The sequence below is a fragment of the Nocardiopsis potens DSM 45234 genome (assembly GCF_000341105.1).
In the GTDB taxonomy this organism is placed as follows: domain Bacteria; phylum Actinomycetota; class Actinomycetes; order Streptosporangiales; family Streptosporangiaceae; genus Nocardiopsis_A; species Nocardiopsis_A potens.
In genome coordinates this window covers 1-51,148 of the sequence record NZ_ANBB01000069.1, presented here as the reverse complement: position 1 = coordinate 51,148, position 51,148 = coordinate 1, and the positions used below count along the sequence as shown (strand labels likewise).

Genomic DNA, 51,148 nt, shown 5'->3' with positions numbered 1-51,148 from the left:
CGTTCGCCGGCATCGCCTGCACGTTGATCTGCTTCCGCAGACTCACCAAATGAGATGAGCTCTTAGGAGACAGGGCCACGGCGAGGGCCGTTCGCGCTGCGGTGCGGCTATGCCGGCTGCGGGCGTGCGTTCTTCCGGTAGTGCCGCTGCCGGCATGCGCGTGAGCAGTACCGGCGGCGCCGGCCCGTGGGTGGCTGCGAGAAGGCGTCCGCGCAGACGATGCAGCGGCTCGGGGCCGCAGAGGTTCCGTCACATGGATCACCGGTTCCGTCACGGCCTCCGGGGAGCGGGCCGTGGCGGGGGGCCGACTGCGCCGCGTCGACCAGGCCCTGTTCGGGGAGGCGCCCGCGGGGCGTGCGGTCCCTGAGCTCGCCGTCGAGCCACGGGCATTCCTCGACGATGTCGTCGCCCGGGCACTCCAGCAGGTGCATCAGGTACTCGCGGGCGCTCCGCAGCTCCCTGATCTTCTCCTCGAGCACCTCGGCGTGGCGCTTCACGGTGCGCTGCCAGTGGGCGTTCCGACTGCCCGAGGTGACGACGGACGCCTGCTCCAGGGGCATCGCCCCGGTGACGCGGCACAGGTAGGCGAGGCCGACGCGGCGCAGCTCCGCCTCGGTGTAGACCCGCCGCCCGCCGGCCCGCGGCGGCTCGGGAAGGACCCGCTGGGACTCCCACCACCTCAAGGTCGACGGGGCCACGCCGTAGAGGGCGGCCGCCTGCCCGATCGAGACGCCGTGTTGATCGCTCATGCGCCCATTTGACATCAAGTCGCCTTGAAGACTCAAGATGGCAAGTGAGGTAAGGCAAGCCTTAATTTCACCGGGTGTCGGGTCGTGCGGACGCGGAGCCGGGGCTTCGAACCGGCAGCGGCGGTGCGGCGGCGCGCCGGCGTCTTCGGCGCGGCCGCTTTCACCGCGGCCGGCATCACCGGAGCGCCGGCCGGCCCTCACCCGACCCCCTTCACACGACCGGCCGAATTCGAACCCACCGATGGATACGGAGAGCCCCGATGGTCGAAGGACCCTGGCAAGACGCCGAGCTGATCCGGATGCTCAACGGCCACACGTCCACGTTCCTGCTCGGCGCCGCGCTGAAACTGCGCCTGCCGGAGGCGATCGGCGACTCGACGGTGACCGCCGACGAGCTGGCCCGCACCACCTCGACCCACGGGCCGACGCTGACCCGGGTGCTGCGGGCGCTGGCCGCACTCGAGGTCCTCACCGAGGAGCGGCCGGGCGCCTTCCGGCTCGCCCCGCGCGGGCGGCTGCTGCTGCCGGGCGCGCCCGGCTCGGTGCACGAGCTGGCCGGCTACCTGCTCGACGAGTGGACCTGGGGCTCCTGGCCCGCGCTGGACCAGGCCGTCCGCACCGGCAGGAAGGCGAGCGAGTTCGCCTCCGGCACGGGGAACACCGGCGAGGCCTACTGGTACGAGAACCCGGAATTCCGGGAAACCGTCGACCGGTTGATGATCGAGCACACCCGCTCGATCGCTCCGCTCATCGTGGACGGCTACGACTTCGGCCCGTTCTCAACGGTGGTGGACATCGGCGGCGGCAGCGGGCCGTTCATCGCGGCAGTCCTGGCCGCCCACCCCCACCTGCGCGGCATCCTGCTCGACCGCGAGGACGGGGTGGGGCACGCGCCCCGGGTGCTGGCCGAGGCCGGCGTCGCCGACCGCTGCGAGATCCGGACCGGCGACTTCTTCGAATCCCTCCCGCGCGGGGACCTCTACCTGTGCAAGAGCGTCGTCTTCAACTGGCCGGAGGACGAGCGGGTGGCCGCGATCCTGGCCAACTGCCGCAAGAGCATGACCACCGACCAGGGGCGCCTGCTGCTGGTGGAGCAGATGCTGCCCGCCGCCGTGGACGGGACGATGCCGCCGAACGTCTACCTCGACGACGTCGCCTCCGTCGTCAACCTCGGCGGGCGCTTCCGGACCGAGCCGGAGTACCGCGCGCTGCTGACCTCGGCGGGCTTCACGATGACCGTGCACCCGCTGCCCGCGGCGCCGGACGGCTTCTCGCTGCTGGAGGCCGCACCGGCCTGAACCGGCCGGGGTCCGCCCCGGGCCGCCGGCGCCACCGGAGCGGGCCCCATCGCTCAGGAGCCGGTCGGGACAGGGGCGCGACCGCCCGCTACGGGGCGGCCGCCCCCGCCGCCGTCATCGAGCGGGTGCGGCCTGCGCCTTCGAGGCGGTGCCGGGCAGATCGAGGAAGGCCAGCACTCTGCGCCAGGTCAGCTCGGCCGCCGCCGGGTCGTGGTCGGGGAGCTCATCGTCGATGTAGAAGTGGCCGACGCCCGGGTAGCGGAAGACCTCCGCATCGGCGCCGGCCTCCTGCGCCGCCCGGCGCAGAGCGGCGACCCGCCCGGGCGGTGCGAATTCATCCGGGTCGGCGGCGTGCAGCTGAACCCGCAGACCGGGGCGGAGGCCGGCGGAGAGGTCCGCGGCGGCGTGCAGGAGGAGAACGCCCGCGGTGGCGGGGCGCTCGGGCAAGAGATCGGCCACGACGCCGGTACCCATGGAGACACCGGCGAGTACGGTCTGCTCCGGCACGCCTTCAAGGGACCGCCGCGCGCGCTTCACCACCGTCTCCCAACCGATCCGTTCGAGCAGCCGGAACCCCTCCTCCAGGGTGGAGGCGGTGGCGCCGCCGAACAGATCCGGCACGGTGACCTCGTGCCCGGCGCGACGCAGCCGCTCGGCGGCGCGGGTCTCAGCGGTGCGCAGACCGAGAACGGAGTGGAAAAGCGCGACATGGGCCATGAGGCCATCCTGCTATACGGGCCGGGAGCGGCCGGGCGGCCCGCTCCCGTGCGCAGACCCGGCCGGTTCCGCCCCGGCGCCACCGACGACGTCGCCCGGATGCCGCACCGCCGCAGGCGGCCCTGGTCGCGCCGGGAGGAGTAGGCATTGCCGGCGGCCAGAAGGGTTTCGCCGGCCGGCCCGCCCCGGGAACGCCCCGGCCCTGCGGCCTTCGAACGGGCCTGCCCCGCCGCCGCCCGGGCCTTCATCGCATGAGGATGATCGCGGCCTCCTCGACGCACGAGGCCAGGACAAGGGCGCCGAAAAGAGTGAACGCTCCCCCGGTGATATAGCGGAGCCGCATGTACTCCCATTCCCCGTAGGCCTCCTCCCTGCTCTTCGGGCCTCCTGGGCGGCCGATTCCTGCGACCCTGTCGAAGTTCAGCAGTACGCTGCACCCCAGAAGCAGGAGGAGAAGGCCGACGACGGAGGCGTAGACAATGAAGCCGGGGGATATGTCTCCCCCAAATGGTGTATCCGGGCCTCGACGCCGAAGCCCTTGATTATCGGCGCGCTTCCCGTGCGGAAATCCCGGGAAACCGCGCCGGCCGAAGGGGCCGCCGTTCATTGGACGCCGTTCATGCCGTCCATGCCCCGGCCGCCGTTCCCGGCCCGCCGAGGTAGGGCAGAATCCTCCCATGATCGTCGTGCAGCCCGTTCTGGAGGTCTACCCGGTCGAGGGCTTCGACCTGTGGCCGGTGGCCGGGGTCGAGGCGTGGAGCCTCTTGCCGTTGAGCGGGGGGCTCGCCCCGGATGAGGTCGGCACGGCGGTGATGGCCATCGCGGCCTGCAACGACATCGACCCCGCCCCCGAGGTCGACGGCCGGCCGCCGCGCCCGGGCGACCCGCTCCAGGGGTTCCTGCACGGCCTGCTCACCATGGGCGACCTCTTCGCCTCCGGCGGGCTCAGAGTGCAGGACACCGCCACCGGCGCGGTCCTGGTCCCCGGCTGCTGCAGCGGGCTGGACGAGCGGCGCGACTGGTACGAGGTCACCGACGGCGAGGGCCGGGCCGGCTTCGGCCACGACCCCTCGCCCCTGGCCGAACGCGTCGGCGAGACCGCCCGGCTGACCGCCGACGCCGACCAGGAGGGCGGCCCGGTGATCGAACTGCCCGTCACCGAGCTGCGCCGCCTGCTCGCCGGCGCGGAGCGGGACCTGGCCGGCTTCCTCGACTCGGCCGCCGCCTGGGCCGCCGGGCGCCTTCCCGACCAGGCCGGCCCCGTCACCGCCGCCCTCGCCCGAGCCCTGGACCTGCCCCGGCCGGCGCCGGGGCCGTAGGGGCCGCGCCTCCGCGCGCCCGGCCGGGCCGTGCGGGGCCGCGGCGGGGCCCGTGTCGCCGCGGCCGCCCCCCACCGGCGGTTCAGGCCGTGAAGTAGGCCGTGTAGAGCAGCCCGTTGTAGGCGGCCATGCTCAAGCCGTACCCCGAGTACGGGTGGATCCGGGTGTTCCGCTGCGGGGTGCTCCACTCCGGGACGTCCGGACCCAGCCTGGCGGTCCAGGCGTGCAGCTCGCTGCCGACCCACTGGTTGCCGCAGGCGTACAGCAGCCCGTTGTAGGGCGTGAGCGAGGGCCGGGCCGTTCCGGCGGTGCCGGCCAGGACCCGGTGCCCGTCCCAGGTGCCGGTCTCGGAGTCGTAGGAGGTCCACTTCAGGTCCTGCTCCTCGCCGCCCTCCCGGCCGGGGGAGTACATCACGTACAGCCTTCCGGCGAACGGGGCCGCGGCGACCGGGTCGAAGGAGGCGACGTGCCAGAGCGGCCGCCACTCGCTCCACCGGTCCTGCTCGGCGTCGTAGGAGGCCCAGTGGATGCGGCCCTCGGTCCTGCGGTCGCGCAGGAACACGTGGAGCAGCCCGTGGTAGGCGGCCAGCGCCGGCGGGAACCCGGTCTCCGGCGCGGCGGTGATCCGCTGCGGGGAGCCCCATTCGCCCGCCTCGCCGTCGTAGGCCGTCATCCGGAGGCGCGCGTCGTGGACGAAGCCGCAGTACAGCTTGGCGCCGTAGGCCGCCACGCCCGGGGTGGGGCCGGCCTTGAACCCCAGGTCCGCGGGTGCGCTCCACTCCGTCCCGTCGAAGGTCGTCCAGTGGAGCACGTCCGAGCCGGAGTTGTAGACGCAGTGCAGGGCGCCCGCATAGGCGTCGATCGCCGGGGCGCGCCAGCCGATGGCCGGCGTCGGCCGGTCGGGCAGCCAGGTGTCGCTCTCCCAGTCGTAGCGGCTCCAGGCGAGGGTGCGGGTCCGCTTGGGCCGGGGGGCCGGCCCGGTGTCGCGCCGGTAGGCCCGCCGCCCCGCCACGTAGGTCTCCGCGACGGCCTGGTCGCCGCCCAGGATCGCCAGGGCGAACAGCACGTCGACGATGCCGGTGCCGTTCTCGGTGCGCCGGGCCAGCAGGGGAGTGGCCTTCGGGTCGAGGACGGTGAAGTCGGCCTCGTGGCCGGCCTCCAGCGAACCGATCAGGCCGTCCATGCCCAGGGCGGTGGCGCCGCCCTTGGTGGCCAGGTAGAACATCCGCGCCGCGTCGAGGGGGTGGTTCCCCAGCGCCGCCACCTTGTAGGCCTCGTTCATCGTGCTCAGCGGGGAGAAGGCGGTGCCGCCGCCCACGTCGGTGCCCAGCGCCACCTTGACCGGCCGCCCCGGGTTCTTGGCGTCGCGGAGCCGGAAGAGGCCGCTGCCCAGGAACAGGTTGGAGGTGGGGCAGTGCGCGATGGCCGCGCCGGTGCCGCTGCAGGTGTCCAGCTCCTCGGCGGTCAGGTGGACCCCGTGCGCCAGCACCGCGCGGGGGCCCAGCAGGCCGTAGTGGCGGTAGACGTCCAGGTAGCCCGAGCGCTCCGGGAACAGCCCGCGCACCTGGTAGACCTCGTCGGGGTTCTCCGACACGTGGGTGTGCATGAGCAGGCCTTCGGCGCTGGTCCACAGGTCGCCAGCGGCCTGCAGCATCTCCCGGGTGCAGGCCAGGGCGAACCGGGGGGTGACCGCGTAGACGCCGCGGGTGCCCGGGGCGCGGTGCCGGCGCTCGATCAGCTCCCGCGACTGCTCATAGGCCCGCTCGACGGAGGTGTCGAGCAGTGCTTCGGGGGCGTTGCGGTCCATGAGGACTTTCCCGGCGGCGATCCGCATTCCGCGCCGGTCGGCCTCGTCGAAGAGCACGTCGACCGATTGCGGGTGGGTGGTGCAGAAGACCAGTGCGGTGGTGGTTCCGCTGCGCAGCAGTTCATCGCAGAAGAGGTGGGCGATCTCGGCGGCGTAGGACCGGTCGGAGAACTTCATCTCCTCGGGGTAGACGTGCTTCTTCAGCCATTCGATCAGCTTCTCGCCGTAGGCGCCGATCATCGCGGTCTGGGTGTAGTGCACGTGGGCGTCGACGAATCCGGGGGTGATGATCTTGTCCCGGTGGTCGACGAGGACGGCGTCCGCGGTCAGGTGCCCTTCGGCGTCCCCGTAGGGGCCGCAGTACCGGATCTTTCCGCCCGCGCAGACGAGGAGGCCGTCCTTCTCATAGCGCATGGCGTGCTCGACGGGCACGAGGAAGGGGTCGTCGCGGAACCACAGCAGCTGCCCGCGCACGGCGACGGTCGAGCCGCCGTCGGGGACGTCGAAGGGTGCGGGGGAGTCGGCGGGAAGGGTGTCCGCGCTGTCGTAGGCGGTGTCCATGAGGTCCATCTGTCACCTCCACCAGAGCCCACCGCGAAAAGAGGGCACCGGTCGCTTCCTCCGGTGTGGACGCGAATGGGCGAGGACTCATGTCTGAATTGCCCCGGCAAGGTCGGGGAAAACCCGACACTGGAATACGGGTCTGGTTTTGGGTTGCTGAAACCGCCTTCGCCTCCTTTCGGTTCGCCAACTCGAATCACTCGGGGTCTCATTGCGGAAAAATGGCTTTTTGTGGCCTTTTCATGGATCTCGGGGTGAATGGATCGTGCAGGCCGTGCGCGGCCTCCCGGGGCGGTGCGCACCGCCCCGGGAGGGTGCCGGGGGAGCGCCCGGGATCGCGGCGCTCAGTGCGCGGCGGCGAGGACGAGGGAGGCGGCGGCAAGGGCCAGGTAGGCGCCGGGGAAGGCGATGTTGTGGAACACGCGGGCGCGGAAGTGGGCGGCGAGGGCGCCGAGGAAGAAGAGGACGAGTCCGGTCGCGGCGGCGATGCCGACGAACCGGAAGCCCAGGAGTCCGAGCGCGAGCCCGGCGGCCCCCGCGGCCTTCAGCGTTCCCAGCAGCGGAAGCCAGGACCGGGGCACGCCCACCTCGGCCGAGTTCGCGAGGACGAACCTCGCCTTCGCGAAGTCGGCGATGGCGATCCCGGCATTGGCCGCGATCGTGACGGCGGTGACGATCGCATGGAGGGCGGACATGGAATCTCCCTTGCTCGCGGTGATCTGCTCCCGGTTCACTGCCTTCATCCTTCTCGGCCGCTCGGTGCCGCGTCCAATACCTGTATCCATAACCGGTTGGAATGGGGGTCGAGGGCCGTCGCCCCGAAAGGCGTGCGGCCGCGCCGGGCGCCCTGCCGCCGCGGCGCGCGGTCCCTCGCGAATCGTCCGCGCCGGCAGGGTTGTGCGATGAGTAGACCGGTCGTATAGTCGCTTGTGAACGCAGCGGAAACCGAACTCCCGGAAAGGGCGGACATCATGGGACGGATCAAGGTCGGCACGGAGAACGGCACCGACATCGAACTGCACTACGAGGACAAGGGGGCGGGGCGGCCGGTCGTCCTCATCCACGGCTACCCCCTGGACGGGAACTCCTGGGAGGGGCAGATCCCGGCCCTGCTGGACGCCGGCCACCGGGTCATCACCTACGACCGGCGCGGCTTCGGCAAGTCCGGCCGGCCCTCCACGGGCTACGACTACGACACGTTCGCCGCCGACCTGAACACCGTCATGGAGACCCTCGACCTGCGCGACGCGATCCTGGTCGGCTTCTCGATGGGCACCGGCGAGGTCGCCCGCTACCTGTCCTCCTACGGCTCCGGCCGGGTCGCCAAGGCCGCGTTCCTCGCGTCGCTGGAGCCGTACCTGGCGATCACCGAGGACAACCCCGAGGGGGCCGCCCCGCCCTCCTTCTTCGAGGAGATCTCCGAGTCGGTGCGGAAGGACCGCTACGCCTTCTTCACCGGCTTCTACGCCGACTTCTTCAACCTCGACGAGAACCTGGGCACCCGGGTGAGCGAGGAGGCCGTGCGCAACGCCTGGAACACGGCGGCCGGCGCGGGCCCGATCGCCTCGGCCGCCGCCCCGCTGACCTGGCCCACCGACTTCCGGGCGGACATCCCCCGGATCGACGTCCCCTCCCTGATCGTGCACGGCACGGCCGACCGCACCCTGCCCGTCGATGCCACCGGGCGCCGCTTCGCCAAGGCCCTGCCCGCCGCCGAGTACGTCGAGATCGACGGCGCGCCGCACGGGCTGCTCACCACCCACACCGCCGAGGTCAACGAGGTCCTCCTGGGCTTCCTCGGCCGATGAGCGCGTACCGCGCGATGCCGGGCGGCTCCGTCGCCACTTATAGACGACTGGTCTAATGGATGCTAGGGTGCCGCACATGACGGCAACACAGGGCGACACCCGCGGCAGCATCCTCAGGGCCGCCCAGCAGATCCTCCCCCGCAAGGGGTTCGCGGCGGTGGGCATCAACGAGATCCTCACCGCCGCCGGGGTCCCGAAGGGCTCCTTCTACCACTTCTTCGGGTCGAAGGACGCCTTCGGCGAGGCGCTGATGCGGGCCTACTACACCGACTACCTGGCGGACATGGACCGCATCCTCGCCGAGCCCGGGCTGAGCGCGGCGCAGCGCCTGATGAACTACTGGGAGTACTGGCGCGAGATGCAGGGCGCCGACGACTGCCAGGGCAGATGCCTGACGGTCAAGCTCGGCGCGGAGGTCTCCGACCTGTCGGAGTCGATGCGGCTGGCCCTGAAGGAGGGCACCGCCGCCATGGTCGACCGGCTGGAGCGGACGATCACCGCGGGCCTGGAGGACGGGTCGCTCGCGGTCGACGGCACCGCCCGCGAGACCGCGCAGGCCCTGTACGACATGTGGCTCGGGGCGAGCCTCCTCGTCAAGATCAACCGCGACACGGGCCCCTTCGACACCACGACGGCGCTCACCCGCCGGCTGCTGCACCTGTAGAACCCGACCCGACCGCAAGGACGCGCCCGGACGCCGGGCGTTCCTCGCGCACCGAACAAGACGACCGGTCTATTCTCAAGGAGTCCGCGCCGTGAAGGTCCTCACCGTTCTCACCTCGCACGACGAACTCGGCACCACCGGCCGCAAGACCGGATTCTGGCTGGAGGAGCTCGCCGCCCCCTACTACACCGGTTCAAGGACGCCGGCGCCGATGTCGTGCTCGCCTCCCCCGAGGGGGGCAGGCCGCCGCTGGACCCCGAGAGCAGCGAACCCGGCTTCCAGACCGATGAGACCCGCCGCTTCGAGGCCGACCCGGAAGCGCTGGCCGCTCTCGCCCGCACCGAGCGCCTCGACTCCGTCGCCGCCGGCGACTTCGACGCCGTCTTCTACCCGGGCGGTCACGGCCCGCTGTGGGACCTGGCCGAAGACCCCGCCTCCGTCCGGCTCATCGAGGCCGTCCTGCGCGCGGGCAGGCCGATCGCCCTGGTCTGCCACGCCCCCGGCGCCCTGCGCCACGCCACCGCTCCCGACGGCGCGCCCCTGGTCCGGGGCCGGAAGGTCACCGGCTTCACCAACGGCGAGGAGGCCGCCGTCGGCCTGACCGGAGTCGTCCCCTTCCTCGTCGAGGACGAGCTGAAGCGGCTCGGCGGCGACTACTCCAAGACCGGCGACTGGCGGCCCTACGTCCTCACCGACGGCCTGCTCGTCACCGGCCAGAACCCGGCCTCCTCCGGCCCTGCGGCCGACGCCCTCCTCGCGCTCGTCGCCGGGGCCGGGAACGGCCGCCCGTGAGCGCCGGGGCCCGATGACCGCGAGCGGCCCGACGACGGGCGGGCTCCCCGGGGGCGGTGCCGGCGGCCCTCCTCGGGCGGAAGGGACGCGGTCGCCGAAGTCCTGGACCGCCGTGTCGAGGGCGTCGCGGTCGACCTCGGCGTGCTCCATCGGCACCCGTGCGGCGCCGCCCTCGGCGGGCGGTGGCGGTTCAGGCCAGCCGGACCAGGTTGAGCCGGTAGTCCTCGACCTGCGGCAGCCGCTGCTCCTTCAGGGCGGCGATCATCTCCCGGTGCTCCGCCGGCAGCCCGTCGTGCACCTCGGCGGGCAGGGTGGTGAAGGTGTGCGAGGCGAGCAGGCGGCTGCCCGGGCGCCAGTCCTCCAGCACCCCGGGGTCCGGGCAGTTCCAGCGCATCCGCGCCGCCACCTTGCCGAGCGCGTCATGGCCGTCCTGGGTGTCGACCATGCCGGGGCCGGCGGTGTCGAGGGCGAGCAGGGCGCCGGGGAAGCGGTCGGCGAGCAGGTCGAAGGCGCGGCGCGCGTCCTCTTCGGGCAGGAAGGGCAGCACCGCCTCGGCGGCCAGGAAGTAGGGGCCGCCCGCGGCCAGCGGCGCGGCGGTCCAGCCGTCGTCCAGCACCGACGCGGCGAGCATGGAGCGGCGCGGGGTGTCGGCGAAGAAGGTCCGCCGCAGCTCGATGGCGTCGGGCAGGTCGAGTTCGAACCAGCGGGCGCGGCCGTTGTCGGTGCGCTCGTAGCGGGTGTTGAGCCCGGTGCCGATCTCCACCACCGTCGAGTCCGGGGAGTCGGCCAGGAAGGCGCGCACCCAGTGGTCGATGAGGCCGGTGCGCAGCACCGAGCCGGTCAGGCTCGCCCCGCCGTCGAAGCGGGCGAAGTCGTAGTCGATCGCGGCCACCATCGCCTCGGCCGCGGGATCGCGCAGTACCGGTTCGGGCTTGCGGCTCTCCACGGCGCGTCCGTAGAGCGGGATCAGCAGTGTCTCCTGGACGGTGCCCAGGCGCAGGGGGCGCTCCGGTCTCCGCTGCCGTGCGGCCATGGGGTCCTCCTTGCAGGGGGTGGGGCGGGGATGCCGACAGGATAGTGCAATGGTTATCGTTTTCACACCTTTTCGGGTGGTCACCGAGGGGTGCGTCCGCGGTCGGCCTCCCGGAGGAGGGGGCGTCCATGAGCCCGCCCTCTGAAGCGCGCACCGCGGGGTGCGCGAGGCCGGCGCCGCCCTGGGCATCGGACCCGTGCCGGACTTCCGTTTTCGAGTACGATCCGGCTGAACGCCTTGGCCCGAAGACACATGGAGGACCATGCGGTTCCTCATCCTGGGGACAGTGGGGGCGGAGCACCGGGGACGGCACGTGCGCCCCGCAGGAGGCAAGCAGGCCAAGGCGCTCGCCCTGCTGGTGTTCGAAGCCGGGCGCTGGGTGCCGGCGCGGCGTTTCGTGGACGTCCTCTGGGAGGACGACCCGCCGGCCACGGTCCTCCGCCAAGCGCAGAACACCGTCGCCCGCCTGCGCCGGTTCCTGTCCGACCTCGGCGGCGACCCGATCGAGCGCTCCGGCCTCGGATACCGCCTCCGCACCGAGGAGACCGACCTCCACCACTTCCTGCGCGGCGTCGAAAGGGCGCGGGCGGCGCGGCCGGGCGACCCGCTCGGCGCCGCCGAACACCTCCACGAAGCACTGGGCCACTGGCGCGGCCCGGCATTCGCCGATCTCGGCGGGAACTGGTTCGAGGCCGCCGCGGCACGGCTGAACGAGCAGCGCCGCGCGGCCGTCGAGGCGCTCAACGACGCCGAGCTCGCCGCCGGGGTCACGGGGCCGGTCGCCATCCGGGCCCGGCGGCTGCTCGACGCCGACCCCTACCGGCAGTCCGCCGCGGCTCAGCTCATGGCCGCGCTGCACGGGGAAGGGCGCGGCCCCGAGGCTCTGGAGGTCTACGACCGGGTCCGCACCCGGCTGGCCGACGAACTCGGACTCGACCCCGACCCCGTCCTGCGCGAGGCGCAGCAGCGCATCCTGGCCGGGGAGGCGCGGACCGCCAGGGCGGCCGCGAACACCGCTCCGGCGCAGCTCCCCGCCGAAGCGGGGCGGCGCTGCGGCCGCGACACGGCCATGGCCGAACTCGACCGGCTGCTCGACCGGGCGCCGGAGGCGCCCAGGATCGCGGCGCTGTCAGGGGCCGCGGGCGTCGGCAAGTCCTTCCTCGCGCTCGCATGGGCCCACCGCGCCAGGCACCGCTTCCCCGACGGGCAGCTCTACGTCGACCTGCTCGGGTTCGGGCCCTGCGGTGCACCGCTCGACCCCGCCGAGGCGCTGCACCGCTTCCTGATCGCCTTCGGCGTCCACGCGCAGGCCGTGCCGGTGGACCCGGGCGCCCGCGAAGCGATGTACCGCACCCTGATCGCCGAACGGCGGGTGCTGGTGGTCCTGGACAACGCGGTCGACACCGCTCAGGTGCTGCCCCTGCTGCCGGGGACGCCGGCGAGCGCGGTCGTGGTCACCAGCCGCCGCTCGATGCCCGATCTCGCCGCACGCCGCGGTGCGATGCAGGTCCGGCTGGAGGTGTTCGACCGCGATGAGTCGAGGGAACTGCTGAACTCCAGGCTCGGCGACCGCCGCGTCGCGGACGGGCGGGAGGCCGCCGAGCGGATCGCCGCCGCCTGCGGAGGCCTGCCGCTGGCCTTGGCGATGGTCGCGGCCCGGGCCGCGACCGAGCCGCGCTTCCCGCTGGGCGTCTTCGCCGACCGCCTGCAGGAGGACCCGCTGGAGGAGTTCGGCTCCGACGACCCCGGCGGCGACGTCCGGACCGTCCTGTCCTGGTCCTACCGGGAGCTGACCCCCGAGGCGGCGCGGCTGTTCCGGCTGATGGGCCTGCACCCCGGCCCGAGCCTCTCGGCGGAGGCCGCGGCGAGCATGAGCGCGCTGCCGCTGCGCCGCGCCCGGGCGCTCCTGCGCGAACTGGCCGCCGTGCACCTGGTGGCCGAGCCCTCGCCCGGCCGATACGCCGCCCATGACCTGCTGGCCGCCTACGCGCTGGAGAAGACCGAGGCCGTGGACGGCGAATCCGACCGCGCCGCCGCGGTCCGGCGCCTCCTCGACCACTGCCTGGGAACGGCGCTGAAGGCCTCGGCGCTGCTCGATCCGCCCCGGCGCCCGCCCCCGGCGCCGGCGCCCGACCGGGACGCGCCGCCCGCACCGCTCGACGGGCCCGACGAGGCGCTGGACTGGGTGCGCACGGAGCTGCCGGCCCTCACGGCCCTGGCGGAGCGCGCCGAGGAGGACGGCATGGACGCCTACGCGGCGGCCCTGGGGTGGGCTCTGACCGCTCCGCTCCAGCGGCTCGCCCGGTGGGACATCGGCCTGGCCCTCCAGCGCCGGGTGGCGAGGGCCGCGCGGCGCTCGGCCCTCCGCGAGTACGGGATCGACGCCGAGACCGACACCGCCGCGTTCCTGTTCTCCTCGGGCGACTTCGACGCCGCGCAGCGGCACCTGGAACGGGCCGCGGAGCTGTGCGATCCCGGACGCGACCAGTGGCGGATGGCCCGTATCGGCTACCGGGGCGCGGTGGTCCTCAACGAGGTCGGCAGGCATGAGGAGGCGCTGAAGCACGCAGAGGACGCGCACAGGCTGTTCGAGGAGATCGGGGACGACCACGGCCGGGCCGACGCCCTCAACGCGATGGGCTGGCTCCACGCCGAACTGGGCCGCCTCGACGAGGCCATGGAGCGGTGCCGGGAGTCCCTGTCGCTGAGCGAGGAGATCGGCGCGCACTCCACCGAGGCGTCCGTGATCGACACCATCGGGCACGTGCTGCGGCTCCAGGGCCGCGGCCGCGAGGCCGCGGACGCCTTCCGGCGGGCCGCCGAGGTGAGCCGGCGCATCGGCTTCCGCTCCAACCGGGTCTCGTCGCTGGAGCACCTGGGCGAGACGCTGCATGCGCTCGGCGATGACGCCCTCGCCCGCGAGGCGTGGCAGGAGGCGCTGGCGATGGCGGAGGACACCCGCGAATACCTGGCCGACCGCATCCGCGCCAAACTCGCCGGACTCGGATGAGGGCTCATTCCGCGGGCCCGCCCGAGCAGGCCCCGCGCGCACCGGGGGCCGCCGCCCTCCCCTCCAGCGAAAAGACCCGGTCGCACGAGTCCGCCTCGCTCTCCCGGTGGGTGATGAGCAGGAGCGTCCTGCCGGCGGCGGCCCTGTGCAGCGCCTCCAGCACTTGCGCGGCGGTCGCCGCGTCGAGCGAGCTCGTCGGCTCGTCGACGACCAGCACCCGGCAGTCGTCCAGGAGCGCGCGGGCGAGCGCCAGGCGCTGGCGCTCCCCGCCGGACAGAGCGCGCCCGCCGTCTCCCACGGGCGTGTCGAGGCCCAGTTCGAGCGAGTCGACGAGGTGTCCGAGGCCGACGGAGCGCACCGCCCGCTCGATGTCGGCGTCCGATGCCCCGGGGGCGCCGAAGGCGAGGTTCTCCCGCAGCGAGCGGTCGAACAGGACGGGTTCCTGCGGTACCAGGGTGGCGATCCGGCGCAGGGCCTCCGGCGGGCAGGGCACGCCGTCGATGCCGACCTCGCCGCTGCCGGGAGGGATGAGGCCCGCGGCGATCAGGCCGAGAGTGGACTTGCCCGATCCGCTCGGACCGGTCAGCGCCGCCGACCCGCCGGGCTCGATCCGCAGATCGACGTCCGCGACCACCGGAAGCCCCCTCCCCGGGTAGGCGTGCGACTCCACCCGGACCTCCACGGACGGCGCAGGGCCGGGAGGCGCCGCGGCCCGTCCGCCGCCGGGTTCGTGCCGGGGGAGGTCGAGGTGGTCGAAGACCCGCTCGAAAACGGCCGCGGACACCTGGAGGCTTCCGCTGATCTTCAGCAGCGACCGGATCGGATCCGACAGCCGCATCTGCATGATCACCAGCACCAGGATCGTGCCGATCGTCAGCTCCGGGAAGTACGTTCCCCCGATCCAGTAGATCAGGGGCGGGACGCAGGCGAACGCCGCCGCGATCGTGCCCGTGGCCACCGCGCCCACGGCGGCCTGCCGGACCGAGACCTGCCGCAGGGTGTCGCAGCAGGCCGTGAACCTCGACCGCTGGGCGCCCTCCTGGAGCATCGTCCTGGCCAGGATGCGCCCCGGGGCCGACATGTCCTCGCCCAGGTGCTTCGTCATGGCCGCCAAGGACTCCTGGCGCCGCCGGGACAGGTCTCGGCGCCTGACGGCGAACCGGTTGTTCAACAGGCTCAGCAGGAAGGCGGAGGCGAGCGAGACCAGCGCCAGAGGCCGGCTCAGGAACAGCATGATCGTGAAGAACCCGACCAGGGTCGCGGCCGCCGTGAGGAACGTCTGCGCCGTGGACGTGATGAGGCGTTCGATGCTCCCGATGTCGCTGACCATCCGGGATTGGATCTCGGCGTGCCCGCGGCCGAAGAAGGCCGGCGGCTGCGGCGCGACGGCGTCGTAGACGTCGCGGCGGAGCCGCGCCAGCACCTGCTGCCCGATCCATGCGCTCAGAACCGCCTGAAGGCAGGAGACGACGCCGGCGAGCAGGCCGGCGCCGACCAGTCCCCCGCACAGCCACGCGAGGAGCACCGCGTCCCGCTGCGGAAGCGCCCGGTCGACGATCTGGAGCAGCAGCAGGGGGGCGGCGACGCCGAGTCCCACGTTCAGCAGGACCAGCACCGCCAAGCCGAGCACGTGCCAGCGGTGGCCCCGGAAGCGCGGCGCCATCCTCTTCAGCACGAACAGGGCGCCCCGCGGCCGGCGGGCCGCGGGCCTCCCGCCGCTCACCGGCCACCGGCCCTCGGCTCGGGAGCGAACCCCAAGGTCACCGTGAACAGGTGCCGCGATCCGCGCCCGGCGCACCGGAGCAGCCTGTCGACCTCGGGGCCGGTGCGCCCGAAGGCGCAGCCTTCGAGTCCGGCGGCCCGCCCCGACAGCCAGCACGCGTACCCCAGGGCCCCGGCCCGCACCAGCAGGCCGCCGTAGTGCTCGGCCGCGTTCGGGACCGGCCCGCCGGCGATCAGCACGGTGACCGGCGCCGGCGTGTAATCGCGTGCGAGGATCCGTGCCGCATCGGCGCACGCGCGCGCCGATCCCAGCGCCGTTCCCGTCCCGTACTCGCTGATCGCGGCGGACCGGCCGCCTTCGTTCACGGCGAGGTACAGCTCCAGGCCGTCGCCGCGGCCCGGATCCTCGCCGCAGGAGCGCACGGCCGACGCGACGACCCGGCCGAGCAGGTCCCGGGGAACGGGCCGGTCGTCGTATTCGCGGTGGGAGCGGCGGTCGCGCAGCGCCTCGGCCCACCGCTCCGCCGAAGCGTCCGGCCGCGGCGGGGCGGCGAGGCCGGACCGCCGCCGGTGACCGGAGCGGAGCAGCGACTCGACATCGGCCCGCACCGCCTCACGGGTGAACATCGGCATGCCCGCCTCCTCCCGCCGGCACCAGGGCCGCCACGGCTGCGATGCTTCGGCCCGCCCCTTCCAGGAGGACGGTGTCGTCGAGCTCGGGCTCCCAGCCCGAGGCGTATTCGACGGCCAGTCCGAGGGCGTGGGCGGCGACGCGGAGCTGCACGGCCGCGCAGCCGGCGTCCAGCCGGGCGAGCCTGAGGGCGAAGTCGCCGTACTTCACGGCGATGCGGTGGTGATCGCTGACCAGCATCACCAGGCAGGGGCGGGCGGGCACCTCCCGGTCGAACCCGACCATGCCGCCGAGGTCGACCGGGAAGGGCGCGGCGGCCAGCAGCTCGTGCGACCGGTCCATGTACTTGAAGAGGTTCCCGGGCAGCCCGGGAACGCCGTCCGGGAGCAGTGCGTAAGCCTCGACCGATCCGAGGTCGCCGCCCGAGGGCGCCCAGCGCGACCGGTCTCCGGGGCCGCCGGACCGCCGGAAGCCGACGGTCCGGTTCAGCAGGACGCCCACCGTGTCCGGGCCGGGCCGCGGGCTCCCCCCGGCCGGGTCCCCGGCACGCCGGCCTGCGGGCGCCCCGCTCTGGGCGAGCGCGATACGCGGGTGCGTGGCGTGCGGTTCCCGGGTGTCCCGGAGGCCTTCGACCTGCCTTCTGCGCTGCACCGATTCGGCTTGGACGGGGGACATCGGCGCCGGGGGGAGCGAGCAGGCCAGCTCGTAGGCGTCCACGGCCGCATCGGCCCCGGTCCAGTCCGGGCACGGCTCGGCCCGGCACTCAGGGCAGTCGAGGTAGGGGGTGACCACGTGGGCGCCGCCGCTCCACGACTCCAGGTCGATGTGGCGCATCTCGTAGCGGCCGAGCGCATCGGCCGACCGGGTCAGGAACGCCGTGATCTCGTGGGCGGCGAACCCGCAGACGAGGTCCGCGGTGGCGGGGTCGAGGGCGGAAGGGGCCGGTGCCTCCCATCCGGCCTCCCTCCGGCTGCGGGCCAGGCACCGGGGGCAGTTCGGGGAGTCCGCCGTGACGTAGGGCCCGATCTCGATCCGGGAGGCCGCGAACCCGATGCGGAGCAGCGGCACCGACAGGTCGGCGGCGAGCCCGCGCGCGGTTCCGGGGGAGTGGGACGGGTCGGCGTCGATGTCGACGAGCAGCGCAGCCTCGCGGTCGGACCCGCTCCGTCCGCGGGCTCCGCGGTGCCGTTCCGCCCGCACACCGCTCTGCTCCAGGAGCCTCCTCAGCGGGGCGGTGAGGGCGTCCGGCCCGACCAGGAGCACTTCGCCGCGGCGAAGGGCGCGCATCAGCGATCCGAAGCCGTCGTGGGCTCCCAGCCGGTGCCGGTTGGCCGCGTAGAAGGCCGCCGCCTCGGCCGGGAGCGCGGCGGGCGGCGGCGGGCCGGGGTCGGTCTCCAGCAGCATCCGGTCGTCGAGCAGGCGGAGCACGGTCTCGACGCTCCGTCGCCCCATGCCGGAGCGGGCCGCGAGCTCGTCCACCGTGCGCGTCCCGTCGAGCAGCGGCAGCAGCCTCGAGGCGGCGGCCTGGGCCGCGGCGCCCTTGAGCACCGTGCGCCGGGAGCCGGAGGCGATGATGACCCGGTCGTCGGTCCGGACGATGTCGGCGCCGCCGCTCAAGCGGGGCGCCCGCGGTGCGGCGCGGTCCGTGTGCGGGCTCACGGGTTCCTCCACTGTTCCGGTGCCGCCGAGGGCCGCAGCCCGCACCCGGGGCAGCCGTGGACGCCCATGACCGGGTGGGCGGTGACCGGTGCGGCGCCGTGCAGCCCGAAGGAGAGCACCGGCGCCCGGTGCGGGGTGCGGGGCCGGGCGGCGGTGAGCCTGGTGGCGATCCCGGCCGCCTGCCGGACATGGGCGGGGAGGAACGCGGTCCGCCGGGTCGCCGAGGCATCGACCTCCTCGGTCGTGCGCCGGTGCGGGTCGTGCTGGCGCACGCGGGCCTGCATGCAGCGGTAGCACGCCTCCGACCCCGGGCCGATCACCGGGCCGATGTCGATCCTCGTCTGCCGGAGCACCACCGGAAGCCACGGCACGTCCTCGGCCGCGGCCAGGTCGTTGATCGCGGTCAGCTCGGTGCGCCGAGCGGAGCCGGCCACCACGAGCAGCCCCGGATGCGGGCGTGCGATCGGTGCCCTGAGGGCGTCGGGGTCGACCAGGGCCGCGCGCCGGTGGGTGAGGAGGCGGCGGGCCACCGCGGCCCCGAACTCATCGACCGGAACGAGCCGGTGCTCCGTCATGCGAACGGCTGCGGCCACGGGTTGAGCCCTTTCTCGTCGTGTGCCTCGTATCCCATTCGCCGCGGCGCTTCGAACAGGCGGCGATGGGCCTTGAACTGCGCGAACGGGTCGAGGCTCATGGGCTGCAGGTCGGGGACGACGACGTTGACGCACGTCAGCCCGACCGATTCGAGTTCTTTCGGGGTCCGGTCGACGCGGACCGCCCGCGCCCCGATCCCGTGGAGCCCGTCCACCACGGTCCGGAGGGCGGCGCCGGGGGAGGAGGGCAGAGGCGCGCGGGCCCGGCGGGGGCGCTCCCCGGCTCCGTCGAGGAGGAAGTCGAAGGCCCTGCGCCGGCTCTGCCGGCCCATGTAGACCGCTCCGTCCTCGATTCCGCGGAAGTCCTCGATCCTCTCGACGTCCCCTCCGCGCGCCCGCACTATGGCCATGACCGACACGGCCTCCTGCAGCGCCTTCTCCGCGGCCCGGGCCGTGTCCCGTTCGGCGGAGGCCCCGACGATCCGCGCGCAGAGCGGGTCGTGCGCCGATGAGAGCAGGCAGTAGACCGCGGGGACGCCGAGGTCCGAGGTCGCGTCGAACAGGTGCGCCGAGACGAACCGCCGCTCCAGCCACTCCAGGAGCCCGGTGACCGAGGGCGAGCGGGCGGAGTCGTCCGCCGGCGGCAAGGGCATGCGCTGCAACCAGGTCAGGCCGACGCCGTCGCGCTCGACCACTTCGAGCAGCCCGCGGAGCACCGCTTCGACCGGGTCGGTGTGCACGGCGTATCCGGTGGAGACGGGGTAGGCGAACCGCTCTGAAGGGGTCTTGTGCGCCAACCGGTACGTGGCCATCGCCGCGGGGACCCAGGTGTCGAGCCCCGAGTGGAGGTCGGTCCCGCGTACCCAGCGGATGGGCGCCTCCGGGTCGAACGGCCTGAGGGGGCAGCGCGGATCGGCGTATTCCGCCGCCGAGCATTGAGGGAACCGCCACGGCTCGAGGAAGGCGGGATCGCCCCGGACCTCGCTGCCGGACGCGCTGATCCGCTCCTCGCCGAGGATGTCGGCGGCGGCGTACCGTTCGGCGCCCTCGGCGATCGCCTTGAGCCTGGCGAGCTCGGCCGACCCCGACGACCGTCCACCGCCCAGGACCGGGGCGTCCGTTTCCGACGGCGGCGGATCTCCGGCGTCGCTGACGAAGCCGGCCAGGTCGGCGGGCCCCCAGAAGCCGCGCTCGCGGACCGAGGAGAGCACCCCGAAGGGGGAGACGAGGTCGCTGAGCGGACGTCGCGCACTCACGGTTCGGCCTCCTTCCGAGTCTCCCGGCACGGATACCGTTCAGGGCCCCGCCGCCGTCCTCGGCGGAGCCCAACACTGCGGTCTCTAGTCATGCCTGCAGTGGGTGACGTCGCACCCCAGCGTGCACCCGGAGCAGTGGCGAGGATCCATGTTGCCGTCCGGGGTCATCTCGGCGTCCTGGTCCTCCACCTCCAGGTCGAATCCCGGGTCATCGTTGTCCATGCCGTCCTCCTCTCGTCGCGCGGCCGGCGGCCTCGGTCGGCCGGGTTCCGGCGATGGAGACGAGTGTCATCGGGCATTGCACGGAACCTGCACGATTTCTGCACAGTCCCCTCGGCGAGCACGGCGGCCGGGAACGCCCCCTCCCGCGCGATCGGCCCGGCGCCGCGCCGGCGGCCGTGCGGGCGGGGGGCGGCCACCGCGGCCGCTTCCCGGCGACCGCCCGGCCGGACGAGCAGCTCACCGAAGGGCGGGCGGCCCCCTCGGCCGGCCGATCCTCGCGGCCGGGCGGTGCGCCTACATGCGCACCGTCCGAGCCGTAGGGCGGGGGGCGGCACGGCCGGCCGCCCCCCGCCCGCTTCTCATGCCGGGACGGATCAGGGTCGGACCGCGCCGACGAAGTGCTGGTCCCAGTAGTCGGCGAGGTCGACCACGGAGACGGTCTTCCCGCTGCTGGGGGCGTGGACCATCTTGCCGTCGCCGGCGTACATGCCGTTGTGGCCCAGGTCGTCGAAGAAGAACATGATGTCGCCGGGCCGGAGGTCCTCCTGGGAGACCTTGTTCGCCATCTCGAACTGGGCATAGGTGGTGCGGGGGATGCCGACCCCGGCGGACCCCCAGGCGGCCTGCATCAGGCCGGAGCAGTCGTAGCCGTCGGGGCCGGTGCCGCCCCAGAGGTAGGGGGTGCCGATCTTGCCGTAGGCGAAGTCCAGAGCCGCGCGGGCGCTGCCGGAGGCCGAGCCGGAGTATCCGCCGGCACCGCCCTCCGCGGCCGTCCCGGCGACCGGGTTCTCGCCCTCGAACCCGGCGAGCAGCTCCTCCTGCTCGGCGAGCTTCTCCTCGACCTCCTCCTTCTGCTCCTTGAGGGCGTCCCGGGTCTCCTTCGCCTCGTCGCGCGCGTCCTCGGCCTCCTGCTTGAGGGCGATGAGGCGCGCACTGGAGTCGGTGAAGTCGTCGAGCCGCGCCCTCTGGTTCTCCGACAGGTAGGACATGTCGGCGGACTGCTCCAGGACGTCCTCGGGCCGCTCGACGCTGAGGACGATGCCGGGGGAGGCGGGGTCGCTGGACTTGTAGGCGGCCGACGCGAAGCCGGACACCTCGTCCCGCAGCCCCTCGTAGCGCTCCTCCTCGTCTCCGACCTGCTCGTCCAGTGCGTCGATGCGCTCCTCGGCGGCTTCGAGGTCCTCTTCCGCCTGGTTGTACTCCTGCACCAGGCCGCTCGACTCCTCGGTGAGTTCCTCGATCTCGGCCTCGACCTCCTCCTCGGTCGGCTCGGGCTCGGCGTGGGCGGTGCCGGCGGGAAGCAGCAGGCCCCCCGCGGCGAGGACGCTGAGACCCGCGAGGACGTGCTTTCCGGTGTTCTTGCCATCGGTCATGGAGGGTTCCGCTCCTTGCTGCTCGGATCAGACGGGGGGAGCGCGCCCCCGCGGCCCGGCCGGCCGCCGGGCGTCCGACCCCGCGCAGCGGACCCCGCGGCGAGCACGCGAACGGCGCACCCGCCCCCGGATTCGCATAGGGAGATCGGCCCGGCGAACGGCACGGCCGAGGATTCGGCCGTGCCGGGGCCGCGGAAGGCGCGATGGGGCCGGGCGTTCCCGGGCGCAGGGCGGGCGCCCCGCGCCACCGGTGGACGGCGGCGGGGTCCTGCCCCGCCGCCGCGAACGCGCCGGCCGGGCCCGTCTAGACCCGGATCACGCAGAGGGAGAGCAGCAGCCGCGCCCCGGACAGGGGGACCCGGCTCCGGCGGAGGAAGCGCACCCGCTCGCCGCCCGGCGGCGGGCCCGACCACACCATCGAGAGCGGCAGCAGCCCGAGGACCACCGCCATGGCCGGCTTGACCGCACCGGTCCGCTGGTCGGCCCCCACCAGCCCGCCGTCGTCGCAGTGGGCGTCTCCGAGGTGCCCATGATCCCCGCCGGCCACCACCGCCTCCGCGACGGTGGCCGCCCCCTGCTCGGGCAGGACCGGAGTGCTCTCGACATGGCAGAGGAAGAGGAAGAGGAAGGCGCCGGCCAGCACCACCGGCGGCAGCCCTCTTGCCCAGGGCTGCCGCAGCACTCTCGCGATCCGGCCGAACACGGCAAGAAGAATACACAGCACATGGGAATCAGCCGGGCCGGGGCGGGGTCCGCCCTGCGCGGCCCCGAGGCCGCGGGGCGGAGCGGAACCGGGAGGCCGGGCGCAGGGCGCCCAGTGGCCGTCCTCGTCCGATCGGCCTCGTGCCGGTGGCCGCGTCCGATCCCGGCCGGCGCCGGAGGCGCCCGCCGGGTGACCGGTGGAACCGCGGGGGAGCACCCCCGAAGAATGGTACCGACCGGTTCCGTTTCAGTGTTCGCGCTGTTAGGGTGGGGCCATGCCGACGCACGCTCGCGAACGCCTGATCGCCGCCGCGGAGAAGCTCTTCTACAGCGATGGGATCCACGCGGTCGGCGTGGACCGGCTGCTGTCCGCCTCAGGGATCGGCCGGGCCTCCTTCTACCGCCACTTCACCAGCAAGGACGATCTCGTCGTAGAGATCATCGAACGGTACGACCGCCGCTGGCGGGACGCGCTCGAAGAGGCGGTGCGGGCGCAGTCCGGAGATCCGCTCGCGGTCTTCGACGCGCTCGGCGCGCAGTTCGCGGCGCCGGAGTTCCGCGGCTGCGCCTCCATTAACGCGATGGTGGAGGTGGCGGACCCGGAATCCCGGGCCTACCAGGTCGCGGTCCGGCACAAGCACCTGGTGATCGCCTTCCTGAGCGGCCTGCTGAAGGAGGCCGGCGTCGACGGGCACGAGGCGATGGCGCAGCGGTTCATGATGCTCATGGACGGGGCCACGGTGACCGCGCTGCGCGAGCGGGACCCCTCCCCGGCCCGGGACTCCAAGGAGATCGCGCGGGGGCTGATGGAACGGCCGCCCGGCGACGGGCCGGAGGCCCCGGCGGCGCCGGCCCGCTCGGGTGCCGGAGCGGGCCGCACTGGAGAAAGGAGGGACGGGCCGGAATGAGGCGCTACGCGCAGATCGCGTTCACCGAAGCGGTGCGCGAAGTCCAGGAAGAGGAGGGCAGCCGCAGAGCGGCGGGCCGATTGGCCTTCGGAGCCGAGGAGCCCGACCCCCTCGGGCCGCACGAGGCCGCGTTCATCGCCGAGCGGGACGGCTTCTACTTCGCCACGGCCGGCGAAACGGGCTGGCCCTACGTGCAGTTCCGCGGCGGTCCCCCCGGGTTCGTCCACGTCGTCGACGAGAGCACCCTGGCCTACGCCGACGTGCGCGGCAACCGCCAGTACATCTCCAACGGCAACCTGCGCGCCAACGACCGCGCCTCGCTGTTCTTCATGGACTATCCGGCGCAGACCCGGCTCAAGGTGTTCGGGCGCGCCGCGGTCCGCTCCCTGGACGAGGAGCCCGGGCTGGCGGAGCGGGTGTGCGCCCGGAGGACCGACGGCCGGGTCGAGCGGCTGGTGGTCGTCAGGGTCGAGGCCTACAGCTGGAACTGCGCCCAGCACATCCCGCAGCGGTTCACCCGCGCCGACCTGGAACCCCTCCTGACCGAGATCAGGTCCCTGCGCAGCGACAAGGCGGCGCTGGAATCCGAGGTGGCGGCATTGCGCAGGACCCTCGGCACGCGCGGCGGCCGGGGGACGGCCGACCCCGTCGGCTGAGCCGGGGCGCGCCCCGACCCCGGGCGGGCCCGGCCGCGGATCCGGCTACAGGTCCGCCTGGACCTCTTCCAGGACGGCCTCAGGACGGTCGAACAGGAAGCCGTGCCCCCCGGGAAAGGCCGCGACGCGGAACTCCGATGCGGTGTGCTTCGCCCACCTCTCGGCGCGCTCGCCGTCGACGTAGGGGTCGTCGGAGGAGAGCAGGAAGGTGATGGGCACGGGGACCTGCGCGTCCGGCGGGCACCGGTAGGTCGCGTTGGCGCGGAAGTCGTGCCGGAGCACCGACAGGATCGACTCGCGGAACGCGGGGCGGTCCAGCAGCCGCTGCGGGACGGCGCCGGTTCTGCGCAGCTCGGCGACGATGTCGTCATCGCCGGCGGGCGGGGGGAGCCCCAGGCCGTCGGCGGGGGCGGGCCGACCGGACACCACCAGCCGGGTGAGCCCGCCGGCGCCGCTCAGCCCCAGGGCCGTCTCGAAGGCCACGGCCGCCCCCAGGCTGTGCCCGAACACGATCAGCGGCCGCCGGCCCGCCCGCGGCCGCGCGGCGGCGAGCGCGGCGGCGATCTCCCGGACGTCGCCCGCGGCCGGCTCCCCCTTCCGGTCGCGCCGCCCCGGGTACTGGGCCGCCAGCCCTTCGACACCGGGCGCCAGCCGCCGGGCCAGCGCGGTGAACGCGTCGGCGGACGCGCCGGCGTGCGGGCAGAACAGGACCCGGGCCCGCGGTTCCGCCTCCGGTTTCAGGCACCGGACCCAGAGGTCCGGCCGCTGGGCGGGAACCTCCGCCATGTCGCTCATGTCGCTCTCCTCTCGTCGTCGTGGTCGGTTCCGGGCCCGGGCGGCGCCGCCCGGGCCTGCGCGAGCAGGGCGGCCTCCGCGGCCTCCGCGGCCGGCGCGCGCAGGCCGGACGCGGGCAAGGGCGGCCCCGGAGGGGCGCCGCCGGCGATTCCCAGCGCGACCGCCACCACCAGCCCGCCCTTGTGCGCGATGGACACCTGGACCCCGCTGAGCCCCAGCGCGGCGGCGCGCTCGGCGGCGGGCCCGGTCAACCGGACCTCCGGAGCCCCCGAGCGGCCGCGCAGGACGGACACATGGCAGGGGCGCACCCCTCCGGCGAACCCGCAGCCGAGCACCTTCGCCACCGACTCCTTGCAGGCGAACCGGCCGGCGAGGAACTCGCGGGCGCGTTCGGCGCCGTGCCTGCGGGCCTCGGCCAGCTCCGCCCCGGAGTAGGCGTAGCGGCGGAACCAGTCGCGCCGGAGCAGGCCGTTCAGCTCTCCGACGCCCAGGACGTCGACGCCGATCCGGACCACCGGCGCTCAGTCCCCGGGGGAGGAGCGGAACACGGCGAGATGGCCGCGCCCCGACCCGGGGTCCCTGTCGCACAGCAGCACCGTGCGGTACTCCTCAGCCCAGGTGCGCAGGTTCTCCGCCAGGGCGAGCCAGATCCCGGTGCAGTGGGTGTCCGCCCGGGCGCGCACCCGGTCGGCGGCTCCGCCCCCGTCGTCGACCTCGTCGCCGTCGACCCCGGGGCCGAGCACGAGCAGCGTCCCCTCCGGGGACCCGGCGGCGAGCGCGGCCGCCCGCGGACCGGGCCGCTCCGACGGCGCGAACTCCTCGACGGCGCTGAGCACCGGCCCGCCGCCGGTGCCGAACTCCAGGAGCACCCCCGAGTCGACGAGCCCCTCCGCCGGCGCGTGCGGATGGGGGGAGGGCATCGTCGACTGCTCCAGCACCGCCACGGCGGCGGCCGTGCACCGCCCCGACCGCTGGAATCGGTCGACCAGGCGCAGCGCCGTGAACGGTCCGGACAGCCCCTGCTGCGAGATCCCGAAGGCGGTGGCGCCGCCGCCCAGCAGGGCGTCGAGACGGGGGGCGACGGCCGTGAACGGGTGCAGGTCGGGCAGGGCGTGGGTGAGGACGATCAGCCCCGGTGCGGGGCCGGGGGGCCGCACCGAGGCCAGCCGGTCGGCGAGGTCCCGGTGCGAGACGCGGGTCCCGGCGCGGACCCGCTCCGCGTCGACGGCGGTGCCGAACGGTGCGGCGAGGTCGCGGTAGAAGTCGGTCAGTTCATCGACGCCCGGGGCGGTCTCCCCCTCCGGGGAGACCACCGCGCAGGCGGACGTCAGCGAGGGCACCTCCATCACCTCACGCGTGCTCGGCGGCGGATCGGGCGGGGCCCCGCGACTCCAGGTAGGACGCGAGCGTGCCCACCGTGGCGAAGTCGTCCATGTCGATGTCCTCCGGGTCCACCTCGATCCCGGTGGCGTCCTCGAGGGCCATCAGCAGTTCGAGCACGGACGTGGAGTCCAGATGCAGCTCATCGAAGAGCCGGGTCTCCTCGGTGGCCTCCGGCACCTCGCGCTCCAGGACCGTGCCGAGAGCGTCGGTGATGGCGGCGGTGATCTCCTCGCGGGTCATGTGCGACTCCTCAGGGTGGTGGGTGTCCGGAACCGGGGTTCCGGTGTTCGTCGGTGTGGGATGCGGCGGATGCGCCTCCGCCTCCGGGCGGCGCGGGGGAGCGGCCGCCCGGCTCAGCCGCCGGAGGCCCTCCCCGCCGGGCCCGCGGTCCGCTCCTCCCCGGCGGTGAAGTCGACCAGCCGCTGCCGGGCGAGCAGGTCGTCCCCGCGGTCGGGGAGACGGACCAGGTGGGGGGTGCCGTCGTGCACCAGGACCTCGCCGGGGAAGCCGTGGCTCAGGAAGAGCCCCGGCGAGGCGCTCGGCCCGTAGGCCCCCGAGCGCTCGACCCCGAGCAGGTCCCCGGGGGCGACGGGAGGCAGCACGACGCGCCTGCCCAGGACGTCGTTGGGCGTGCAGAGGGGGCCGGTGACGGTGTACGTGCCGGTCTCGCCGGGGCGCCGGGGGCTCAGCATCCGCATGGGGAAGTTGCGCTTGACGAAGCTGCCGATGCCGACGGCGGCCATGTGGTGGTTGGTGCCTCCGTCGGCCACCACGAACCGCTCCCCCATGGACTCCTTCACGTAGAGCGCCCGCACCATGTAGACGCCGCATGTCGCGGTCAGGTAGCGGCCCAGCTCGTTGATCAGCCGGCAGCCCGGGTGGTCCCGGAGGAAGCCCCGGGCGGCCCGGTTGATCCCCGACGCGAGCGTGTCGGGGTCCGGATCGGTCTCATTGTCGAAGTAGGCGACGCCGAACCCGCCGCCGAAGTCCACCGCCTTCAGCTCGATGCCCAGGACCTCGGCCAGTTCGGCCGCGGTGCCGAGGATCTGCTCGGTGTTGTGCACGATGTCCTCGGCGTCGAGGAACCGGGTGCCCATGTAGACGTGGAACCCCTGCACGCGGGCGCGGCGCAGCCCGGCGATCGGTCCTCCGGCGGTGCGCAGGGCCCCTGCGTCGATGCCGAACTGCCGGGGCTTGCCGCCCATCGCCAGCCCCGAGCCCTTGGTGTGGAACTCCGGGTTGACCCGCAGCAGCACGGGCACCTCCCGGTCGCCGGACCCGGCGGCGATCCGGTCGAGTTCGCGGAGCTCCTCCAGGGACTCGCAGACCACGGCGCCCACTCCGGCCCGTACGCACTCCTCCAGTTCGCGCCGGGTCTTGCCGGGGCCGAGGTAGACGATGCGCTCCGGGGGGACGCCGGCCCACAGGGCGGTGCGCAGCTCCACCGCTGAGGAGACCTCCGCACCCGCCCCCAGTGAGGCGAGGTAGGAGCAGACGCTCACGTTCGGGTTGGCCTTCAGCGAATAGAGGATGTCGATCGCGGGGTCGAGGCGCTCGCGGAGGCCGTTGTAGACCGCCTCCAGCGCGTTCGCGTCGTAGACGAACAGAGGGGTGCCGAACGCCCGGGCGAGCTCGCTCGCCGGGACGCCCTGGACCCGCCATTCCTCTGCGGCGGGGGTGTCTTCCGCGGTGCCCTCGCGGGGCGTGTCCGCACGGGTCATCGGGCGGCCTCCTGGTCGGTGAGTCGGCCGAGCCGCTCGGCGAAGCGCCGGTCCAGCTCTGCGAGCCGCCCGCCGTCCGGGGCGAACAGGACCGTGTACAGGCGCCCCTCGGCGGGGCGGGCGGATCCGCCCTGCTCCGGGCCGTGGGCGTTGAGCGTCCCGAAGCAGGCGATGAGCGCGCCGCGGCCGTCCGCCGGCGGGACGGCCAGGCCGTCCAGGGCCTCCGTCAGCTCGGCGAAGCCGACGGGGCGGCGCGGACGCAGCGTGTAGTGCTTGGCCAGTGCCATGGAGCCGGGGCGGTGGAAGCGCTCCATCACCCGGCTCTGGTAGCTCGACATGTTCAACCGGGCGTTGATCTCCAGCACCGGGTACAGCAGGCCGTCCTCGCCGAGCAGCGCGTCGACCCCCACGGCGCCGAAGAAGCCGTCGGCGTGCAGCCGGCCGCCGAGCAGCTCGGCGGCGCGGCCGATCTCCTCGATGTGCGCGCAGCTCAGCCCGGCCGGGACCAGGTGCCCCTGGTGGACGCCGCCGGAGGTGAGCGCCTGCTTGACGAAGTCCAGCCGGGTGCGCCCGGCGCGGTCGATGGTGAACTGGTAGTTGAGGTCGAACCGCTTGGGGAGGAACCGCTCGACGACGACGTGCACGGCCGGATCGCCGGTGCGGGCGGCCCTGCGCTCCACCATCCGCACCAGGCCCTCGGCCCGCTTCCGGGAGTCGACGACCAGCAGGCCCTTGCCGGACACCCCGTAGGCGTCCTTGACGATGACCGGCGGGTCCTCGGCCGTGTCGGAGAGCAGCGCCGACCGGAGTCCGTCCGCGGTGGTGCAGCTGCGGCCCGGGACGGCCCGCAGCCCGAGCTCGTCGACCACCGCCCTGCTGTAGATCTTGCTGTTCACCCGCCGGGCGGTGGCGGCGTCCGGGGCGGCGGGTTTGAGGCCGGTCGCCGCGGCGATCTCCGCGATGCTCCGGGACATCCCCATCGGCATCAGGTGGGCGCCCCGGTCGGCCAGTTCGCGCAGCCGCCGCAGTACCGAGGGGGAGCCGAGCACCGCCCGGGCGGTGTCCGCGCCGTCGACGAGGATCTCCTGCGCGGGGGTGAGCCCGGCCTCCTCGAGGTGGCGGCGGTGGCCGGGGTCCAGCGGGGCCCCGAGGAGGAGGTGGTCCCCGGGGTCGGACAGCAGGGAGCCGAGCTGCTCCATGCGCTGCACGACGGGCGCGGCGGCGGCGCCCTGCGCGGCGGGCAGCCCGGGGAAGCCCTGTGCCCATTCGTGCTCCGCTTCGAAGTTGCAGAGCCAGACGAACTCCGCCTCGCGGTCGCCGACGAGGGCTTCCTTGAGTGCGGCGGTGGACGTGGCGGCGCCGCTCATGCCGCCTCCGTTCCGGACCGCCTGATCACCATGGCGCCGAAGGTGGCGCCGAGGCCGACGGAGGCCAGCACGTAGGGGCGGCCGGCCTTCAGGCGCCCCGCGTCGCGCAGTGTCGTGTAGTTGACGAAGACGTCCGAGGAGTAGCAGTGGCTCAGCCGGGGGACGTTGTCCAGGAACACCTGCTCGGGCGGGATCTCGAGCTCCTTGATCACGTGCCGCCAGGAGATCGTGTTGACGTTGTGCGGGATGACCAGGTCGACTTCGGCCGGTTCCAGGCCCGCTTCGGCCACCGCCTCGCGGATCACGTCGGCCAGTTCCGGCGCGTACACGGCCCCGAACCGCTTGATCCGGTCGTCGGTCATCAGCAGGCCGTCGGCGAACTCCCCGTGCACCCGGTCGACGTAGGACAGCACCGGGTCGCCGGGCCCGTCCAGGGTGAACAGGCAGGCCGCGGCGGCCTCGGCCATGATGGCGCTGTGCGGGATGAGCTGGATCCGGGGGGAGTAGGCGCGTTCGCCGGTGACCATGAGGCCGTAGCCGCCGGGGGCGCGCCGGCCGCGGTCGGCGCGCATCAGCTCGGCGGTGATGTCGATCGCGCCCATGCTGCTCACACAGGCCTGCTGGTTGACGGCGAAGGCCTCGGCGCCGTGCAGCCCGAGCGCGTCGCGGATGAGCGGTGCGGCGTCGAGGCCGGGCGGGGTGAGCATCTGCATGGTGTGCGCGAAGACGACGTAGTCGACGCGCCGGCCCTCGGGCAGTGCCTCCAGGGCGCGGCGGGCGGGCGGCAGGACGAGGTCGAGCAGGCCGCCGCCCGGTTCGTAGCGCAGCTCGTCCAGTCCGTAGATCTTGCGGAAGACGCCGATCTCGGTGGCCCGCAGGCCCAGCCGCCCGGCCAGGTCGTCGATCTTCACCCGGGAGGAGGGCAGGCCGGACTCGATCCGCTCGAGCGTGGCGGTCCCGGTCACCGCGGAACCTCCTGCCCGCCCGGAGCGGACGCCGCCAGGGCGGCGCCGACCAGCCAGTTCCGCGGTGCCCCCCGGGCGTCCCGGGGCGGAGGCGGGTAGGGCCAGCGCCCTTCCCCCGCGCCGGGCTCCCCGGGCTGCTTGAGGTCGCGCAGCGTCCAGCCGCAGCGGGCCAGGAACCCGGCGGGGTCGTCGGTCCCGAACAGCCACGGCGTGCCGTCGCCCGCGAGGGCGGCGAGGAACGGCTGGGTCATCGGGTGCTTCAGCAGCGACGCGCTCGTCATGTCGGTGGCCAGCAGGGATCCGGGCGCCGATGCCCGGGCCAGGTCCGACAGCAGGTCGGCCGCCTGCTTCTCCTCGAGGAAGAACAGCAGGCCCTCCGCCACCCACAGGGTCGGCAGGGAGGCGTCGAACCCGGCCCCGGCCAGCGGTGTGCGCCAGTCCTCTGCGAGGTCGGCGGGAACGGGAACGGTCCGCACCGCCGGCTCGGGGGCGAAGCCGCGCAGCCGCCGCCGCTTCTCCTCCAGCAGCGCGCCGTGGTCGATTTCGTAGACCACGGTCCCCTCCGGCCAGTCCAGCCGGTAGGAGCGCGTGTCCATGCCGCTGGCGACCATGGCGACCTGGCGGATGCCGCCGCCGGCCAGTGCCCGGGTGATCGAGTCGTCCATGTAGCGGGTCCGGACGGCGATGAACTCCGCCACCCCCGCACCCTTGTACCGCTCCAGCAGCTCGAACCCGCGGGGGGCGGCGAGGCGGCGCGCGTATTCGTCCGTGATCAGGCGGCCCGACGGGCGCTCGGATTCGAGCGCCCGCGCGGCGGCCGTCCACTGCGCGGTGTACGAGATCTCTTCCATGTCCGTCCTTCGCTGTGGTCCTCAGCCGGTCACGGGGGTGCGGCCGTCGAAGAAGGCCTTCCTGATGCTGTTCAGGGTCCGCAGGTCGTCGAGGTCGAGGGTGTCCATCGGGATCTCGGTGTCGGCGGCCTGCTCGATGGTGAAGATGAACTCGACGAAGGAGAGGGAGTCGACGAGGCGGTTCTCGACCAGGTCCTCGTCGGCGCCCACGCTCTCGCGCTCCGGGTTCTTCGCCAGAATCCAGGCGGTGACCTCGTCGAACGCCGTGGTCGGAGTTTCGGGCATGACGTTCCTCCTAGGGGCGGGGGGCAGGGCGGCGCACGTGCGCCGCCCGCGGCTCTCGGCCGCGCCGGCCGGGGCGCGGGCGGGCGAGGGGAAGAAGGGCTAGGCGATCGGCTGCCGCCGCGGGCCTTCTCCGGCCGGAGCGGCGACCGCCGCGGCGACCGCGATCGCGTAGTCGCCGTCGTGCGTGATGCTCACGGAGATGGGGCCGTCGATCCCCGCATCGCGGGCATGGTCGCGGGCGGCCCCCTCCAACTCGACCTCGGGCCAGGAGCGTTGCGGCGCCGAGATCCTGATCAGGGTCCAGGGAAGGACGGTGTCCTCCCGGAGGAAGAGCTTGAAAACGGCTTCCTTGGCGGCGAGGCGCCCGGCCAGCGCGGACACGTCGATCAGCCCTCCGCGCCGGCATTCGTCGAGTTCGTCCGGGCGCACCATGCGCTCCAGGGCGGTCCTTCCGCCGCCGTCCAGCATCCGCCGGACCCGGGCCAGCGGGACGAGGTCCACCCCCACTCTGCTCGGCACCGGGGTCACTCCGGTCCCGGGGAGGCGGACCGGACCGCCTCGGCCGCCTTCTCCGCGTTGCCGTACCGGGTGAGGAGCACGCTCGCCCAGCGTTCGAGCCCGAAGGCGACGCAGCCGGTGAAGGCGTTCGCGCCGTCGCCGGTGGTGATCCCGCACCGCTCTCCGAAGAAGTTCCGGTGGACGTTGACCGAGGCGATGGCCAGGTCGTCGACGATGAACTCCCGCTTGACCTCCTGGAGCCGCTGCATCACGGCGCGCCCGCCCTCCCGGTCGAAGAAGGGGTCGGTCGCGGCCGCGGAGCGGGCCTCCAGGTCCAGGGCGTCGAGGAACGCGGCGATGCGCCCGGTGAACGCCGCAAGGATCCGGGAGACGTGTTCGGAGTCGCCGAGCGGGACCACCTCCCGCATCTGGAAGCCGAGCAGCCTGCGCAGCCCGTCGAAGTACTCCTCGTTGCGGAAGCAGCGGTTGACCAGGGTGACCAGGGTCGAGGAGGGGATCCGCCGGTCCTCGAAGTAGAGGTAGGCGCCGAAGCAGGCGGCGGTGGGCAGGCCCAGGTGCGCCCCGGCCAGCCGGTCGGAGGGGAGCCGGTGCCCTTCGGGCCTGCTCCGCTCCGGGTCCGCGAGCGGGCCGGCGACCAGGGCCAGGTGCGGGAAATTGTCGTAGACGTCGAACTTCTCCAGGTCCTCGACCGGGTAGACCGGGGGGACCGATATCTGCTCCGCCCCCGCTTCGAGCGCCCATCCGGTGAAAGTCGCGTCCAGTTCTCGGATCAGTTCCGTGTGGTCGGGATCGAAGATCGCAAGTCCGCTGGATATTCTGTTCGCCATGATCGCTCCGGGATCTTCAGTTGCTCGCTGAAAATGCGGACAGGTCGCGGTCGCCGAGGAGCCCGGTCTTGGTCAGGAAGGAGAAGGTCTTCCGGAACACCTGCTGCTCGAACTCTTTCCTTCTGGGATCGTTCAGCAGCCGGCGCCGGAATTCGAGCGGGTTCTCGATTCCGGCGTCGCGGTACACCTGGGGACTGTACAGCGACTCGAAGCTGAAACTCATGTACCGTTTCAGGTAGTCGCTGACCTGGGTGATCTCTTCTTCGGTCGCGGTCTTCCTGAAGTCCTCGAAGAGGACGGAGACGAGTTCCCGACCGAAGGCGATGTGGCGTGACTCGTCCTGGTGGTGGATCCGGTTGACCTGCCGGATCGTTTCGTGCAGGTTCCGATCCAGGGCCATTTTGGAGTTGAAATGGTCGACGAGTTCCTCGAAGATCAATATCCTGCAGAATACGAGAAGACTCTCGGCGTTGTTCGGAGGAATGGTCTCCGCGCCGCCGCGGGGCTGCGTGTATATCTTTCCGCCATAGCGGAGGCAGAACTCGGCGAAGAACCACATGTGTTCGTTCTCTTCGCCGATGAAGTGGTGGAAGAATTCCGACGGGGTCCGGAAGTCCGCGGTGTGGATTCGCTTCGTGACCTCGATGAGCAGCTCGCGGATTCCGTGGACGTTGAGGCTGTAGAAGTTGACGCTTTCGTGGCGGGAGAGGGCGTGGAGTCGTTCGGCCGGCAGCTCGTCGGCAATGGGGGTTCCGTATGTCGTGGTCAGCTCGGGAGTCATCCACCACATTTCGGCGGGAAGCTCGTCGGGCCATTCGAATACCCGGTACGGGTTGTAGTAGTCCTCGATGGACTTCTCGTTCAGGCGGTCCAGGATGGTCTTCAGCCGCTCGCTCTCATCGATCAACCTGCTCACCATGGCAGACGCTCCCTGCTTCGCGCGGGTGGTATTCGATCTTCGATCGACCGGGGCGGGACGGCTCTCGCGGGTTTGCGTTCGAGCAAACCTCGGCGTGCGATGTCCCGCGCAGCCGTGTTCTTTTTACGCGACCGTACAGGGGAAGTAAAGGGCCCTTCGACCAGAGATGATCACTGTCGGTAACGAAAAATGATCTTTTGGTGATGTGGAGTATCAGGGGTGTGGGTCGGCTATGCGGAGGTCAGGTCGAAGATGATCAAAAAACGAGGTCAAGGGTGAGGGGAGTCGGATTTTCGCCTGGTCACTTTTCGTGGTTCCGGGGCCGGATCGGGTCATTCTATTGACGATTCAAGGATTCTCTGACTCGGGAATGCGAGTCTTTCTCACGTGTTATCGAGCGTGAGTTTTCGCGGTGAGTTCGAAGGGGTGTGGTCCGCTGTTCATTGAGAGGAAAGCAGTTGAGGAAACGCATTTCGGGTCCGTATGGAAGGAATGCGGAAATGCGTGTGGCCCCCGATCCGCGGATCGGGGGCCACACGCATTTCCGCTCTGCGGGGCCGGCGGGCCCGGCCGGCCCGGCCGGGCCCGCTTATACGGGCCGGGGGCCGGGGGCAGGGGCTTCCGGCTGCTCGAGGGCCTCTCCGCCGCCCTCGTCGCCCGCCCGGGCCGGACCGCGCCGGGAGACGGCGTGGGCGAGTTCGGACATGAGCAGGGCGGCGAGGGCGATGCCGGCCGCGATGAGGGTCAGCTTCCCGGCCCCGACCAGCACGATCCCGGCACCGCCGAGCACGCCCGACATCGTGATGCCGAGGTAGAGGATCGCGGCGTTCAGGGAGATCAGGACGGACGCGGACTCGGGCTTCAGGGTGATGAGGCGGTGCTGCTGCGGCGCGGTGATCGCGAATGCGGCGAAGCCGTAGAGGACCACCATGAGCACGGCCGCGGGGTACAGCGTGGTCGCCAGCGGGATGAGGAGCAGGGTGGCGGCCAGCCAGACCAGGGCGCCCGCCACGACGCGCCGGCTGCCGACGCGGTCGGCCAGCGAGCCCGCGGCGTAGTTGGCGAGCGTGCCGACGATGCCGACCAGCGACATCAGGACGGCGAGGCGGACGCTGTCGCCGCCGGTGGCCGGGGCGAACACGGCCGAGATGTAGGTGTAGGGGATGTAGACGGCGGTGAACGCGAGCAGGGTGGTCACCAGGATCATCACCACCCGGCGGTCGGCCAGCGGGGTGAGCCGGGCGCGCAGCGTCTCGGGGGCGGGGGCGTTCACGTTCTTGGGCACCAGCACGGCCAGCCCCGCCATCGCGAGCAGGGCCAGGGCGGCGACGAAGAGCACCGCGCTGCGCCAGCCGAGCATTCCGCCCAGGACGGTGCCGATGGGGGCTCCGAGGGCCGTCGCGGCGGTCAGGCCGGTGGTGACGAGGGCGATGGCGCGCCCGCGCCATTCCGGGGCGACCAGGGCCGATGCGGTCACCGAGGCGGTCGGGATGAACAGGCCGGCCCCCGCCGCCGCCACCATCTGGGCGAGGAGGAGCACGGTGAAGTCGGGGGCGAGCGCGGTGCCGACGTTGCCGGCGAGGTAGACGGCGGCCGCGGCGAGCAGCACCCGCCGCCGGGGGAGGCCGGCGGTCGCGGTGGCCAGGACCGGGGCCAGCACCGCGCAGGTCAGCGCGAACACGGTGACGACCTGCCCGGCCGTGGGGACCGTGACGTCGAGTGAGGCGGAGAGCTGGGGGAGCAGGCCGGCGAGCACGAATTCGCAGGTGCCGATGGCGAAGGTGCCGAACGCCAGTATCAGGACGCTCCACCGCGGCCGCGCGTGGGCCGCTGAATCCGCAGCGGATCGGTCTCCGAGCATTCGCTATCCGTTCCTTTCCCCGGCCGGCCCTGCCGGCCGGCGGTGTCGGTCGTCAGGCGTTCGATGCGGAGCCCCGAGGGGGCCGCTCTCGTCCGCCGGCCCGCGCGCCCTGAAACGGAACCGATCGGTACCGTTTTCGATCAACAGGAACGGTACCGATCGGTTCCGTTCTGTGTCAAGGGGTGAGCGTGCGGATGCGGCGGGAAGCGGGCGGCCCCCGGCGGAGCCCCGGATCCGGGCGGAGGCCGGGGAGGAAGGGCCCGGCCGCCGGGATCAGAGGTCGATGGAGACCGAGTAGGCCGAGAGCCAGCCGTTCAGCCCGAGCACCGTCTCCAGGTTCATCCGGTCGTACTTGCGGCTGGTGTCGCCCAGGGGAGTGTCCAGCAGCGCCCGTACCGCGGAGGCGTCCAGCAGGGGGAGCACCGGCGAGTCCGGATCCGCCAGCACCGCCGCGGCCTCCGCCCGCAGGGCGCCTTCGTAGCCGGGGTCCTGGGTGGTGGGGTAGGGGCTCTTCACGCGGTTCAGGATCGACTCCGGGAGCAGGTCCGACACCGCCGCGCGGAGCAGGCTCTTCTCCCGCCCGTCGAAGGACTTCATCTCCCAGGGGACGTTGTAGGCGTACTCCACCAGGCGGTGGTCGCAGAAGGGCACCCGCACCTCCAGGCCCACCGCCATGCTCATCCGGTCCTTCCGGTCCAGGAGCGCCTGGTTGAACCGGGTCAGGTTGAGGTGGGTGAGGCGGCGCATCAGGCGCTCCTGCTCGCCGTCCCCGGGCAGCACCGGCGCCTCCGCCATCGCCTGCGCGTGGCTGTCGCGGAGGAAGCCGGCCATGTCGAGCTTCTCCAGCAGGGACGGGGAGAACAGGCCCTTTCCGTCGAACAGTGCCCTGGTGGGCGAGGCGAGCCAGGGGAAGGTGTCGGCCTTCAGGGCCTCCGGGGTGTGGAACCAGGGGTACCCGCCGAAGACCTCGTCGGCCGACTCCCCGGAGAGGGCGACCGTGGACTCCTTCCTGATCTCCTGGAACAGCCGGTACAGCGACGGCCACATGTCGCCCCAGTAGGTCGGGGGCAGGTCCGCGGCCCGGAGCACCGCGGCGCGCAGCTCCGGGTCGGCGAGCTCTCCGCTGTCCAGGATGATCTCGCTGTGCTCGGAGCCGACGTGCCGTACCAGGTCGCGGGCGAAGGGGGTGTCCGGGGAGCCGTGGATCGCGTCCTTGCGGAAGCCCGTGCCGTGGTCGGCGAAGTCGACCGAGAACGAGCGGACGGGCTCGGAGCCGAGGCGCCCGGCGGCCAGGGCCGTGATCGCGGAGGAGTCCAGTCCGCCGGAGAGCAGCGAGCACACCGGTACATCGGCGACGAGCTGCCGGTCGACGATGTCCTCCAGGAGCGAGCGCACCGTCGCGATTGTGGTCCGCAGGTCGTCGGTGTGCTCGCGCGCCTCCAGGGCCCAGTAGGTGCGCCGGGCGAGGCCCTCCCGCCGGACGCGGACGATCTGCCCGGGACGCACTTCGCGCATGCCGGCGAAGACCGCCTGCTCCGGCGTCTTCACCATCTCCAGGACCTCGCGCATGCCGTCCGCGTCGATCCGGCGCGGGACCTCCGGATGGGCGAGCAGGGCCTTGGGCTCGGAACCGAACACGATCCCGCCGCTCAGCGGGAAGTAGTACAGGGGTTTGACGCCCATCCGGTCGCGGACCAGGAGCAGCTCCTGCCGGCGGGCGTCCCAGAGCGCGTAGGCGAACATCCCGTTCAGGCGGTCGACGAGGCCCTCGCCCCATTCCAGGTGGCCGCGGAGGACGACCTCGGTGTCGCTGCGGGTGCGGAACCGGTGCCCGCGCGCGGCCAGTTCGGTGCGGAGCTCTCGGAAGTTGTAGACCTCTCCGCTGTAGGTCAGGCAGGCGAGGGGGCGGCCGTCCTCGTCCGCGGCCATCGGCTGGCGGCCGCCTTCGAGGTCGATGACGGACAGCCGCCGGTGGCCGAGCGCCGCGCGGGCGTCGGCCCACGTACCGGCGTCGTCCGGCCCGCGGCAGGCCATCGTCTCGGTCATCCGGTCGAGCACCGGGGTCTCGGTGCGCACGTCTCGGTGGAAGTCCACCCAGCCGGCGATGCCACACATGCGTACTCCTCGGGGCAGGGGGTGAGCGGCTCCGCGAAGCGAGGAGGCCGGAGCCGGTCGGGCCCGGGTCCAGGGCCCTGATGTTCCGACGGCCGTCAACAATTTCGATGGCCATCGACGTTTGCGATTGGCATCGTAACAATCGGTGCGGTGTAATGGAACTCATGACGCCTCGCCCCGGTACGCACAGTGAGTCCGCCTGGCTGCCCCACCCCGACCTGCGGACCCTGGACATCGGTGTCCTGCTCCAGGCGCTCGCCGACCCGGTGCGCCTGCAGATCGTCCGCATGCTCGTCGAGCGGGGGGAGGGGTCGTGCGGCTCGCTGGACCTTCCGGTCAACCGCTCGACGATCTCCCACCACCTGCGCACCCTGCGGGACAGCGGCCTGGTGGCGACGCGGCTGCAAGGCACCTCCCGGCTGAGCCGGGTCCGCTGGAGCGAAGTCGAGGACCGGTTCCCGGGGCTGCTCCCCGCCATCGTCGACGCTCCCCCACCCGAAGAGGCGGACTCGGCCCCGAGCACCCCCTAGCTGTATTGGCCTGCAGGGTTGTTGGCGCGGGTGATGGGCGGGCCGCCGTCGAGTGCGGTGTGGCAGCGGTGGTGGTCGTAGGTGTGGAGGAAGTCTGCCAGGGCGGCTGTCCGTTCGTCGTTTGAGCCGTAGGGCCGCAGGTAGGCCCATTCGTCGAGCAGGGTGCGGTTGAAGCGCTCGACCTTGCCGTTGGTCTGGGGCCGGTAGGCGCGGGTGAGCTTGCCGGTCGCGCCGAGATCGGCCACCGGCGCATCCATTTGTGGGCCGTGGTCCGTGAGACCCCCGTCTCGGCCGCGACATGGGCGAGGGGGCGGCCTGAACGGGCGCGTTCGACCAGCAGCCTCCTACCGAAGACGGTCAGTCGGGCATTACGGTGGGCCATGAAGGCCTCCGTGCGGTGAGTTCCTAGACAGCTCCCACCGCACAGGAGGTCTTCGCCATGTTCAAGGCCACAGCAGTGTCAACAACGTCCATGACCATTACGCCTAGATCGTTGATGGGAAACCGCTGAACGGCCTGCGGGCACGACGAAGGGCGCCCATGCTCAAGCTGTGAACACGAACCTGGACGCCCTTCTGACCGCACTCTACGTCCACCTGGACGACCACGTCCTGCCCTCGCGCGAACAGCCCCGCCGAACGGGCCGGCCCCGCCTGCTCACCGACGCCGAACTCGTGTGCGTCGCCGCAGCCCAGGTGCTGCTGGGATGCGATTCCGAGCGCCACTGGATGCGCGCCGCCCCCTCCCGGATCGGCCACCTGTTCCCCCGCCTGCCCGGCCAGTCCGAGTACAACCGCCGCCTGCGCGATGCCGCCCCGGCCCTGCAAGCCGCGGCCATGCACCTGGCCCGGGCCCTTCCCACCTGGCACGAGCGGCTGCGCCTGATGGACGGCACACCCGTCCGTTGCGGGGCCTCCCGGACCACCGTCAACCGCTCCGGGCTCGGTGAGCTCGCCGGCTACGGCCGCGACGCCTCCCACCACTCCTTCTACTGGGGCGCCAAGCTCATGCTCATCACCACCGCCGAAGGGGCCGTGACGGCGTTCTCCCTGGCCCACCCCAAGGAGCTGGACGAGCGCAAGCAGGCCCTGCACCTGCTCCACGTACGGCGGTGCGCCCCGGGGCCGTGCCCGATCGTGTGCGACAAGGGCTTCGCCGGGGCCGGCATCGAGGCGGCCGCCGCAGCAGCGGGGTTCGCCCTGGTGCGCCCCGCGCTGAAGGGCGAGGACGATGACGGACGGTTCCCGGGCTGGTTGCGCCAGCGCATCGAGGCGGTGATCTGGACGCTGAAGAACCAGCTCGGGCTGGAGCGCCACCAGGCGCGCACCACCGAGGGGCTGTGGGCGCGCACCTGCCAGCGGGTCATGGCCTTGAACGCCGCGATCTGGCACAACTGGCTGATCGGAGCCCCGGTCAAGCGGTCGCTGACCGCCTACGACCACTGACCAGGACACACGTTTCCCATCAACGATCTAGGCGCTGTTCTCGAACAGGGCAGGTCGCGCAGCCGGATCCGGATCGAGGCGAGCCGACCGTCCCGCCGTGGACCGCGGCGCGCCCGTCGTGGCGAACGGCCACCGCCCGGTTCCGCTTGAGCAGGTCGATGGCCCGCTCGACGGTGTTGCGGTCGCGGCAGGCCGCCCGACCGAAGGCCGGGGCCTGCCGCCCGCCGAGCCGGCCCGACCGGCCGGGGGCGCCCACAGCGAAGCGTTGGAGCGGGGCGACCTCGGCAACGCGTTGCAGGAGGCGAGCCGGTTCGGGAGGCGATCGACGCCTGCACCCGCGCCCGCGACCTGTTCCAGTAGATCGAAGAGCCCCGGAACGAAGCGGAAGCGCGGATCCGGCCCGACCCGGCGCCGGTGCATGAACGACAAGGTGAGGGTGTCCGGCCCGGAGGTGCGCCGCTGTTCATCCGGGCCGGGGGCGGGGGAGGAGAACGCCCTCGGTGTTCCCGCCGGAACCGCTCTGCGAGACCTGCGGACGTCCGCTCAGCCGGCGGTGATCGGTGCGCCCATGGCGTGGTATCCGCCGTCGACGTGCAGGGTGGTGCCGGTGATGGCGCGCGCGGCAGGGCTCATCAGGAACAGGGCGGGCCCGGCGACCACGGTCGCATCGGTGGTGTCCCACCCTGCCGGGGCGGATTCCGCCCACCGGTCGGCGATCCGGTCGAAGCCGGGGATCGATCCGCCGGCCAGGGACTTGATCGGGCCGGCCGAGACCGTGTTGACCCGGATGCCGTCGCCGCCGAGGTCGCGGGCCAGGTACTTGGTGGAGTTCTCCAGGACCGCCTTGGCCGAGCCCATCCAGTCATAGACCGGCCAGGCCCGGGAGGCGTCGAAGGTGAGGCTCACGATGCCGGCGCCGTCGGGCGCTGCGGCCAGCAGGCCGCGGAACCCGACGGCCAGCGCCTTGAGGGAGTAGCCGGAGATGTGGATCGCGGTGGCCGCGTCCTCCCAGGAGGTGTCGAGGAAGCCGCCGCCCAGCGCGGTTGCGGGGGCGTAGGCGATGGAGTGCAGCAGCCCGTCCACGTGGTCCCAGTGGTCGGCGACGGCTTCGGCGGCCGCGGTGATCTGGTCGGGGTCGGTGACGTCCAGGCCCAGGATGTCGACCGGCTCGGCGGGCAGGCGCCTGGCGATGCGCTCCAGGATCGACGGCTGCCGCCCCGGCGGATTGGACAGGACGACCTGGTGGCCCTGTTTCATCGCCTCCTCGGCGACGGCGTAGGCGATGGAGGACCGGGTGGTGATGCCGGTGATGAGCAGGTTCACGAGTTCTCCGGGGTGGTGTTTTCGCCGGCAGTGGCACCGTAGTGGTGGGCGGTCAGGCCGTCGCCCGCGAATCTGCACAAAGATCGCTCCTCGGTTTTGGAGCCGGGTGCTTCAAAGCCGAGGAGCGGTGACGGCGCCGGTGGCCGGGGTACATCGCCGGCACGCCGGTCACATCCGGGCCGGGGGGTGGTGACCACGCCCCGGGCGCCGGGGAGAGGAGGGCGCGCACGGGCCGGCCGGCGTCGTCCGGCCACACCACCGCCCCGGCCGCGGCGAACTCTTCGGAGGCGCCGATGCGCTCGGCCAAGGCGCCCAGGTCGGTGCCGGGAGGCGGGGCGAGCAGCCACCGCTGCCCGGCCACCGCGGTCAGGGCGCGGTGCAGGGCGCGGGTCTCGCCGACGGTGGAGTCGCCCACCACCGGCACCGTTCCCCTGTTCCGGCCTTCGCCGATGCACACGCCACGGTGCTGCCGCTTTCGGTGAGGGGGCGGAGAACCCTTTACGGAGCGAATCGCTCCGCTGTAGCGTGTGGCTTACCGGAGTGTTCCGCTCCGATTGGCTTGAGGGGGATGCATGCGCGCTGTGGTGATGGAGCGGTTCGGCGGGCCGGAGGTGCTCGCCGTCCGTGAACTTCCGGACCCGGTGCCGGAGCCCGGGCAGGTGCTGGTGGCCGTTGAATGCGCCGGGATCACGTTCGTCGAGACCCAGGTGCGCGCTGGACGGGGGCCGGCGGGCAAGCGGTCGGAGCCCGGCCCTCGCGTCTTGGGCAACGGGGTCGGAGGGGAGGTCGTCGCCGTCGGCTCGTCCGCCGATCGGGAACTGCTGGGGACGACCGTGGTGACCACGACCGGGGGAACCGGTGGTTATGCCGAGCTCGCTGTCGCGAGGGCCTGCGATGCCATCCCGGTTCCGGAAGGAGTGCCGCTGCAGGATGCGGTGGCGCTGCTGGCCGACGGCCGCACCGCGGTCCTGCTGCACCGGCGGGCGCAGGTCGGCCCCGGTGAATGGGTGCTGGTCGAAGCGGCGGGAGGCGGTGTCGGCAGTCTGCTGGTGCAGCTGGCGGCCGGTTCGGGCGCCAAGGTGATCGGCGCGGCCCGGGGCTCCGCCAAACGGGAGTTGGTGACTTCGCTGGGGGCGGTCGCCTACGTCGATTACGCCCGGGCCGGGTGGGAGCGTACGGTCGTCGAGATCACCGAAGGCGCGGGCGTCGACGTGCTGTTCGACGGGGTCGGCGGCCGGATCGGGACCTGCGGCCTTTCGGCCGTGCGCGCCGGGGGACGGGTCAGCATCTACGGCATGGCCTCCGGTGAGTGGACCCGGCCGAACGGGCAGGTGACCGTCATCGCCGACGACGGGGCACCGAGCCCCTCCGAGATCCGCGCCCTGGCCGAGGAGGCGCTCGCCCAAGCCGCGGCGGGCCGGCTGCGTCCCGTCATCGGCCAGACCTACCGGTTGGCCGAGGCGGCCGAAGCCCACCGGGCGATCGAGGCGCGTGCGACGACAGGGAAGACCGTGCTGGTCCCCTGAACGGGGGACCGCCGCGACGCCGCGGCAGGGGTCGTTCGGCCCCGGGCACCGCTCCGCCGGCCGCCGCGATGCGGGGCGCCGCGATCGCCGCAGCGGCGTCGGACGGATCCGTCCGGTGCACCCGCCTGCGTCGGCCGCGGTGGTTCGATGGGACACCGCCCCGGAAGCGTCGGCGATGACCGGGCTGATCCCGCCGGTCGGCGGGATCACCTCGGGGGCGGGGCGGATAGGGCCGGGGGACCGGCCTCGGCGGTCTCCTCCGGCGTCGGATCCGTCCGGCCGCTCCTGGGGAACCCCTCACGCGGCCATCCCGGTCTGCGAGGGGCCTTGCAGACGGCGGTCTGCGCGAGTCCAGGCCCCGAAGCGGGCAGGCGGGTCTCACGAGACCGGTGCGTCGAGGGGCGGCCCTGCGCCGCCCGCCCTCGCGGAGGGCCCCTCACCAGGGCACAGGCCCGTCCTCGGCGAAGAACCCGGCGGTCGGGCCGCCGGTGTCGAGCGTGGCCAGCCGTACCACGACCGCGGCGCCCTGGGCGGGAGTGAGGAACCCGGTGTGGTCGTTGATATCGGTGTCGACGTAGCCGGGTGCGGCGGCGTTGACCAGGATGCCGTCCTTGCGCAGCTCGTTGGCGTACTGCACGGTCAGCGCGTTCAGCGCGGACTTGGACGGGTTGTAGGCGGCCGACGGCAGCAGGTCCGCGAAGGGCCCGTCCGGGTCGCCGGTGAGGGTCAGCGACGCGGAATGGCTGCTGACGTTGACGATGCGCGGTGCCGGTGACCGCCGCAGCAGCGGCAGCATCGCGTTGGTCACCGCGACCACCCCGAACACGTTGGTCTCGAACGCGGCCCGCACCGTGTCGAGGCCGACGGTGCTGGGGACCTGGTCGGTGGCCTCCGCGGGGGCGACCTGTCCGGAGCCGGTGATCCCGGCGTTGTTGACCAGCACGTCGAGGCGGCCGAAGTCCTTCTCGATCCGGGCGGCGGCCGCGCGGACGGCGGCCTGGTCGGTGACGTCCAGAACGACCGCGTGCGCGTCGCCTCCCGAGGCGCGCAGCGCCGCGGCGGCCTCCTGTCCGCGCCGCCGGTCGCGGGCGCCGACCAGGACCGTCATGCCCAGCGCGGCGAGCCGCGCGGCGGTCGCGAGGCCGATCCCCTTGTTGGCTCCGCTGATCAGCGCGATCTTCTGATGGGAGGTCTGCTCGTTCATGTTCGGCTCCTGGTGTTGGGCGGGGGCCGGTCCGAATCGGTGGTCAAGACCCGGGACGATCCGGACCGGCCCCCTGTGACATGCGGGTGGAAGGGGGTGGGTGCTACGGGGCGGCGGTGGAGGCCTGACGGCTCAGGAAGCGCTCGAAGGTCAGCAGGCCGGGGAAGCGCTCGCGGAGCGCCGGCAGGTCGGCCCGGTACCCGTCCTCGGCGAACCACTCGAACATGCGCTCTTCGATGGGCAGGGGGACCAGGCGGGTCGGGACGCCGGTGACGCGCTGGTAGATCTCGGCGACACGGGTGAACGGCAGTTCGTCCCCGGCGATCTCCAGCCGGGCGCCGGCGAACTCGGCCGGTTCGTCGAAGGCGGTGGCGGCGATGCGCCCGATGTCGGCGGCGGCGATCATCTGCATCGGCCGGTCGGGCAGGACGGGCAGCTCCATGACGCGCTCGCCCTGCGCGCCGGCATAGTGCAGGAGGTTGTCCATGAAGAACACCGGGCGCAGGATCGTGGCGGGCAGGCCGAGGCCCAGGATGTGCCGTTCGATCTCGGCCTTGCTCTCGAAGTGGTCGATGCCGGTCCGGCGTTCGGCGCCGCCGACCGAGCTGTAGACCAGGTGCTCGACGCCCGCGTCGAGCGCGGCGTCGGCGACCGCCTTGCCCCGGCGGACCTCGGCGGCGAGGGCCTCCGGTTCGGAGGCCAGGGGCTGGACGCTGAACACTCCGTAGGCGCCCTCCACCGCCCGGTGCAGGGACGGGGCGTCGTCCAGGTCCCCGGTGGCGAGTGCGGCGCCGAGGTCCTGCAGTTCGCGGGCGGCGAGAGCGCCGGGATCGCGGACCAGCGCGCGCACCGCCCATCCGCGCCGCAGCAGTGCTCGGGTCGCCGCACCGCCCTGGTTGCCGGTCGCTCCGGTGACCAGGATGGTCTTGGTTCCGGTCATGACGACTCCTTAGATGTTGTGCCCTGGACGGGGTTCGGGGCGGTGCGGAGGCGGTCGGCCTCCGCAGGGCGAAGGTGGACGTTCAGGCCGAGGCCTGGGGAGGGCGGGGCGGTGCCGGTGGGTGCGTCGGGCCGCTGGAGCGGCATCGCGGTCCTTGGGCAGCACGCCCCCTTGAAACGGAGCGATTTGATCCGATTGGAGGGAACGCTATAGCGGAGCGAATCGCTCCGCAATGGAGTAGGATGTGACCATGGACACCGCACGCCGCCGCCGGGCCCCCCGGCAGGCCGAGGCCGAGCGCAACGACCGGGAACTGCTGCGCGCCGCCCGCGAGGTGCTCGCCGAGGACGGGGCCCACGCCTCGGTGGCGGCGATCGCCGCGCGCGCCGGGGTCGGGATCGGCAGCCTCTACCGCCGCTACCGCACCAAGGAGGAGCTGTTCCAGCGCCTGGCCGAACTCTCACTCGACCAGTGGACCGACACCCTCGAGCAGGCCGCGGCGTGCGACGACCCGTGGGAGGCGCTGACCGCGTTCATCACCGCCTCCCTGGAGGCCGACCGGGGCTCGCTCGCCCCGATCGCCGGAGCCGTCGAGGTCACCCCCGCCATGTGGGAGAAGCACCGCCGCGCCGATCGGCAGCTGGCCGGCCTGGTGGAACGGGCCACCGCCGCCGGCGTGCTGCGCCCGGACGTGACCGCGACCGACATCTGGGTGCTGCTGGAGCAGCTCACCGCCGCCCCCATGATCGAACAGCTCCGCAGGCAGGGCCGCACCGATCTGCTCCCCGCCGCCGTCGAGGCGCGGCAGCGGACCATAGCGATCGTCCTGGACGGGCTGCGACCCCCCGGCAGCCCCCTGCCCGGCGGTCCGCCCGCCGAGACCCTTTTCACCGGTCGCTGGGCCGACGACCGGCACCGCTGACCGGGCGGACCCGGACGGACCCTTCGGCCGCAAGCCCTCGGAAGGCCGGGCAGAGCGGCCGGTGCCGGATGCCGCCGAGGCGGCCGGAGGCAGGCGCGGGGCTCCTATCCTCCCGGCCGGACCGCGCCCATGAACCTGGAACTGTAGGCGCCGCTCTCGACGGGTTCGGTGCGCACGGTCTGGCCGCTGCTCGGCGCGTTGACCATCCGGCCTTCGCCGATGTGCATCGTCACGTGCGAGGGCGCCGGGCCCGGGCGCCCCGCAGGCCCGGCAGGGCCAGCCCGGCGGCGATGACCGTCCACGCCGGATCGCCGCCGCGGGCCCGGGCCACCAGCCGCCGCCAGAAACCGTCGGCCTGATCACCCGGCAGGCCCAGCACCCACCGGGTGAGCGCACCGGCGCACAGCCCACCGGGCGGCATGCCGGCCATGGCGCTCAGCTCCGGCTCCACAGCGCGCACCGCCTGGTCGAAGGAGCAGCGCAGGGCGGGGGAGAGGAGGGGCTGCGCGCCGGGGGCGAACGGACGCCGTCCCCGGTACAGGTGCGGGCGTGGCGGTGGGCGCTGGACAACCGGGGCGAGGGCGGGGCCCTGCCCAGCGGAAAGGAGATCGCGGCCCGGTTCGGACGCAAAGAGCGCTGGGGGAGGCTGGTCAAGCAGCGGGGCGAGAAGGGCGCCTTCGACCGCAGAGTCCCTGCACGCCCGGGACAAGCAGCGGAAGCGGTGCCGGAAGGGCGGGGAAGGGGCGGGTAGGCGCCGTTCGGGCTCCGCTCCGTCCAGAGGTGCGATGAACCTGGGCAGGCCCGGCCGTGGGAGGGCGGCCCGCCTGGCCGGTTCACGTGCGAGCACCCCATGCGGGCTGGAGGGGAGTCCGCCGCACGCGGACCGGTCCGCGTGCGGCGGAGGCGGGGGACCGGCCGGGCCCGCCGGGCGGCGGGCCCGGCCCGGTCAGCGCCAGAATCCCCGGTGGGGGAGGGCGGCCTCGTCTTCGAGCAGGGGGCCGATGACCTCCACCCGGCGCTGGCCCCGGGCGAGGACCTCCCTGCAGGGCAGGTCGAGCGTGGGGTTCTCGGCGGCGTCGCCGGTGAATTCGAGCAGCCGGCGCTCGGACAGCCCGTAGACCAGGCGCCCGATCCCGGTCCAGTACAGGGCGCCGGTGCACATCGCGCACGGCTCGGCGCTGCTGTACAGGGTGGCGCCGGCCAGCCGCTCCAGCGGCACGGCCTGCGCGGCGGCCGCCGCCGCGCACAGCTCGGCGTGCCGGGTGGGGTCCCCTTCGGGCGGCATGGAGTTGTTGCCGCGGGCCGCGATCACGGTGCCGTCCGCGGCGGCGACCAGGGCGCCGAACGGGTGGCGGCCGCGTCCCGCGGCCTCGCGGGCGAGGGCGAAGGCCCGCCGCAGCAGCTCGATGTCCTGGTCGGTGGGGGTGCCGGCCGTCGGGGCGGCGGTGTCGGCCATGTGGTTCCTTTCGTCGTCCCGGCCGCCGTCGGCCGGGGGTTCGGGGGCGGAGGACTCGGGGCCGCCGCGCTCCTCTTCGCGGGCCGGCCGGTGCAGCAGCGCGTTGAGCAGCACCGCGGTGATCGCGCCGAGGAAGATGCCGCTCTCCAGCACGAGGCCGAGCGGCCCGTGCACGCGCCCGAAGAGCTCGGGCGAGGCCATGGGGAGCACGCCCACGCTCAGCGAGACGGCCACCACCAGGGCGTTGTTCGTGCCGGCGTAGCGGACCCGGGCGAGCTCCTGGACGCCGGCCGCCGTCGTCATGCCGAACATGACGATCGCGCCGCCGCCCAGGACCGCCGGCGGGATGGCCGAGACGACGGCGCCGATCTTGGGCAGCAGGCCGAAGGCGATCATGATCAGCCCGCCCGCCGCGACCGTGAACCGGCTGCGCACCCTCGTCATGGCCAGCAGCCCGGTGTTCTGGCTGAACGCGTTGAGCGGGAAGCCGTTGTAGAGGCCTCCGAGCATCGAGGCGAGGCCGTCGGCGCGGAACGCGTCGGCGAGCCGGCGCCGGTCGACCCGCACGCCCACGATGTGCCCGATCGCGAGCATGTTCCCGGTGGTCTCGGCGAGGATGACCAGCATCGCCAGGGACATCATCAGGACCGGCACGACCTCGAAGCGGGGCGCGCCGAAGGACAGCGGCGCGGCCAGCCCGACCCAGGGCGCCTCGGAGACGCCGCCGAAGTCGGTGGTCCCGGTGAGGAACGCGGCGCAGGTGCCGACGGCCAGGCCGGCCAGGACGCTCAGGCTGCTCCACAGGCCCCGGCCGAGGACGTGCACGGCGATGGTCGTCGCGACGGTGAGCAGCCCCAGCAGGAGGTGGACCGGGGCGCCGAAGTCCTCGCTCCCCTCCCCGCCGCCGAGCCAGCCCGCCGCGGCCGGCATCAGCGAGATCCCCACGATCGTCACCAGGCTGCCGATCACCACCGGCGGGAAGAACCGCAGCAGCCGGGAGAAGACCGGGGCGAGGACGACGGTGAGCGCGCCGGCCGCGATGACCGCGCCGAACACCGACGGCAGCCCGTAGCGCTCGCCGATGAGCAGGGCGGGCGCCAGGCCGATGAAGGAGGCGCCCTGCACGATGGGGAAGCGGGCGCCGAACCGCCACAGCCCCAGTGCCTGGACGAGGGTGCCGACCCCGCCGACGATGAGGTTGGCGTTGACCAGCGCGACGGTCTGGGACCGGTCCAGGCCGAGGGTCTCGGCCAGGATGAGCGGTACGGCGACCACTCCCGCGTACATGACCAGCACGTGCTGGAGCCCGAGCGTCGCCGAGCGGCCGAGCGGCAGGCGCTGGTCGACGGGGCCGGGCGCCGCGGCGGCGCGGGGGCGTCGGAGGCGGGGGACGGGCATGGGACCTCCCAGGTCTTCCCGGCGGCCGCCCTCCCCGGCGCGCCGCCGGGGGTCCGGAGCCGGATGACCGCCGATGCTAAGTGCGGGACCGCTGATGCACGAAGCCGGTTACCATCGATCGAATCGATGGAAGGGGCGGGTGTGCGCATCACGCTGGACCGGCTGGAGGCGTTCGTGGTCGCCTGCGAGGCGGGCTCGTTCTCCGCCGCCGCCCGACGCCTGGGCAAGTCGCAGTCCACGCTGTCGGCGGCCATCGCCCAGCTGGAGGTCGACGTGGGCGCCGACCTCTTCGACCGCTCGACGCGGGTGCCGCGGCTGACCGAGGCGGGGCGCCGGCTGGCCCTGGAGGCGCGGACGGTGGTCGACCGCGCCCGCGGCTTCGAGCGCCACGCGGACGCGCTGGCCCTGGAGCAGGCCCCTTCGCTGACGCTGGCGGCCGGCGTGCACATGCGGCTGCTCTCCGAGCCGCTCCGGGACTTCGCCGAGCACTACCCCTACGTCAACCTGATGGTGCACAGCCCGGTCGGGATGCGGATCGACGAGCAGGTGCGCCGGGGCGAGGCCGCCCTCGGCGTGGGCTTCGCCGCCCCCGGCTACGACCGCTCGCTGGACTTCCGCCAGCTGGGCAAGCTGATCCTGCTGCACGTGGTGCACCGCGACCACCCGCTGGCGGCCCGGGAGCGGGTGGGCTTCGCCGACCTCAGGGAGCACCGCCGCCTCGTCCACTCCGACCAGGCCGACGTGCAGCCGACCACCGAGTACCTGCAGGCCGCGCAGACCTGGGAGGTCTTCGGCTACGAGCCGCTGGTCGAGCTGACCCGGGCGGGCCTGGGCTGGGCGACGGTGCCGCGCCAGTGCGTGCTGGAGGAGCTGGCCCGCGGGGAGTTCGTGGAGCTCCAGCTCGAGGCCTACCCGCACACCGACTGGCTGGTGGGGGTGGACCTGGTCTACCCGCGCTCCCGCCTGCCCTCCCGTCCGGAACTGTGGCTCAGGGAGCGCCTGAGCGCCCACCTGGTCTCCGAGCGCGACCGGGACGGCAACCCGACCGCCCCCAGGTGAGGCCGGTGCGCCGGGGCCGCGGTGCGGCCGGCGGAGCGGGCGGGCCCGGCGCCGTGCCCCTCGGAAGGACGGTCCGAGCGGGGCGCGGCACCGGGGAGAGGGCCGGCAGGGTACGCGGCGAGGAGCGGCTCCGGCCCCCTCACGGAGGCAACTCTACTCTTACGTGAGGGGAGAATGTGCCGGGAGGGGCGCCGAACGCGAAGGCGCCCGCCCGGGGACCGCCGTCTCGGTCCCGGGCGGGCGCCTCGCCTCCGTCGAGGGTCAGTGGCTGCCGGCGAGCTCGCCGCTGAGCCGGCCGTGCATCGCGGCGCTGTACTCGTTGAGCCCGATGATCTCCACCGTCTTCTGCTTGGCCGCGTACTTGGTGGTGATGGCGTCCAGCGCCGCCACCGTCGAGGCGTCCCAGATGTGGGCGCGGGTCAGGTCGATGACCACGTGCTCGGGGTCGCCGGCGTAGTCGAACCGGTAGACGAGGTCGTTGCTGGAGGCGAAGAACAGCTCGCCCTTGACCACGTAGACCACCTGGCCGCCGTCGGGGTCGGGCATGGAGGAGACGTCGACCAGGTGGGCCACCCGCCGGGCGAAGGCGACGAAGGCGACCAGGGAGCCGGTGACCACGCCGATGGCCAGGTTGTGGGTGGCCACCACCGCGACCACGGTGACCGCCATGACCAGGGTCTCGCCCACCGGCATCCGCTTGAGCGTGGCCGGGGCCACCGAGTGCCAGTCGAAGGTGGAGACCGCCACGATGATCATCACCGCGACCAGGGCGGCCATCGGGATCTGGGAGACCCACGGGCCGAAGGCGATGCACAGCACCATCAGGAACACCCCGGCCAGGAAGGTGGAGATGCGGGTGCGCGCGCCGGAGACCTTGACGTTGATCATGGTCTGGCCGATCATCGCGCAGCCGCCCATGCCGCCGAAGAGGCCGGTGACGATGTTGGCGATGCCCTGGCCGATGGACTCGCGGGTCTTGTCGGAGTGGGTGTCGGTGATGTCGTCGACCAGCTTGGCCGTCATCAGCGACTCCATCAGCCCCACCAGGGCGAAGGCCAGCGCGTAGGGGGCGATGAGGGTGAGGGTGTCCAGGGTGAGCGGCACGTCGGGGATGCCGGGGACCGGCAGCGAGGAGGGCAGCGCGCCCTTGTCGCCGACGGTGGGCACCGCCAGCCCGGCGCCCAGGGTCAGCGCGGTCAGCGCGATGATGGACACCAGCGGCGCGGGGACGGCCTTGGTGAGCCGGGGGAAGGCGACGATGATCGCCAGGCCCAGGGCGAGCAGCGGGTAGACGATCCAGGGCACGTCGACCAGCTCGGGGACCTGGGCCATGAAGATCAGGATGGCCAGGGCGTTGACGAAGCCGACCATGACCGAGCGGGGCACGAACCGCATCAGCCGGGCCACCCCCAGGGCGCCCAGCACGACCTGGAGGACGCCGCCCAGGATCACCGCGGCGACCAGGTACCCCAGGCCGTGGTTGATCGACAGCGGCGCAACGACCAGCGCGATCGCACCGGTGGCCGCCGAGATCATCGCGCGGCGGCCGCCCACGATCGAGATCACCACGGCCATGGTGAAGGAGGCGTACAGCCCCACGGCCGGGTCGACCCCGGCGATGATGGAGAAGGAGATCGCCTCGGGGATCAGCGCGAGCGCGACCACCAGGCCGGCCAGTACTTCGGTGCGCAGCACCCGCAGCGGGGGCAGCGCGGGGCGTCGGCGCGCGAGCGTCGTCAGGAAGGTCATGGTTCCGATCTCGGTCAGAGGCCGTGCAGGGGCCCGGTTGCGTCGAACAGAGGTCTGCGGTGGGCAGGGCCGCTCGGGCGGCGCTGCGCCGGGGCGCGATGAGGCCCCGGCCCCGTCCGCGCGGCGGCGCTGCCGCGGATCCGGCCCCGGTCTGCCGGGCGGGTGGGACGAACGGGGAGAAGTTCGCATCCGGCCGCACACGGAACATGCGGCTCAGTGCGGTTCAAACTCTACAGTTACGTAAGGGTCGTTTCGGCGCTGCGGGACTGAGAGGGCCCTCACACTCCCGGGGGCCGCCCGCCCCTCGCCACTGCCGCCGCGCGCCGCCCGGGGGTGGCCGCGAAGGGTGGGATCATCGGAGGTCGGCGGGCGGACGGGGCCCGGGCGGCCCGGGGCTCCCGGAAGGCGCTCTTCCCCGAGCCGGCGACCCCGGCGCGGCTAGTCGCCCGGGTCGACGCCGCCGGCCAGGAGCGGTTCCATCACCATGTCGGGGTGCTCGCGCTCGATC

At 73.2% G+C, this 51,148-nt stretch carries 48 protein-coding genes and 1 pseudogene; 13 read left to right on the top strand and 36 right to left on the bottom strand.

All coding sequences use genetic code 11. The features are described from left to right. Positions 1-107: 107 nt before the first annotated feature. Entirely contained in the window at positions 108-749 is a 642-nt protein-coding gene (locus D459_RS0126790; RefSeq protein WP_017596078.1) for a helix-turn-helix domain-containing protein, read from the bottom strand. Positions 750-1,009: 260 nt separating this feature from the next. On the opposite strand from D459_RS0126790, the gene D459_RS0126785 reads away from it, so the two are divergent. Further along, positions 1,010-2,047: a methyltransferase gene (locus D459_RS0126785; protein ID WP_017596077.1), complete on the top strand. Its 1,038-nt coding sequence runs from the start codon at positions 1,010-1,012 to the stop codon at positions 2,045-2,047. A gap of 114 nt (positions 2,048-2,161) precedes the next feature. On the opposite strand, the gene D459_RS0126780 is transcribed toward D459_RS0126785, so the two are convergent. Beyond that, on the bottom strand, positions 2,162-2,764 hold the full coding sequence (locus D459_RS0126780; protein ID WP_017596076.1) for a dienelactone hydrolase family protein: 603 nt from the start codon (positions 2,762-2,764) through the stop codon (positions 2,162-2,164). A gap of 677 nt (positions 2,765-3,441) precedes the next feature. Here D459_RS0126780 and D459_RS0126770 point away from each other — a divergent pair. Beyond that, positions 3,442-4,083: a hypothetical protein gene (locus D459_RS0126770; protein WP_017596074.1), complete on the top strand. Its 642-nt coding sequence runs from the start codon at positions 3,442-3,444 to the stop codon at positions 4,081-4,083. Positions 4,084-4,165: 82 nt separating this feature from the next. Here the strand turns inward: D459_RS0126770 and guaD are convergent, their stop codons facing one another. After that, positions 4,166-6,460, bottom strand: a complete 2,295-nt coding sequence (guaD, locus tag D459_RS36620; RefSeq protein ID WP_017596073.1) for a guanine deaminase — start codon at positions 6,458-6,460, stop codon at positions 4,166-4,168. Positions 6,461-6,795: 335 nt separating this feature from the next. Beyond that, entirely contained in the window at positions 6,796-7,146 is a 351-nt protein-coding gene (locus tag D459_RS0126760; RefSeq protein ID WP_026120786.1) for a DoxX family protein, read from the bottom strand. A gap of 276 nt (positions 7,147-7,422) precedes the next feature. On the opposite strand from D459_RS0126760, the gene D459_RS0126755 reads away from it, so the two are divergent. The 3 genes from D459_RS0126755 to D459_RS32975 all read left to right on the top strand — a co-directional run bounded on the left by D459_RS0126755 (position 7,423) and on the right by D459_RS32975 (position 9,715). After that, positions 7,423-8,259, top strand: a complete 837-nt coding sequence (locus D459_RS0126755; protein ID WP_017596071.1) for an alpha/beta fold hydrolase — start codon at positions 7,423-7,425, stop codon at positions 8,257-8,259. A 76-nt stretch (positions 8,260-8,335) separates the two neighbouring features. Then, positions 8,336-8,923 (top strand): TetR/AcrR family transcriptional regulator, encoded by a 588-nt coding sequence (locus tag D459_RS0126750; RefSeq protein ID WP_017596070.1) that lies wholly within the window; start codon positions 8,336-8,338, stop codon positions 8,921-8,923. Between the two features lie 216 nt (positions 8,924-9,139). Then, entirely contained in the window at positions 9,140-9,715 is a 576-nt protein-coding gene (locus D459_RS32975; RefSeq protein WP_017596069.1) for a type 1 glutamine amidotransferase domain-containing protein, read from the top strand. Between the two features lie 190 nt (positions 9,716-9,905). Here D459_RS32975 and D459_RS0126740 read toward each other — a convergent pair whose 3' ends face one another. Continuing rightward, entirely contained in the window at positions 9,906-10,748 is an 843-nt protein-coding gene (locus D459_RS0126740; protein WP_017596068.1) for a class I SAM-dependent methyltransferase, read from the bottom strand. 262 nt (positions 10,749-11,010) lie between these two features. Between D459_RS0126740 and D459_RS0126735 the strand changes: the two genes are divergently transcribed. Next, positions 11,011-13,758: an AfsR/SARP family transcriptional regulator gene (locus tag D459_RS0126735; protein WP_017596067.1), complete on the top strand. Its 2,748-nt coding sequence runs from the start codon at positions 11,011-11,013 to the stop codon at positions 13,756-13,758. A 4-nt stretch (positions 13,759-13,762) separates the two neighbouring features. Here the strand turns inward: D459_RS0126735 and D459_RS32970 are convergent, their stop codons facing one another. The 8 genes from D459_RS32970 to D459_RS0126695 form a co-directional block, all read right to left on the bottom strand. Further along, the gene (locus D459_RS32970; protein WP_152523123.1) at positions 13,763-15,433 is read right to left on the bottom strand and encodes an ABC transporter ATP-binding protein; all 1,671 of its coding nucleotides are present in this window, start codon (positions 15,431-15,433) and stop codon (positions 13,763-13,765) included. 44 nt (positions 15,434-15,477) lie between these two features. Further along, positions 15,478-16,113, bottom strand: coding sequence for a nitroreductase family protein (locus D459_RS35150; RefSeq protein WP_017596065.1), 636 nt, complete (start codon positions 16,111-16,113; stop codon positions 15,478-15,480). Further along, a complete protein-coding gene (locus D459_RS0126720) occupies positions 16,094-17,770 on the bottom strand; it encodes a hypothetical protein (protein ID WP_017596064.1) in 1,677 nt (558 codons plus the stop codon). The genes D459_RS35150 and D459_RS0126720 overlap by 20 nt, the downstream gene beginning before the upstream one ends. Next, entirely contained in the window at positions 17,767-18,363 is a 597-nt protein-coding gene (locus D459_RS0126715; RefSeq protein WP_152523122.1) for a TOMM precursor leader peptide-binding protein, read from the bottom strand. Before D459_RS0126715 ends, D459_RS0126720 begins: the two co-directional genes overlap by 4 nt. Further along, positions 18,342-19,619, bottom strand: coding sequence for a YcaO-like family protein (locus D459_RS0126710; protein ID WP_017596062.1), 1,278 nt, complete (start codon positions 19,617-19,619; stop codon positions 18,342-18,344). Before D459_RS0126710 ends, D459_RS0126715 begins: the two co-directional genes overlap by 22 nt. Positions 19,620-19,703: 84 nt before the next feature. Continuing rightward, positions 19,704-19,841, bottom strand: coding sequence for a hypothetical protein (locus tag D459_RS35980; RefSeq protein WP_017596061.1), 138 nt, complete (start codon positions 19,839-19,841; stop codon positions 19,704-19,706). A 374-nt stretch (positions 19,842-20,215) separates the two neighbouring features. After that, entirely contained in the window at positions 20,216-21,214 is a 999-nt protein-coding gene (locus tag D459_RS0126700; protein WP_017596060.1) for a C40 family peptidase, read from the bottom strand. 304 nt (positions 21,215-21,518) lie between these two features. After that, positions 21,519-21,917 carry a hypothetical protein gene (locus D459_RS0126695; RefSeq protein ID WP_152523121.1) on the bottom strand — a complete coding sequence of 133 codons (399 nt, stop codon included), beginning with the start codon at positions 21,915-21,917 and terminating at the stop codon, positions 21,519-21,521. A gap of 274 nt (positions 21,918-22,191) precedes the next feature. Between D459_RS0126695 and D459_RS0126690 the strand changes: the two genes are divergently transcribed. Together D459_RS0126690 and D459_RS0126685 are read left to right on the top strand one after the other, a co-directional pair. Then, positions 22,192-22,824, top strand: coding sequence for a TetR/AcrR family transcriptional regulator (locus tag D459_RS0126690; protein ID WP_017596058.1), 633 nt, complete (start codon positions 22,192-22,194; stop codon positions 22,822-22,824). Further along, positions 22,821-23,480 carry a pyridoxamine 5'-phosphate oxidase family protein gene (locus tag D459_RS0126685; protein ID WP_017596057.1) on the top strand — a complete coding sequence of 220 codons (660 nt, stop codon included), beginning with the start codon at positions 22,821-22,823 and terminating at the stop codon, positions 23,478-23,480. The genes D459_RS0126690 and D459_RS0126685 overlap by 4 nt, the downstream gene beginning before the upstream one ends. Positions 23,481-23,525: 45 nt before the next feature. Here D459_RS0126685 and D459_RS0126680 read toward each other — a convergent pair whose 3' ends face one another. The 14 genes from D459_RS0126680 to asnB form a co-directional block, all read right to left on the bottom strand. Continuing rightward, on the bottom strand, positions 23,526-24,275 hold the full coding sequence (locus D459_RS0126680; RefSeq protein WP_017596056.1) for a thioesterase II family protein: 750 nt from the start codon (positions 24,273-24,275) through the stop codon (positions 23,526-23,528). Further along, positions 24,272-24,790 carry a holo-ACP synthase gene (locus tag D459_RS0126675; RefSeq protein ID WP_017596055.1) on the bottom strand — a complete coding sequence of 173 codons (519 nt, stop codon included), beginning with the start codon at positions 24,788-24,790 and terminating at the stop codon, positions 24,272-24,274. Before D459_RS0126675 ends, D459_RS0126680 begins: the two co-directional genes overlap by 4 nt. A 6-nt stretch (positions 24,791-24,796) precedes the next feature. After that, positions 24,797-25,615 (bottom strand): hypothetical protein, encoded by an 819-nt coding sequence (locus D459_RS0126670; protein WP_040711266.1) that lies wholly within the window; start codon positions 25,613-25,615, stop codon positions 24,797-24,799. A 10-nt stretch (positions 25,616-25,625) separates the two neighbouring features. Then, positions 25,626-25,898, bottom strand: a complete 273-nt coding sequence (locus D459_RS0126665; RefSeq protein ID WP_017596053.1) for an acyl carrier protein — start codon at positions 25,896-25,898, stop codon at positions 25,626-25,628. Between the two features lie 113 nt (positions 25,899-26,011). Further along, positions 26,012-27,379, bottom strand: coding sequence for a type III PLP-dependent enzyme domain-containing protein (locus D459_RS0126660; RefSeq protein WP_017596052.1), 1,368 nt, complete (start codon positions 27,377-27,379; stop codon positions 26,012-26,014). Beyond that, on the bottom strand, positions 27,376-28,746 hold the full coding sequence (locus D459_RS0126655; RefSeq protein ID WP_017596051.1) for a preATP grasp domain-containing protein: 1,371 nt from the start codon (positions 28,744-28,746) through the stop codon (positions 27,376-27,378). The genes D459_RS0126660 and D459_RS0126655 overlap by 4 nt, the downstream gene beginning before the upstream one ends. After that, positions 28,743-29,711, bottom strand: coding sequence for a 3-oxoacyl-[acyl-carrier-protein] synthase III C-terminal domain-containing protein (locus tag D459_RS0126650; protein WP_017596050.1), 969 nt, complete (start codon positions 29,709-29,711; stop codon positions 28,743-28,745). Before D459_RS0126650 ends, D459_RS0126655 begins: the two co-directional genes overlap by 4 nt. Beyond that, a complete protein-coding gene (locus tag D459_RS0126645; RefSeq protein WP_017596049.1) occupies positions 29,708-30,562 on the bottom strand; it encodes a class I SAM-dependent methyltransferase in 855 nt (284 codons plus the stop codon). Before D459_RS0126645 ends, D459_RS0126650 begins: the two co-directional genes overlap by 4 nt. A gap of 21 nt (positions 30,563-30,583) precedes the next feature. Then, positions 30,584-30,847: an acyl carrier protein gene (locus tag D459_RS0126640; protein WP_017596048.1), complete on the bottom strand. Its 264-nt coding sequence runs from the start codon at positions 30,845-30,847 to the stop codon at positions 30,584-30,586. A 99-nt stretch (positions 30,848-30,946) separates the two neighbouring features. Beyond that, positions 30,947-31,366 carry a holo-ACP synthase gene (locus D459_RS32960; protein ID WP_086003926.1) on the bottom strand — a complete coding sequence of 140 codons (420 nt, stop codon included), beginning with the start codon at positions 31,364-31,366 and terminating at the stop codon, positions 30,947-30,949. A 5-nt stretch (positions 31,367-31,371) separates the two neighbouring features. Continuing rightward, positions 31,372-32,193 (bottom strand): class-II aminoacyl-tRNA synthetase family protein, encoded by an 822-nt coding sequence (locus tag D459_RS0126630; RefSeq protein WP_017596046.1) that lies wholly within the window; start codon positions 32,191-32,193, stop codon positions 31,372-31,374. Between the two features lie 16 nt (positions 32,194-32,209). Continuing rightward, positions 32,210-33,112, bottom strand: coding sequence for a diiron oxygenase (locus D459_RS32955; protein ID WP_017596045.1), 903 nt, complete (start codon positions 33,110-33,112; stop codon positions 32,210-32,212). A gap of 589 nt (positions 33,113-33,701) precedes the next feature. Next, a complete protein-coding gene (locus D459_RS32950; protein ID WP_017596044.1) occupies positions 33,702-34,973 on the bottom strand; it encodes an MFS transporter in 1,272 nt (423 codons plus the stop codon). Positions 34,974-35,246: 273 nt separating this feature from the next. Then, complete coding sequence (asnB, locus tag D459_RS0126615; protein ID WP_017596043.1) at positions 35,247-37,088, bottom strand: asparagine synthase (glutamine-hydrolyzing); 1,842 nt, start codon at positions 37,086-37,088, stop codon at positions 35,247-35,249. 164 nt (positions 37,089-37,252) lie between these two features. Here asnB and D459_RS32945 point away from each other — a divergent pair, with 164 nt between their 5' ends. Next, positions 37,253-37,618 (top strand): ArsR/SmtB family transcription factor, encoded by a 366-nt coding sequence (locus tag D459_RS32945; protein WP_020380347.1) that lies wholly within the window; start codon positions 37,253-37,255, stop codon positions 37,616-37,618. Here D459_RS32945 and D459_RS37170 read toward each other — a convergent pair. Next, positions 37,615-37,851: pseudogene (locus tag D459_RS37170) on the bottom strand (integrase core domain-containing protein); the annotation flags it as partial. The gene D459_RS32945 and the pseudogene D459_RS37170 sit on opposite strands and share 4 nt — an antisense overlap. Before the next feature lie 318 nt (positions 37,852-38,169). Here D459_RS37170 and D459_RS0126600 point away from each other — a divergent pair. Then, positions 38,170-39,063, top strand: coding sequence for a transposase (locus tag D459_RS0126600; RefSeq protein WP_017596040.1), 894 nt, complete (start codon positions 38,170-38,172; stop codon positions 39,061-39,063). 543 nt (positions 39,064-39,606) lie between these two features. Here the strand turns inward: D459_RS0126600 and fabI are convergent. Together fabI and D459_RS0126590 are read right to left on the bottom strand one after the other, a co-directional pair. Next, the gene (fabI, locus tag D459_RS0126595) at positions 39,607-40,386 is read right to left on the bottom strand and encodes an enoyl-ACP reductase FabI (RefSeq protein ID WP_017596039.1); all 780 of its coding nucleotides are present in this window, start codon (positions 40,384-40,386) and stop codon (positions 39,607-39,609) included. A 52-nt stretch (positions 40,387-40,438) separates the two neighbouring features. Next, a complete protein-coding gene (locus tag D459_RS0126590) occupies positions 40,439-40,801 on the bottom strand; it encodes a hypothetical protein (protein ID WP_161634181.1) in 363 nt (120 codons plus the stop codon). Between the two features lie 157 nt (positions 40,802-40,958). Here D459_RS0126590 and D459_RS0126585 point away from each other — a divergent pair, with 157 nt between their 5' ends. Continuing rightward, positions 40,959-41,912, top strand: coding sequence for a zinc-binding dehydrogenase (locus tag D459_RS0126585; protein WP_017596037.1), 954 nt, complete (start codon positions 40,959-40,961; stop codon positions 41,910-41,912). 436 nt (positions 41,913-42,348) lie between these two features. Here the strand turns inward: D459_RS0126585 and D459_RS0126580 are convergent, their stop codons facing one another. Both D459_RS0126580 and D459_RS0126575 read right to left on the bottom strand, forming a co-directional pair. Then, a complete protein-coding gene (locus D459_RS0126580; RefSeq protein WP_017596036.1) occupies positions 42,349-43,116 on the bottom strand; it encodes an SDR family NAD(P)-dependent oxidoreductase in 768 nt (255 codons plus the stop codon). Between the two features lie 103 nt (positions 43,117-43,219). After that, positions 43,220-44,056 (bottom strand): NmrA/HSCARG family protein, encoded by an 837-nt coding sequence (locus tag D459_RS0126575; RefSeq protein ID WP_017596035.1) that lies wholly within the window; start codon positions 44,054-44,056, stop codon positions 43,220-43,222. A gap of 250 nt (positions 44,057-44,306) precedes the next feature. Here D459_RS0126575 and D459_RS0126570 point away from each other — a divergent pair, with 250 nt between their 5' ends. Continuing rightward, positions 44,307-44,978 (top strand): TetR/AcrR family transcriptional regulator, encoded by a 672-nt coding sequence (locus D459_RS0126570; RefSeq protein ID WP_017596034.1) that lies wholly within the window; start codon positions 44,307-44,309, stop codon positions 44,976-44,978. A 104-nt stretch (positions 44,979-45,082) separates the two neighbouring features. Here the strand turns inward: D459_RS0126570 and D459_RS37440 are convergent, their stop codons facing one another. The 3 genes from D459_RS37440 to D459_RS32940 form a co-directional block, all read right to left on the bottom strand. Then, positions 45,083-45,205, bottom strand: a complete 123-nt coding sequence (locus D459_RS37440; protein ID WP_020380344.1) for a hypothetical protein — start codon at positions 45,203-45,205, stop codon at positions 45,083-45,085. Between the two features lie 2 nt (positions 45,206-45,207). Further along, positions 45,208-45,438, bottom strand: a complete 231-nt coding sequence (locus D459_RS36300) for a hypothetical protein (protein WP_169558476.1) — start codon at positions 45,436-45,438, stop codon at positions 45,208-45,210. Between the two features lie 486 nt (positions 45,439-45,924). Continuing rightward, positions 45,925-47,832, bottom strand: a complete 1,908-nt coding sequence (locus tag D459_RS32940) for a solute carrier family 23 protein (protein WP_017596031.1) — start codon at positions 47,830-47,832, stop codon at positions 45,925-45,927. 141 nt (positions 47,833-47,973) lie between these two features. On the opposite strand from D459_RS32940, the gene D459_RS0126545 reads away from it, so the two are divergent. Further along, positions 47,974-48,891, top strand: coding sequence for a LysR family transcriptional regulator (locus D459_RS0126545; RefSeq protein ID WP_017596030.1), 918 nt, complete (start codon positions 47,974-47,976; stop codon positions 48,889-48,891). A 261-nt stretch (positions 48,892-49,152) separates the two neighbouring features. On the opposite strand, the gene D459_RS0126540 is transcribed toward D459_RS0126545, so the two are convergent. Then, complete coding sequence (locus D459_RS0126540) at positions 49,153-50,640, bottom strand: SulP family inorganic anion transporter (RefSeq protein WP_017596029.1); 1,488 nt, start codon at positions 50,638-50,640, stop codon at positions 49,153-49,155. Positions 50,641-51,148: the final 508 nt, after the last annotated feature.

Bases quoted from the DNA above. Each gene is read 5' to 3' on its own strand.
- D459_RS0126790 (WP_017596078.1), bottom strand. From the start codon at position 749: ATGAGCGATCAACACGGCGTCTCGATCGGGCAGGCGGCCGCCCTCTAC.
- D459_RS0126785 (WP_017596077.1), top strand. From the start codon at position 1,010: ATGGTCGAAGGACCCTGGCAAGACGCCGAGCTGATCCGGATGCTCAAC.
- D459_RS0126780 (WP_017596076.1), bottom strand. From the start codon at position 2,764: ATGGCCCATGTCGCGCTTTTCCACTCCGTTCTCGGTCTGCGCACCGCT.
- D459_RS0126770 (WP_017596074.1), top strand. From the start codon at position 3,442: ATGATCGTCGTGCAGCCCGTTCTGGAGGTCTACCCGGTCGAGGGCTTC.
- guaD (WP_017596073.1), bottom strand. From the start codon at position 6,460: ATGGACCTCATGGACACCGCCTACGACAGCGCGGACACCCTTCCCGCC.
- D459_RS0126760 (WP_026120786.1), bottom strand. From the start codon at position 7,146: ATGTCCGCCCTCCATGCGATCGTCACCGCCGTCACGATCGCGGCCAAT.
- D459_RS0126755 (WP_017596071.1), top strand. From the start codon at position 7,423: ATGGGACGGATCAAGGTCGGCACGGAGAACGGCACCGACATCGAACTG.
- D459_RS0126750 (WP_017596070.1), top strand. From the start codon at position 8,336: ATGACGGCAACACAGGGCGACACCCGCGGCAGCATCCTCAGGGCCGCC.
- D459_RS0126740 (WP_017596068.1), bottom strand. From the start codon at position 10,748: ATGGCCGCACGGCAGCGGAGACCGGAGCGCCCCCTGCGCCTGGGCACC.
- D459_RS0126735 (WP_017596067.1), top strand. From the start codon at position 11,011: ATGCGGTTCCTCATCCTGGGGACAGTGGGGGCGGAGCACCGGGGACGG.
- D459_RS35150 (WP_017596065.1), bottom strand. From the start codon at position 16,113: ATGCCGATGTTCACCCGTGAGGCGGTGCGGGCCGATGTCGAGTCGCTG.
- D459_RS35980 (WP_017596061.1), bottom strand. From the start codon at position 19,841: ATGGACAACGATGACCCGGGATTCGACCTGGAGGTGGAGGACCAGGAC.
- D459_RS0126700 (WP_017596060.1), bottom strand. From the start codon at position 21,214: ATGACCGATGGCAAGAACACCGGAAAGCACGTCCTCGCGGGTCTCAGC.
- D459_RS0126690 (WP_017596058.1), top strand. From the start codon at position 22,192: ATGCCGACGCACGCTCGCGAACGCCTGATCGCCGCCGCGGAGAAGCTC.
- D459_RS0126685 (WP_017596057.1), top strand. From the start codon at position 22,821: ATGAGGCGCTACGCGCAGATCGCGTTCACCGAAGCGGTGCGCGAAGTC.
- D459_RS0126680 (WP_017596056.1), bottom strand. From the start codon at position 24,275: ATGAGCGACATGGCGGAGGTTCCCGCCCAGCGGCCGGACCTCTGGGTC.
- D459_RS0126665 (WP_017596053.1), bottom strand. From the start codon at position 25,898: ATGACCCGCGAGGAGATCACCGCCGCCATCACCGACGCTCTCGGCACG.
- D459_RS0126660 (WP_017596052.1), bottom strand. From the start codon at position 27,379: ATGACCCGTGCGGACACGCCCCGCGAGGGCACCGCGGAAGACACCCCC.
- D459_RS0126655 (WP_017596051.1), bottom strand. From the start codon at position 28,746: ATGAGCGGCGCCGCCACGTCCACCGCCGCACTCAAGGAAGCCCTCGTC.
- D459_RS0126645 (WP_017596049.1), bottom strand. From the start codon at position 30,562: ATGGAAGAGATCTCGTACACCGCGCAGTGGACGGCCGCCGCGCGGGCG.
- D459_RS0126640 (WP_017596048.1), bottom strand. From the start codon at position 30,847: ATGCCCGAAACTCCGACCACGGCGTTCGACGAGGTCACCGCCTGGATT.
- D459_RS0126630 (WP_017596046.1), bottom strand. From the start codon at position 32,193: ATGGCGAACAGAATATCCAGCGGACTTGCGATCTTCGATCCCGACCAC.
- D459_RS32955 (WP_017596045.1), bottom strand. From the start codon at position 33,112: ATGGTGAGCAGGTTGATCGATGAGAGCGAGCGGCTGAAGACCATCCTG.
- D459_RS32950 (WP_017596044.1), bottom strand. From the start codon at position 34,973: ATGCTCGGAGACCGATCCGCTGCGGATTCAGCGGCCCACGCGCGGCCG.
- asnB (WP_017596043.1), bottom strand. From the start codon at position 37,088: ATGTGTGGCATCGCCGGCTGGGTGGACTTCCACCGAGACGTGCGCACC.
- D459_RS32945 (WP_020380347.1), top strand. From the start codon at position 37,253: ATGACGCCTCGCCCCGGTACGCACAGTGAGTCCGCCTGGCTGCCCCAC.
- D459_RS0126585 (WP_017596037.1), top strand. From the start codon at position 40,959: ATGCGCGCTGTGGTGATGGAGCGGTTCGGCGGGCCGGAGGTGCTCGCC.
- D459_RS0126580 (WP_017596036.1), bottom strand. From the start codon at position 43,116: ATGAACGAGCAGACCTCCCATCAGAAGATCGCGCTGATCAGCGGAGCC.
- D459_RS0126575 (WP_017596035.1), bottom strand. From the start codon at position 44,056: ATGACCGGAACCAAGACCATCCTGGTCACCGGAGCGACCGGCAACCAG.
- D459_RS0126570 (WP_017596034.1), top strand. From the start codon at position 44,307: ATGGACACCGCACGCCGCCGCCGGGCCCCCCGGCAGGCCGAGGCCGAG.
- D459_RS37440 (WP_020380344.1), bottom strand. From the start codon at position 45,205: ATGCACATCGGCGAAGGCCGGATGGTCAACGCGCCGAGCAGCGGCCAG.
- D459_RS32940 (WP_017596031.1), bottom strand. From the start codon at position 47,832: ATGCCCGTCCCCCGCCTCCGACGCCCCCGCGCCGCCGCGGCGCCCGGC.
- D459_RS0126540 (WP_017596029.1), bottom strand. From the start codon at position 50,640: ATGACCTTCCTGACGACGCTCGCGCGCCGACGCCCCGCGCTGCCCCCG.